Annotated in this window: 47 protein-coding genes, 1 tRNA gene and 1 riboswitch; of the genes, 24 read left to right on the top strand and 24 right to left on the bottom strand. The window is 45.0% G+C overall.

Translation table 11 applies throughout. The features are described from left to right. The first annotated feature begins 310 nt into the window (after positions 1 to 310). The 8 genes from A3GG_RS13990 (at position 311) to A3GG_RS0101725 (ending at position 7,911) form a co-directional block, all read left to right on the top strand. A complete protein-coding gene (locus A3GG_RS13990; protein ID WP_428829139.1) occupies positions 311 to 718 on the top strand; it encodes a TlpA family protein disulfide reductase in 408 nt (135 codons plus the stop codon). Between the two features lie 118 nt (positions 719 to 836). Further along, a complete protein-coding gene (gene mtaB, locus A3GG_RS0101755; RefSeq protein ID WP_018357611.1) occupies positions 837 to 2,168 on the top strand; it encodes a tRNA (N(6)-L-threonylcarbamoyladenosine(37)-C(2))-methylthiotransferase MtaB in 1,332 nt (443 codons plus the stop codon). Continuing rightward, positions 2,165 to 3,070, top strand: coding sequence for a lysophospholipid acyltransferase family protein (locus A3GG_RS0101750; protein ID WP_018357610.1), 906 nt, complete (start codon positions 2,165 to 2,167; stop codon positions 3,068 to 3,070). The genes mtaB and A3GG_RS0101750 overlap by 4 nt, the downstream gene beginning before the upstream one ends. Continuing rightward, on the top strand, positions 3,067 to 4,065 hold the full coding sequence (locus A3GG_RS0101745) for a glycosyltransferase family 2 protein (protein WP_018357609.1): 999 nt from the start codon (positions 3,067 to 3,069) through the stop codon (positions 4,063 to 4,065). Before A3GG_RS0101750 ends, A3GG_RS0101745 begins: the two co-directional genes overlap by 4 nt. Continuing rightward, positions 4,062 to 4,931, top strand: coding sequence for an outer membrane protein assembly factor BamD (locus A3GG_RS0101740; protein ID WP_018357608.1), 870 nt, complete (start codon positions 4,062 to 4,064; stop codon positions 4,929 to 4,931). The genes A3GG_RS0101745 and A3GG_RS0101740 overlap by 4 nt, the downstream gene beginning before the upstream one ends. A 179-nt stretch (positions 4,932 to 5,110) precedes the next feature. Continuing rightward, complete coding sequence (locus A3GG_RS0101735; RefSeq protein ID WP_018357607.1) at positions 5,111 to 6,397, top strand: adenylosuccinate synthase; 1,287 nt, start codon at positions 5,111 to 5,113, stop codon at positions 6,395 to 6,397. 3 nt (positions 6,398 to 6,400) lie between these two features. Beyond that, on the top strand, positions 6,401 to 7,084 hold the full coding sequence (locus tag A3GG_RS0101730) for a zinc metallopeptidase (protein ID WP_018357606.1): 684 nt from the start codon (positions 6,401 to 6,403) through the stop codon (positions 7,082 to 7,084). A 131-nt stretch (positions 7,085 to 7,215) separates the two neighbouring features. Continuing rightward, positions 7,216 to 7,911 carry an energy transducer TonB gene (locus A3GG_RS0101725; protein ID WP_018357605.1) on the top strand — a complete coding sequence of 232 codons (696 nt, stop codon included), beginning with the start codon at positions 7,216 to 7,218 and terminating at the stop codon, positions 7,909 to 7,911. Positions 7,912 to 8,004: 93 nt separating this feature from the next. On the opposite strand, the gene A3GG_RS0101720 is transcribed toward A3GG_RS0101725, so the two are convergent. Then, entirely contained in the window at positions 8,005 to 8,742 is a 738-nt protein-coding gene (locus tag A3GG_RS0101720) for a glycosyltransferase family 2 protein (RefSeq protein ID WP_018357604.1), read from the bottom strand. 42 nt (positions 8,743 to 8,784) lie between these two features. Between A3GG_RS0101720 and A3GG_RS0101715 the strand changes: the two genes are divergently transcribed. Next, positions 8,785 to 8,856: transfer RNA gene (locus A3GG_RS0101715), tRNA-Arg, on the top strand. 50 nt (positions 8,857 to 8,906) lie between these two features. Here A3GG_RS0101715 and A3GG_RS0101710 read toward each other — a convergent pair. From A3GG_RS0101710 to thiD, 5 genes are read right to left on the bottom strand one after another with little or no spacing between them, the layout of a single operon-like run. Further along, complete coding sequence (locus A3GG_RS0101710; RefSeq protein WP_018357603.1) at positions 8,907 to 9,467, bottom strand: thiamine phosphate synthase; 561 nt, start codon at positions 9,465 to 9,467, stop codon at positions 8,907 to 8,909. A 51-nt stretch (positions 9,468 to 9,518) separates the two neighbouring features. Then, positions 9,519 to 10,292 (bottom strand): sulfide-dependent adenosine diphosphate thiazole synthase, encoded by a 774-nt coding sequence (locus tag A3GG_RS0101705; RefSeq protein WP_026215536.1) that lies wholly within the window; start codon positions 10,290 to 10,292, stop codon positions 9,519 to 9,521. A gap of 13 nt (positions 10,293 to 10,305) precedes the next feature. After that, entirely contained in the window at positions 10,306 to 11,874 is a 1,569-nt protein-coding gene (gene thiC / locus A3GG_RS0101700) for a phosphomethylpyrimidine synthase ThiC (RefSeq protein WP_018357601.1), read from the bottom strand. Next, positions 11,871 to 12,497: a thiamine phosphate synthase gene (locus A3GG_RS0101695; RefSeq protein WP_018357600.1), complete on the bottom strand. Its 627-nt coding sequence runs from the start codon at positions 12,495 to 12,497 to the stop codon at positions 11,871 to 11,873. The genes thiC and A3GG_RS0101695 overlap by 4 nt, the downstream gene beginning before the upstream one ends. After that, the gene (thiD, locus tag A3GG_RS0101690; protein ID WP_018357599.1) at positions 12,494 to 13,303 is read right to left on the bottom strand and encodes a bifunctional hydroxymethylpyrimidine kinase/phosphomethylpyrimidine kinase; all 810 of its coding nucleotides are present in this window, start codon (positions 13,301 to 13,303) and stop codon (positions 12,494 to 12,496) included. Before thiD ends, A3GG_RS0101695 begins: the two co-directional genes overlap by 4 nt. 96 nt (positions 13,304 to 13,399) lie before the next feature. After that, positions 13,400 to 13,503, bottom strand: a riboswitch (TPP riboswitch). Positions 13,504 to 13,822: 319 nt separating this feature from the next. Between thiD and A3GG_RS0101685 the strand changes: the two genes are divergently transcribed. The 4 genes from A3GG_RS0101685 to A3GG_RS0101670 all read left to right on the top strand — a co-directional run bounded on the left by A3GG_RS0101685 (position 13,823) and on the right by A3GG_RS0101670 (position 17,630). After that, positions 13,823 to 14,725, top strand: coding sequence for a site-specific tyrosine recombinase (locus A3GG_RS0101685; RefSeq protein ID WP_018357598.1), 903 nt, complete (start codon positions 13,823 to 13,825; stop codon positions 14,723 to 14,725). Between the two features lie 236 nt (positions 14,726 to 14,961). Beyond that, positions 14,962 to 15,231 carry an HU family DNA-binding protein gene (locus tag A3GG_RS0101680; protein ID WP_018357597.1) on the top strand — a complete coding sequence of 90 codons (270 nt, stop codon included), beginning with the start codon at positions 14,962 to 14,964 and terminating at the stop codon, positions 15,229 to 15,231. A gap of 231 nt (positions 15,232 to 15,462) precedes the next feature. Continuing rightward, a complete protein-coding gene (locus tag A3GG_RS0101675) occupies positions 15,463 to 16,098 on the top strand; it encodes a superoxide dismutase (protein ID WP_033408155.1) in 636 nt (211 codons plus the stop codon). Positions 16,099 to 16,247: 149 nt separating this feature from the next. Further along, positions 16,248 to 17,630: a trigger factor gene (locus tag A3GG_RS0101670; protein WP_018357595.1), complete on the top strand. Its 1,383-nt coding sequence runs from the start codon at positions 16,248 to 16,250 to the stop codon at positions 17,628 to 17,630. An 87-nt stretch (positions 17,631 to 17,717) separates the two neighbouring features. Here A3GG_RS0101670 and A3GG_RS11610 read toward each other — a convergent pair whose 3' ends face one another. Genes A3GG_RS11610 through A3GG_RS0101640 form a run of 6 tightly spaced genes read right to left on the bottom strand, consistent with a single transcriptional unit; the run spans position 17,718 to position 24,112 of the window. After that, positions 17,718 to 19,496, bottom strand: a complete 1,779-nt coding sequence (locus A3GG_RS11610; protein ID WP_018357594.1) for a right-handed parallel beta-helix repeat-containing protein — start codon at positions 19,494 to 19,496, stop codon at positions 17,718 to 17,720. Beyond that, positions 19,493 to 20,410, bottom strand: coding sequence for a tRNA epoxyqueuosine(34) reductase QueG (gene queG / locus A3GG_RS0101660; protein ID WP_018357593.1), 918 nt, complete (start codon positions 20,408 to 20,410; stop codon positions 19,493 to 19,495). Before queG ends, A3GG_RS11610 begins: the two co-directional genes overlap by 4 nt. Before the next feature lie 3 nt (positions 20,411 to 20,413). After that, a complete protein-coding gene (locus A3GG_RS0101655) occupies positions 20,414 to 21,181 on the bottom strand; it encodes an MBL fold metallo-hydrolase (RefSeq protein ID WP_018357592.1) in 768 nt (255 codons plus the stop codon). Between the two features lie 10 nt (positions 21,182 to 21,191). Further along, a complete protein-coding gene (gene murB, locus A3GG_RS0101650) occupies positions 21,192 to 22,226 on the bottom strand; it encodes a UDP-N-acetylmuramate dehydrogenase (protein WP_018357591.1) in 1,035 nt (344 codons plus the stop codon). 3 nt (positions 22,227 to 22,229) lie between these two features. After that, complete coding sequence (locus tag A3GG_RS0101645; RefSeq protein WP_018357590.1) at positions 22,230 to 23,513, bottom strand: replication-associated recombination protein A; 1,284 nt, start codon at positions 23,511 to 23,513, stop codon at positions 22,230 to 22,232. Continuing rightward, positions 23,510 to 24,112: a TetR/AcrR family transcriptional regulator gene (locus A3GG_RS0101640; RefSeq protein ID WP_018357589.1), complete on the bottom strand. Its 603-nt coding sequence runs from the start codon at positions 24,110 to 24,112 to the stop codon at positions 23,510 to 23,512. Before A3GG_RS0101640 ends, A3GG_RS0101645 begins: the two co-directional genes overlap by 4 nt. Before the next feature lie 589 nt (positions 24,113 to 24,701). Here A3GG_RS0101640 and A3GG_RS0101635 point away from each other — a divergent pair. The 8 genes from A3GG_RS0101635 (at position 24,702) to rplT (ending at position 32,351) form a co-directional block, all read left to right on the top strand. Further along, positions 24,702 to 26,183, top strand: coding sequence for a tetratricopeptide repeat protein (locus A3GG_RS0101635; RefSeq protein WP_018357588.1), 1,482 nt, complete (start codon positions 24,702 to 24,704; stop codon positions 26,181 to 26,183). 10 nt (positions 26,184 to 26,193) lie between these two features. Then, on the top strand, positions 26,194 to 27,231 hold the full coding sequence (mltG, locus tag A3GG_RS0101630; RefSeq protein ID WP_026215533.1) for an endolytic transglycosylase MltG: 1,038 nt from the start codon (positions 26,194 to 26,196) through the stop codon (positions 27,229 to 27,231). After that, a complete protein-coding gene (locus A3GG_RS0101625) occupies positions 27,231 to 28,013 on the top strand; it encodes a Nif3-like dinuclear metal center hexameric protein (protein WP_018357586.1) in 783 nt (260 codons plus the stop codon). The genes mltG and A3GG_RS0101625 overlap by 1 nt, the downstream gene beginning before the upstream one ends. A gap of 18 nt (positions 28,014 to 28,031) precedes the next feature. Further along, complete coding sequence (locus A3GG_RS0101620; RefSeq protein ID WP_018357585.1) at positions 28,032 to 28,811, top strand: zinc ribbon domain-containing protein; 780 nt, start codon at positions 28,032 to 28,034, stop codon at positions 28,809 to 28,811. A 186-nt stretch (positions 28,812 to 28,997) separates the two neighbouring features. After that, positions 28,998 to 30,974: a threonine--tRNA ligase gene (gene thrS, locus A3GG_RS0101615; protein ID WP_026215532.1), complete on the top strand. Its 1,977-nt coding sequence runs from the start codon at positions 28,998 to 29,000 to the stop codon at positions 30,972 to 30,974. Positions 30,975 to 31,029: 55 nt separating this feature from the next. Then, positions 31,030 to 31,656, top strand: a complete 627-nt coding sequence (gene infC / locus A3GG_RS0101610; protein WP_018357583.1) for a translation initiation factor IF-3 — start codon at positions 31,030 to 31,032, stop codon at positions 31,654 to 31,656. 37 nt (positions 31,657 to 31,693) lie between these two features. Beyond that, the gene (rpmI, locus tag A3GG_RS0101605; protein WP_018357582.1) at positions 31,694 to 31,891 is read left to right on the top strand and encodes a 50S ribosomal protein L35; all 198 of its coding nucleotides are present in this window, start codon (positions 31,694 to 31,696) and stop codon (positions 31,889 to 31,891) included. 112 nt (positions 31,892 to 32,003) lie between these two features. After that, on the top strand, positions 32,004 to 32,351 hold the full coding sequence (gene rplT, locus A3GG_RS0101600) for a 50S ribosomal protein L20 (RefSeq protein WP_018357581.1): 348 nt from the start codon (positions 32,004 to 32,006) through the stop codon (positions 32,349 to 32,351). A gap of 412 nt (positions 32,352 to 32,763) precedes the next feature. Here the strand turns inward: rplT and tpiA are convergent, their stop codons facing one another. From tpiA to dxs, 8 genes are all read right to left on the bottom strand, one after another. Continuing rightward, a complete protein-coding gene (gene tpiA / locus A3GG_RS0101595) occupies positions 32,764 to 33,519 on the bottom strand; it encodes a triose-phosphate isomerase (RefSeq protein WP_018357580.1) in 756 nt (251 codons plus the stop codon). A 36-nt stretch (positions 33,520 to 33,555) separates the two neighbouring features. Further along, positions 33,556 to 34,782 carry a BT_3928 family protein gene (locus A3GG_RS12730; RefSeq protein WP_018357579.1) on the bottom strand — a complete coding sequence of 409 codons (1,227 nt, stop codon included), beginning with the start codon at positions 34,780 to 34,782 and terminating at the stop codon, positions 33,556 to 33,558. Then, positions 34,769 to 35,332 carry a DUF1599 domain-containing protein gene (locus A3GG_RS0101585; protein WP_018357578.1) on the bottom strand — a complete coding sequence of 188 codons (564 nt, stop codon included), beginning with the start codon at positions 35,330 to 35,332 and terminating at the stop codon, positions 34,769 to 34,771. The genes A3GG_RS12730 and A3GG_RS0101585 overlap by 14 nt, the downstream gene beginning before the upstream one ends. 6 nt (positions 35,333 to 35,338) lie before the next feature. Beyond that, positions 35,339 to 36,046 carry a dipeptidase PepE gene (pepE, locus tag A3GG_RS0101580; RefSeq protein ID WP_018357577.1) on the bottom strand — a complete coding sequence of 236 codons (708 nt, stop codon included), beginning with the start codon at positions 36,044 to 36,046 and terminating at the stop codon, positions 35,339 to 35,341. Positions 36,047 to 36,186: 140 nt separating this feature from the next. Next, entirely contained in the window at positions 36,187 to 36,837 is a 651-nt protein-coding gene (gene pdxH, locus A3GG_RS0101575; RefSeq protein ID WP_018357576.1) for a pyridoxamine 5'-phosphate oxidase, read from the bottom strand. Positions 36,838 to 36,862: 25 nt separating this feature from the next. Further along, the gene (locus A3GG_RS0101570) at positions 36,863 to 38,359 is read right to left on the bottom strand and encodes a TrkH family potassium uptake protein (protein WP_018357575.1); all 1,497 of its coding nucleotides are present in this window, start codon (positions 38,357 to 38,359) and stop codon (positions 36,863 to 36,865) included. A gap of 27 nt (positions 38,360 to 38,386) precedes the next feature. Then, entirely contained in the window at positions 38,387 to 39,730 is a 1,344-nt protein-coding gene (trkA, locus tag A3GG_RS0101565) for a Trk system potassium transporter TrkA (RefSeq protein ID WP_018357574.1), read from the bottom strand. Further along, a complete protein-coding gene (dxs, locus tag A3GG_RS0101560; RefSeq protein WP_026215530.1) occupies positions 39,727 to 41,637 on the bottom strand; it encodes a 1-deoxy-D-xylulose-5-phosphate synthase in 1,911 nt (636 codons plus the stop codon). Before dxs ends, trkA begins: the two co-directional genes overlap by 4 nt. Before the next feature lie 1,235 nt (positions 41,638 to 42,872). Here dxs and A3GG_RS12725 point away from each other — a divergent pair. Then, positions 42,873 to 43,301, top strand: a complete 429-nt coding sequence (locus A3GG_RS12725; RefSeq protein WP_169333139.1) for a helix-turn-helix domain-containing protein — start codon at positions 42,873 to 42,875, stop codon at positions 43,299 to 43,301. A 497-nt stretch (positions 43,302 to 43,798) separates the two neighbouring features. Here the strand turns inward: A3GG_RS12725 and A3GG_RS0101550 are convergent, their stop codons facing one another. From A3GG_RS0101550 to A3GG_RS0101540, 3 genes are all read right to left on the bottom strand, one after another. Beyond that, entirely contained in the window at positions 43,799 to 44,467 is a 669-nt protein-coding gene (locus A3GG_RS0101550; RefSeq protein WP_018357570.1) for a hypothetical protein, read from the bottom strand. Further along, on the bottom strand, positions 44,467 to 44,802 hold the full coding sequence (locus A3GG_RS0101545; protein WP_018357569.1) for a LysM peptidoglycan-binding domain-containing protein: 336 nt from the start codon (positions 44,800 to 44,802) through the stop codon (positions 44,467 to 44,469). The genes A3GG_RS0101550 and A3GG_RS0101545 overlap by 1 nt, the downstream gene beginning before the upstream one ends. 444 nt (positions 44,803 to 45,246) lie before the next feature. Next, on the bottom strand, positions 45,247 to 46,392 hold the full coding sequence (locus A3GG_RS0101540; RefSeq protein WP_018357568.1) for a TlpA disulfide reductase family protein: 1,146 nt from the start codon (positions 46,390 to 46,392) through the stop codon (positions 45,247 to 45,249). 167 nt (positions 46,393 to 46,559) lie between these two features. On the opposite strand from A3GG_RS0101540, the gene A3GG_RS0101535 reads away from it, so the two are divergent. Beyond that, a complete protein-coding gene (locus tag A3GG_RS0101535) occupies positions 46,560 to 48,761 on the top strand; it encodes a RelA/SpoT family protein (protein WP_018357567.1) in 2,202 nt (733 codons plus the stop codon). Between the two features lie 127 nt (positions 48,762 to 48,888). On the opposite strand, the gene A3GG_RS0101530 is transcribed toward A3GG_RS0101535, so the two are convergent. Beyond that, positions 48,889 to 50,883 carry an Ig-like domain-containing domain gene (locus A3GG_RS0101530; RefSeq protein ID WP_156808637.1) on the bottom strand — a complete coding sequence of 665 codons (1,995 nt, stop codon included), beginning with the start codon at positions 50,881 to 50,883 and terminating at the stop codon, positions 48,889 to 48,891. A gap of 123 nt (positions 50,884 to 51,006) precedes the next feature. Between A3GG_RS0101530 and A3GG_RS11590 the strand changes: the two genes are divergently transcribed. Then, positions 51,007 to 51,239, top strand: a 233-nt coding sequence (locus A3GG_RS11590; RefSeq protein ID WP_033408142.1) for an ACT domain-containing protein, incomplete at its 3' end; no start/stop codon positions are given.

The following is a 51,239-nucleotide window of genomic DNA, read 5'->3' as shown; positions in this document are numbered from 1 at the left end:
ATACAGAGCCGATTGGGATTTTAATTATTCAGAAGTAGAAACAGATTCTAGTTTTTACTACAACTCAAATTATTATAAACTCTTGTCAAATCACTACAACATAACTCGCCACCTATATGATGGGAATATCTATTCTGTTGCGGTGTTGGATTCTATTTTAAGAGCAATTCCAATNCCTTCTACTCTTATTAAAATCAGTATCTCTCAGTATTTAGACCGAATATATTCTGAGGCTCCATGGGATATCATTCAGAAAAATAGTCAAGAGTATCTTAACCTATACCCGTCCTCTGAACTTCCAGTTTTTTTAATGAAAAAATACAGCATTGATCCAAATGCAACTAATGATGTCGTTATAGTGAATGCTCAAGGTGAAACCACTACACTAGAAGAGGTTTTGGAGAAATTAAGAGGGAAAGAGGTAGTATTGGATATTTGGGCATCATGGTGTTCTCCATGTATTACAAAAATTAAAGCAGAACAAGAGACAAGAGAGAAAAATAAGAGAAAAGGAGTTGAATATGTATTTATTACTTTTATGGATAATAGTGCTGATTGGAAAAAGAGAGTTAAGGAGCTAAGACTTGACAAAGAAAAACACTGCTACTTTACGACAAACAGTCAGACTTCCCGATGGTTTATAGACATGAAGGTAACCTCAATCCCCCATGTAATTAAATATAATAAATCTGGTGTAATTATTGGGCAAGAAAAATAGGAAGATTAATTGAAATGAAACGTTTCCCAATTTATTTACAAGCTGATAGTATGGACTGTGGTCTATTATACTTTCCATTTTGAGACTATTTCGCTCTAAAATATCTATCTTTGCAACCATGAATATTGAGAAAGAATTTAAAGGTAAGAAAGTAACTTACTGTACACTTGGTTGCAAGCTTAACTTCACCGAGACGAGCCATATTGGTCGTGCACTTACTGAACGGGGCATGACGACTGCAGTAGAGGGAGAGCGGGCAGACTATTGTATCGTGAATACGTGCTCGGTGACTGAGCTGGCAGATAAGAAAAGCCGTCAGCTGATTCGCCGTCTTCATAGAGAGCATCCGAGCGCTAAGATCATTGTCACGGGTTGTTATGCTCAGCTTCAACCTGAAGAGATAGCGAAGATAGAAGGAGTGGACCTCGTGATTGGTGCCAAGGACAAAGGGCGACTAATAGAGTACCTTTTGTCTGATCTTGGTACGAATCATCCAGAGCACGGACATATCATACATAGCAAGATAGAAGATGTAGAGAGCTTCTCCCACTCGGTATCTAGCGAAGGGCGTACACGCCATTTCCTGAAGGTGCAAGATGGTTGTGACTACCACTGTAGCTATTGCACGATACCAAAAGCAAGAGGGAAGAGCCGAAATGGTAGGATTGAGGATCTCGTATCTGAAGCCAATGAGGTAGTCCGTCTGGGAGGCAAGGAGATTGTCCTCACGGGCGTAAATGTAGGTGACTTCGGGCGAAGTACTGGAGATAAGTTTGTAGATCTTGTGCAGGCTCTTGACAAGGTAGAGGGCATAGACCGCTTTAGGATTTCGAGCATTGAGCCCAATCTGATTACCGATGAGATCATCAAGATTGTGGCCAACTCACGAAGGCTCGCTCCCCATTTCCATATACCATTGCAGAGCGGTAGTGATGATGTCTTGAGGCTGATGCGTAGGCGATACAATCGCGATGTATTTAGGCACAAGGTGGAACTAATTAAGTCTATCCTCCCCGATGCTTTTATCGGAGTGGATGTGATTGTAGGGATGAGGGGCGAGACCCCAGAGTATTTCGAGGATGCCTACCGATTCATTCAGAACTTACCCATTAGTAAGCTCCACGTCTTTAGCTATAGCGAACGCCCAGGCACAGATGCCCTAGCTATAGATTATGTGGTTGACCCACAGGAGAAGCAAGCGCGGAGCCAACGATTGATAGCACTTAGTGAGGCAAAGCATCTTGCATTTAATAGAAGCCAAGTAGGCACTATTCGTCATGCGCTCTTAGAGCATGCCCATGGTGGTGAATGGTTGTATGGGTTTACAGAGAATTATATACGAGTCCGTGTGCCCTATAGTGAAGCACTACAAGGAGAGGTAGTGGCTGTGAGAGTAGGTGAATGTCTTGAGGAAGACCCTGAAGTTTGTCGTGCAGAATTAATCAAATGAAAGCACAACTACTTTATACTCTCCTACAGTTGTTCGGCTGGCTGCCCTCTTGGTGGCACTATGCTTGGAGCTGGGGGATATCCTACATACTACAATATATAGTAGGGTATCGGAGAGAGGTGATACAGAGTAATCTTCGCAGCTCGTTTTCTGACAAGAGTCCGAAGGAACTGAGAGCGCTTGAGCGGGCGTACTACAGGCACCTAAGTGACTTGGGCGTGGAGATAGTTATGCTCACCTCCTTCTCCAAACGTAGACTGAAAAGGCATGTACGCATCAGCAATAGTGCACTCATCGCTGATATCCACGCCGATAATCCTACTCTATTTTTCCTCCTTGGGCACTATGGAAATTGGGAGTGGTTCACAGGCTGTCAGGCGCTATTGCCTATGACTCAGTTCAATGTCGTCTACAAACATCAGAATGGGATATGGAATGAAGTAATGAGTAAGGCTCGTAGTCGTTTCGGTGCTCGCCTTATTGAAATGAATTCAGCACCAGTAGAGGTGCTCCAGAGACGCAAGGAGCAAGGGAATAATACCTATATATTTGTTTCGGATCAAAACCCATCGCTTGAGCATACCGTACTCTTTACGAACTTTCTGCACAGACCTACTGCGACCATCACGGGCATGGAACGCCTTGCAAACCTCCGACGAGCTGCTGTGGTTTATATCGATGTAGAGCGAGTGAGCAGAGGGCAATACCTCCTAACCATTAAGGAAATGACCCGTGATGCAAGCCAACTCCCGAAGTTCGACTTATCGGCTCACTTCATGCAGCTATTGGAACAAAGCATCGAGCGACAGCCAGAGATTTGGCTATGGTCGCACCGCAGATGGAAAATAGATCCTCAATGGGTGGCTAAAGAATATCCCGATAAGGAAATTGTAATGAGATGAAGAAGATAGCTGTAGTGATACTCTCGTGGAATGCTCGTTCGCTGCTTGAGCAATACCTCCCTAGTGTGGTGGCGCATACTCCTAGCGAGCTGGCGGATATTGTGCTGGCAGATAATGGTAGCACAGACTCCTCGGTCGCTTATGCTCTTAGCCTCGGGGTAAAAGTGCTGGAACTCCCCCAAAACTATGGCTTCGCTCGAGGATATAATGAGGCTATCAAGCAACTAAAGCACGAGTATATCCTACTCCTCAATAACGACGTGCGGGTAACACCGGGTTGGCTCGAACCTCTATTTGCTTTTATGGAGCAGCATCCCGAGGTAGTCTCTGTCCAGCCCAAGATAAGATGGGATAGAGAGCCAGAGCGCTATGAGTATGCCGGAGCCGAGGGTGGGTATATGGATTGGCTAGGATATCCCTTTTGCCGAGGGAGAATCTTTGATACTCTAGAGCAAGATCAGGGACAATATGGCAGCGAACCTAAGCGAGTGTTTTGGACTACTGGTGCAGCTATGTTGGTGCGTCGAGAGAACTATGTTGTTGAAGGCGGATTGGATGAACGATTCTTTGCACATCAGGAGGAAATAGACCTGTGTTGGCGCTGGAATAGTGCTGGACACCAGTTGTTCGTGGTGCCACAGAGTGAGGTCTTTCATTATGGTGGAGCTTCCCTAAGTGCCGAGAATCCGCATAAAACCTTCCTCAACTTCCGTAATAATCTATTGATGCTTAGAAAGAATCTCCCAGATAGCAGACGTTGGTGGGTGCTTACTTTACGCCTATTTCTAGACCTTCTTGCCGCACTCGTCTTTGTCCTTCGGAGAAAACCTAAGGACGCAATGGCAGTTTTTAAGGCTTGGAACGCTTTTAGACAGACCTCGGCAGCGCAAAGAACAGAGGGCAGAGTGCAATCTTACCAAAGACTGTACCGCCACTCTATCTTGCTAAGGTATCATTTATTCGGAGAGAAAACATTTGACAAGTTAAAGCCATGATGAAAAAGTATATATACGTAGTATCTGTTGGGGTACTATCTTTGTTCTCTTCTTGTGTCAGCCAAGAAGAAAAAGCAGCTAATGCCATGCTGGATGCTGCATCCCAATACTATCAGCAAGAGGCTTACGATGAAGCGCTGCAACTATTGGATAGCCTCAATAAAGTGTATCCCAAGGAGGTAAGAGCTAGGGAGCAAGCCCTTGAGCTGAGTAGAGAAGTGCGCCTCGCCAGAAGCCGTCGAGATTCGCTAGAAATAATCCCTCGCATGGAGGCGCTAATACATTATACCGATAGCCTATACCGAGATTTTACATTGGTGAAAGCTCCTGGTATGCCCGATGAAAATATCATCCGCTACAAGGGATACGACCCCTCCGCTGTTAATGCTCGGGGCTCATTCCTTGATACCTATATTGCGAATGATGGGACACTCCAACTGATAGCAGCTACTTCGGGGACTAGCCCCATTGGCGTAACTCATATCTTGGTCACAGAGAGTACTGGAAATACATTTATCTCGAGTGATACTTTGGCGTATGATGGAGGGCCCAACTATCGATATGAAGACCTAGGACGCCACTACGAGAGGCTTACTTTTGCAGCAGATAAAGCCCTAAGAGTAGCTGGGTTTATAGCCAACGCACCTGAGAGAGCCACCCTAAAGGTTGCCTTTGGACTACAAAATGGCAAGAAATCGAGGAGCTTTGCCTTGGATAATAAGGCAAGGGAAGCAATCACCAAGAGTTACTTCTATGCTCAAGGGTTACTAGATATAGCCGAACTACAAAGAGGTTTGGATAGACATAATCGACGTCTACAACTAGAGAACGATCGTAAAGCAAAAGAAGCGATTAAGACAAAGTGACTCTTGCAAGGCTCCTGTTACTAATGCCCCATTCCCCGTTTTCGCTGCGATTTAGCATCTTTGCTCGTGCGTTTACTCTACGTAATACGAATAATGTGTATATTTGTGATGTTTGAAGGGGAGCGTATGACTAATAACGAAAGTTTTATCGACTACGATATAAAATATATAATTAGGATATGAAGAAAGTAGATGTACTCTTGGGTCTCCAATGGGGCGACGAGGGAAAAGGTAAGGTAGTGGATGTGCTCACACCTAAGTACGACTTAGTAGCAAGATTTCAAGGTGGTCCGAACGCAGGGCATACCTTAGAGTTTGAGGGCAAAAAGGTCGTACTTCGTTCAATCCCATCGGGTGTATTCCAGGGTATGACCAATATGATTGGCAATGGCGTGGTACTTGATCCCGTACTCTTTGTAGAGGAGGCGAATGCACTGAAGGAAGGTGGATTGGATATCCAAGCTCGTTTGGTCATCTCCAAGAAGACCCATTTGATATTGCCTACTCACCGCCTTTTAGATGCCGCAAGTGAACGAGCAAAGGGCGATAAGAAGGTGGGGACAACGGGTAAGGGTATTGGTCCTACATATACCGATAAGATTAGTCGTAATGGCGTAAGGGTAGGGGATATCCTTTCTAATGACTTCAAGTCTCGCTACGAACCAGCCAAGGAGCGACACGTAGGACAGCTTAAGGCACTTGGCACCTCACTAGAAGAGTTGGCTCCTAATTTCTCAGAGCTTGAAAACCGATGGATGGAAGCTGTAGAGGCGCTTAAGGAGTACCAAATCGTAGATGGTGAGTTCTTGGTAAATAACACCCTAGCAGCGGATAAGGCGGTATTGGCAGAGGGGGCTCAAGGTTCACTTTTGGATATTGATTATGGTTCTTACCCATTTGTGACTTCATCGAATACTATTAGTGCTGGTGCTTGCACAGGTCTGGGCGTAGCACCTAGTCGTATCGGTCGCGTATTTGGTATTTTCAAGGCCTATTGCACAAGAGTAGGTGCTGGTCCATTTCCTACCGAGCTATTCGACCAGACAGGTGACCTTATGTGTGAACTAGGTCATGAGTTTGGCTCCGTTACTGGTCGTAAGCGTAGATGTGGCTGGATAGACCTCGTGGCACTAAAATATACTGTGATGCTCAATGGCGTTACCGACTTGATCATGATGAAGAGCGATGTGCTAGATACTTTTGATGAGGTAAAGGCTTGTGTCGCTTATGAGATTGACGGGGTGGAGACCACTCAGATGCCATTTGAACTAAATGAGCAAGTAAAGCCCGTGTACAAGAGTTTCAAAGGCTGGCATACTGATATGACTAAGTCAACTTCGGAGGCAGACTTTGGGGCAGACTTCAAGGCGTACATTCAGTTCATCGAAGAGTACTTAGGCGTACCTATCCGTATCGTTTCTGTCGGTCCAGATAGGGCGCAGACCATTATAAGAGAAGGTTTTTAAGACATGTGGATACCAACAGCATATATATTGATGTTTGGGGTGATGATACTGGGCATGCTTGTTCAGTGGAACCTCAAGAGAAAATTTAAGAAGTATTCCAAGATTCGTCTCGATAGTGGGCTTACTGGAAGAGAAGTCGCTGAACGAATGCTCCAGGAGAATGGCATCACGGATGTGCAGGTGATTTCAACCTCAGGACTACTCACAGATCACTACAATCCTGCCAATCGCACCATCAACTTAAGCGAGGCGGTTTACAGCTCCAATAGTGTAATGGCAGCAGCAGTTGCAGCTCATGAGACGGGTCATGCTGTGCAGCATGCTGTAGGGTATGCCCCACTCAAGATGAGATCAGCGCTAGTCCCTGCGGTGCAGTTCTCCTCCAATATAGTACAGTGGGTCCTGCTCGCAGGCATATTCCTCGTGAATTCATTCCCTCAACTGTTGCTCGCTGGAATCATACTGTTTGCACTCACAACGCTCTTTAGTATCATCACTCTACCTGTAGAGGTAGATGCGAGTAGAAGGGCTCTAGTATGGCTAGAGCGTTCTAGGGTCACCAGCTACGAACAACAGCCAATGGCTGCTACAGCATTACGTAGTGCCGCATACACTTATTTTGCTGCTGCTATCGGTTCGATTGCTACCTTACTTTACTATATCACGATATATAGCAGTAGGAGATGATAATAGCCCCAGAAAATGTTGGAGATATCAATAAAATGTGTACATTTGTGGGGTGAGAGGCAGTTTGTATAGCTAGCCCTCTAAGTACTATCGACAGAAATTGATTACAATATACTAAGACAAAACAAATTATGAGACAAAAGAAGACGGACAGAGCAAATCTGGAGAATAACAAGGGTTTATTCTTCCTGATGGGTTTGGTCGTTGCCTTGGCTACTGTCTTTGTTGCCTTTGAGTGGGGTAATAAGGAAATAACTGTAGAGGAGATTTCCCAGAATGTAGTCCTCGAGGAGATTGAGGATATTCAGATTACTCCTGAGGAGGAGCAAGCTCCACCTCCAGAGCCTGAGATTCAGCAAGAGGTTGTTGTAGAGGAGCTAACCATCGTTGAGGACGATGTAAAGGTAGCTGATGTTCAGATTGCTTCTGTAGACGACGCAGCTAACAAGCTACAGCAGACTTTTACTCCTCCAGCTCCTGCACAGCGTAGCCGTGAGGAAGTAGCAGATGACCACATCTTCGAGTACCTAGAGGAGATGCCAGAGTTCCCTGGTGGTCAGGCAGCGATGATGAAGTGGCTGAGCAAGAATATTCAGTATCCGCCAATCGCAGCAGAGAATAACATTCAGGGTCGTGTAATGGTGTCATTCGTTGTTGAGCCTGATGGTTCTATCTCTAACGTTCAGATTGCACGTGGTGTTGACTCCAACCTTGACAAGGAGGCAATCCGCGTGGTAAAGCAGATGCCTAAGTGGAAGCCTGGTATGCAGACTGGTAAGCCAGTACGTGCACGCTTCACACTCCCAGTACAATTCCGCCTCCAGTAATACTGAGAGTTTAGGATAATATAATAGCCGTGATACCTTGGGTGTCACGGCTATTTCATTTGTTCAGAGAAAACGTAGATCGGGCAACATTGATTATCTCTTTAGGATACTACGCAGCAAAATATAGGCATGGGCGAGTAGGGTACGCGCTAGTCCGTAGTGGTACCTCATAATCTGGAACCGCTCACGGAGTGATGCCTTATGGTTTTGTGTCGTGACCCCCTCTGAGAGATAGTCAGTAAGAACCAAGTGGGTATTGTGATTACGCTGGCTTTGCTTTAGGATGCGAATACACCAGTCGAAGTCGCTAGAAAAACGATAGGAGAGATTATACAGCGGAGCTAGCTCTCTTCGTGGATAAAAAGACTGGTGACAGACGAGCATCCCTCTGAGAAAGCTATCTTTTGTCAGCACCAGGGGGGCAGAGAGACGTCTATGCCTCAAGAAGCGGCGATCTGTATCCACCAAGTCTGTTTCGCCATATATGACATCAGGATGATTTGTTCCCACTTGGGCAAAAACCTCTTCAAGTGTGGTAGTGGAGTGGAAAGTATCCCCCGCATTCATAAAACAAAGATAATCTCCTGTCGCTGCCTTAATTCCCTTATTCATTGCGTCGTAGATGCCTTTGTCGGGCTCAGAAATCAGGACGTCTATATCTGCTCGATAAGACTCAAAGAGTTCGTTCGAGCCATCTGTAGAAGCACCATCAACAACAATATATTCAATGAATGGGTAGCTTTGCTCCGCCACAGACCTGAGGGTGTATTGTAACTCCTCATAGGCATTGTAGCAGATAGTCACCACACTTATTCTCTTTCTTCCTTGCATATAAGCTAAAAATGTAGTAAGTTTGCACCACGTTTGGGTACTGGCTCTGTAGTTCAACGGATAGAACAAAAGTTTCCTAAACTTTAGATATGGGTTCGATTCCCGTCGGAGCTACTTTAGAGACATCGCTAGTCATAGTGGTGTCTCTTTTTTGTGGCACAAAGTTACAGATAATTCCTTATGTAATGAGACGTAGCAGCGTGTTGCCAAAAGTCACCAAGTAGAGCCACTCCTCCGAAAGATAGCTCTCGGAGAAGCGGTAACTTATCCAAGGACACCCCTCCTAGTGCAAATACGTGTTGGTCGATAAGATCACCAGCTTCCCGAAGCTCATCTAGCGAAAACGCCGAGCCGTACCCTTCCTTTGATATACTATCGAATATGGGGCTTAGAAATAAGTAATTGACCTGTGGTTTATAAATCTGTACCTCCTCTAGAGTATGACAAGAAATAGAGCAGGGGAGGTGGTAATGGCGGACAAAGGGATGGCGTCTATTGAAATGGACTCCCCCAATAGGGTACTCCTCCGATAGCTGATGGTGGTCGTGCAGCACGATTCGAGAGAGTTGGTCTGCCGAGAAACTCTCAAGGAAAGCCCTCGTCTCACCTTCGCTCCAGTCGGGTCTACGGAGGTGTAGCCTATAGATTCCCTCTTCGATAATCTCCTTGATCATCTCCCGCTCCGAGGGAAAAGGAGTAGGGGGAGTCAGTACTATTACCTTCATAAGATATTATAAATGGGGAGTAGTGCCCATGAGCTCTACTCCCCATTTGTCTTATTTCTTTAGTTTCTCGATGATCATATCAGCGACCTTCTTGCCACTCATCATCATGCCGCCAAAGATAGGTCCCATGCGAGGTGTTCCGTAAACTGCAGACGAAGCCATACCACACACGTAAAGTCCAGGATAAATCTCCTTTGTCCCTTCTACAACCATTTTCTCACCCGTCACGACATCAAGGGAGCGTTCGCCCACAACACCTCCGGTAGAAGTATTGAGCGTAGCGCCATTCTTCTTAGCTACCACTTGGCAAATCTCGCTATCGTGACCTGTGCCATCAATTACACACTTTGCCATGATATTTAGAGGGTCTACGTGCATCCCTTCGCGGAGTACAGGCGTCCAGTTCACCACTACGCCACTTACCTTATCCTCCTTATATACTACATCCTCTACAGAATAGCAGTTGAATATCTTAGCCCCAGCATGAACAGCCCTATATAGTAGAGCAGCCGTACTCTCAACAGAGTCCATAGTATAGAGGTTATCAGTGTAAGGGGTGTAATTGATGTCCATCTCCTTCACAATTTCCAGCGCTTCCTCTTGGAACACGATCTCGTTGAACATCATTGCACCACCCCACATACCTCCACCTGGAGAGAGCTTGCGGTCGAACTGTGCTACCTTCAGTCCAGCTTTCGCGAGGTAGTATGCGGCAATAATGCCCGAAGGACCTCCGCCTACGATAGCAACGTCTAGGTCGAGACAATCATTTAGCTTCTCAAAATAGCGGGTAATAATCCCAGCAGATATTGTCTTCTCAATCATAAATACTATATTATTACTTATTGTTACATTCATTATCTATTGTCTGGCTAATCCTCATAGCACAGAAGTTAGGTCCACACATCGAGCAGAAGCGAGCATCCGTTGGATTACTCTTACGGTAATACTCCTCGGCTTTCTCAGGGTCTAAAGAGAGGTTAAACTGATCTTTCCACCTAAATTCGTACCTTGCCTTGCTTAAGGCATTGTCCCGAATTGCAGCCGCAGGATGTTGCTTGCCAAGATCAGCAGCATGTGCCGCAATCTTATAGGTAACTACGCCAGTGCGCACATCTTCCTTGTCTGGTAGACCAAGATGCTCCATAGGTGTAACGTAGCAAAGCATGGCTGTACCATACCAGCCAATCATCGAAGCCCCGATAGCGCTTGTGATGTGATCATAAGCCGGAGCAATATCAGTGACAATAGGACCAAGGGTGTAGAATGGTGCTCCATGGCACTTCTCTATTTGGCGCTCCATATTCTCCTTGATCTTGTGCATCGGCACGTGTCCAGGACCTTCAATAAATACCTGTACATCCTTAGCCCAAGCGCGCTCCACGAGTTCGCCCATTGTGTCGAGTTCGGCAAACTGAGCCTTATCGTTGGCATCAAAAGTAGAACCAGGTCTGAGTCCGTCTCCTAGTGAAAGCGCCACATCATACTTACGACAGATATCACAGATATCGTCGAAGTGGCTGTAGAGGAAGCTCTCCTCGTTATTGATTTCACACCATTTGGAGATGATACTACCTCCTCTACTTACTATGCCCGTGAGTCGGGTATCGGCCAAGTGAATATTTTGTAGACGTATACCGCAGTGTATCGTGAAGTAGTCCACTCCTTGCTCACACTGCTCTAGTAGAGTATCTCTAAATACCTCCCATGAGAGGTCTTCTATCTTTCCATTTACTTTCTCAAAAGCTTGGTACATAGGTACTGTGCCTACAGGTACAGGGCTATTCCTAAGAATCCACTCACGGGTCTCTGTGATATTTTTCCCCGTAGAGAGATCCATTACGGTATCTCCACCCCACTTGCAGCTCCAGATTGCCTTCTCTACCTCCTCCTCTATGCTAGAGCCCATAGCTGAGTTGCCAATATTGGTATTGATCTTCACGAGGAAGTTGGTGCCGATAATCATGGGCTCAGTCTCGGGGTGCTTATGATTAGCTGGGATTACAGCTCTACCTGCTGCCACTTCTGAGCACACATATTCAGGCGTGATGTAGGTCTCTATGCCGAGTTCCTCACAGTTCATGTTCTCCCTGATAGCCACATACTCCATTTCAGGAGTGATTACCCCCTGCTTAGCATAGTAAAGCTGAGTGTGCTCACGTCCGTCTATCCAAGGCTGGCGTAGTTTAGGTAATCCTTTCTCAAGATTGATAGTTGCCTCTGGGTCGCTATAGACGCCACTGGTATCGTATACAATCACCGAAGGATTTTCACGCCTCGTACCATCTTTAGCTACGGTTGGTAGTTGGTTGATTTTCCTCATGCCTACCCTAATCTCGGGGAATAGCTTACCAGCAAGGTAAATCTTCTCCGAATTGGGGTATTTAATCTTAAAGTCCTGCTTCATAATTGCTTTATTTCATTTAGAATCTTCTTCACTTCTTCAGTTGGGTCTGCTGCACATAGCACAGTACTACTCAGTGCAATCCCAGAAACCCCTAGCTCAATAAGGGGACGAATATCTTCCCTTGTGATGCCTCCAATAGCTACTAGAGGAAGCTCCATACCCTCCTCCTTCATCTCTTTGAGTAACATGCGGTAGCCCTCCAAGCCAAGGGTAGGGGCAAGCTGCTCCTTCGTAGTGGTAAACCTGAAGGGTCCACAACCTACGTAGTTTGCTCCATGCTCATAATGCCTCCGAATCTCTGCTAGGGTATTTGCCGTACCGCCAATGATATACTTCTCTCCTAGTAAGGCACGAGCATCAGCTATGGGCATATCCTTTTGACCCAAGTGCACTCCATCAGCACCCAGCTCATTGACTAGCTCTACATGATCATCGAGAATCATGGTTGCTTGGTACTCGTCACAAAGCTCACGCAACGGCCTCCCCTCCTTTAGGATTTGCTCTCTTGTTGCCCCCTTCATGCGCAGTTGTATCCACCTGCATCCACCTTTGAGGGCGAGTAAAGCGCCATCCAGATAACTGTGTCTCTCTGTCTGATGAGTGATAAACTGTAGTGTCTTCATCGTTTGATGCTCTTTTGAGGGTTATAAAAATGATCTACAGGACCATGTCCATGCCCTATACTTAGGTCTTTGCCCGACAATAACGCTTCAGTGAGGTATAACTTCCCAAGGGCAACAGCCTGTGAAAGGGTCTGCCCTTGTGCAAGGTATGCGGTAATAGCAGAGGATAGGGTGCAGCCGGTGCCATGCGTGTTGGGACTCTCAATCCTACTATGGGTAAAGGTTTGGCAACCGTCATTATGGAAAAGATAGTCGGTAGCCTCTTTCTCCCAAGTATGACCTCCTTTGATGAGCACCGCTCTCGCACCGTGAGAGAGGAACCATTGTCCAGCCTCCTCAAGAGCATGCTGAGAAGTCATCTTGGTTTTCGAGAGTACCTCGGCCTCCTGAAGATTAGGAGTGATGAGTGTGGAGAGTGGAAGTAATTGCCTCGTAAATAGCTCTACGGCCGTGTTGTCGATAAGTCTGTCACCACTGGTGGCAACCATTACAGGGTCTATCACAAGAGGGATATCACACTCCTGAAGTAAGCTTGCTACACAATGGATAATATCAGAATTATAGAGCATACCTATCTTGATGGCTAATGGAGGAATATCCTCCAAGATAGCTTCTAGCTGAGACCTCACTAGCTCTACAGGAAGCGGTAGTACAGCCCTTACCCCACATGTATTTTGGGCAGTAATCGAGGTAATCACCGACATAGCGTAGCATCCTAGTGCTGACATCGTCTTGATATCCGCCTGTATGCCTGCTCCTCCTGAGCAATCTGAACCCGCAATGGTCAGTGTAGGTAGGTATTTCATGTGTTTGCCTATAATAACAGTTACGAGTTACGGCTACGCAGAATCCCTTCAAAAGATGCTGCGTAGCCGTAACTCGTAACTCCTGGGAGACCCAGAATAACGCGTAACTCTTATTCCTACGGCAGCATTACCTGCATCAGGTTCTAAGGGTATCTTCTCAGCACACTACAATTATAATAGTGGCACCCCTTCACTGGATCCAGCTCCAGTCGTTACTCAAATAAATCTATTGGCAAACTTAACCCTTTTTTCTCGCCCCACCAAATAGGTATCATTCCCACCATGTTCTATACTCCCAAAATCTTCTCCGTAGAGCACTCATTGTGGCTCGCGCAAGTAAGAAAATTTATTCCTAGGAATAAATTTATTTTTCTGTACAAATAAAAATATTTATCTCTAGGGAAAGTTTTATTTATTCCTAGGAATAAATTTGTGTACTCAGTAGACTATCACAAAGCGCTATGGCTCTACTACTTAGACAAGCTATGGAATAGCTCTAGAAAGTGGTAACTTTGGGGTATGAAAGATAGAAAAATAGATGAGCTACTGCAGGATTATCGTGATTACCTGCTGCTAGAACGAAATTTAGCAGAGAATAGCATCGTGAGCTATGGTAGGGATGTGCAGCACTTGGTTGAGTATGCCGAGATGCGAGAGAAGTCATATCTCGAGCTTACGTATGAGGAATTAGAAGGTTTTTTGGCATATCTCTCCGATCTTGGACTGAGGCAAAAGAGCCTTCGCCGAACGGTGAGTGGGGTGAAAAGCTTTTACCGTTTTCTAGAATTGGAGGAGATTCTAGAAGATAATCCTACGGAGACCCTCGAAGGCCCTAAAGTATCGGAGCATCTGCCTGAAGTACTGACGGTGGAGGAGGTGGATGAACTTATCGGTGCGATAGACCTTGATACGTCCAATGGAGTGAGAAATGCGGCGCTTATAGAGCTTCTGTATAGTTGTGGGCTTAGGGTATCAGAGGCTTGCGACCTCACATTTCCATCCCTCTTTTTGGAGGAGAAGTACATCCGAGTGGTAGGTAAAGGTAGTAAAGAGCGATTGGTGCCTATGTCTGAAAGTGCAGTAGAGCGGATTATGGATTATTTGCCCATTCGTCACGCTGTAGAGGCAAAGCCAGGATACACCCATCATGTGTTTCTTAACCGTATTCGCACTGGCATTTCTCGGCAAATGGTATTTATGGTGATCAAGGAGCTGGCCGAACGCATAGGCCTAGAGAAAGAAATCTCGCCGCATACCTTTAGGCACTCTTTCGCTACACATCTTTTGGAGGGTGGAGCCAACCTACAAGCCATTCGTGATATGCTAGGGCATGCCGATATTTCTACAACTGAAATTTACACACATATTGATAGAAGTAAGCTCAGAGATGACATCCTGAACTACCATCCACGTAATCATTGACCTCTCATAACTTGAGGAGATATCAATAATAGTGCTGTATACCCTTTTATATAGGTGTAAAGTCAATATTTAATATGTAAAAAATCTAAAAATAGTCATATCTACTTGGTTTTACGAATAATTACACTATATTTGGACATGAATTAGTGAGGGCTTTGTCCATAGAGATAGATGACTTTACTAAGAATTACAAAAATGATAATTTTATATACTTCCATTTTTAAATTTGTTTTAATATGAATAAGACTGAATTTATTGCTGCTATTGCAGAAAAAGGTGAACTAACTAAAGTTGACGCTAAGAAAGCCGTTGATGCTGGTATCGAGGTTATTCGTGAGGAGATGTTGAAGGGCGAAAAGATTGCTATCCTAGGCTTTGGTACCTTCTCTGTTTCAGAGCGTGCTGCTCGCGAGGGTGTAAATCCTCAGACTGGCAAGAAGATGAAGATTGCTGCTCGAAAGGTAGTTCGTTTCAAGGCAGGTGCCGCTCTCAACCTTAACAAGTAAGCTGAGAGCAATCTAGATTTTAGGCTCCGCACTCACCATTAATTGAGAGAGTGTGGAGCCTTTTTTATTCTCTCAATAAACCTTTTCGAGTCATGTGTTGTTATATAACCGAAGCGCAATAATGCGTGAATGTTTTGAATGAAGACAAGATACATTACTGTAGCACTAGCATCGCTACTTATCGGGCTTTCCTCTTTTGATGTTAAGAGGGTAGAGACCAACACGGCAGAGATGCAAAAAGAAGACGTAGAAGTAACAACAACTAATAAGAAAGAAGCGAATATGAAGTTTGAACTAGTAAAACTACCTTATGCTCCTGATGCTTTGGAGCCAGTAATCAGCGCAACTACTATTGGTCTGCACCATGGTAAGCACCTCCAGACCTATGTAAATAACCTCAATAAGCTCATCGAGGGTACCGAGTTTGCAAATATGGAGCTCGTAGATATCGTGAAGAAGTCTGAGGGCGGCATCTTTAATAATGCTGGTCAGACCCTTAATCATAACCTCTACTTCACACAGTTCGCACCTAATAAGGGTGGTGAGCCAACGGGTGACCTCCTAAAGGCTATCGAGGCTAAGTGGGGTAGCTTCGCAGAGTTTAAGAAGCAGTTCGAGGCAGATGCTACTGCCCTATTCGGTGCTGGCTGGGCATGGTTAGCAACCGATAAGGATGGTAACCTTTCTATCAATAAGTACAGCAACGCAGGTAACCCTGTCGTTGATGGTCTTACACCTCTATTCGGTGCAGATGTATGGGAGCATGCTTATTATGTAGATTTTGAGAATCGTCGTGCTGAGCACCTCGGTAAGATTTGGGATATCACCAATTGGGATGAGGTGGCTAAGCGCTACGCAAATCGCTAATCTGGCATTATCTTGATAAAGGCACTTAGAAGGCGTACCCAAGGCTATTTGGGTGCGCCTCTATTGTCTTATGTGGTGGAAAAGAGGTATATTTGCCGATAATTCTTTGGAAATAAGTAATAACTACTATAGTATTAAGATTTAGAGAAATGAATATCTCAATAGTTGAGCAGAAGGAGGGTTTTGTACGTCTCCAAGTAGATGTAGCAAAGATCGATTACCAGGATGAGCACAAGAAGGAGCTGAAGCATGTAGCTCGTAGTGCTAAGGTGAAAGGCTTTAGGGAGGGCAAGGCTCCTGTAGGTATGATTGAGAAGATGTATGGTGAGGGTGTTCGCTATGAGGTAATCAATCGTATGGTAGGCAAGCTCGTAGATGAGTTTATCAAGGAGAAGGAATATAAGGTTATCGGCTGGGCTATTCCAGAGGAGAACAATGGTGTAGAGATGACAAAGGAGGATATGACCCTCTTCTTCAAGCTCGCCCTTCATCCAGCAGAGTATGATACAGACTTTAGCGGAAAGACCTTCACAAAATATGAGGTGACTGTAACCGAGGAGGAGGTGGCAAAGCAGCTCGAAGATATGCAGCAGGGTAGCTCACGCATGCAGGAGACCGACCAAGTTGTAGAGAATGCAGTCGTTGGTGGTGATATTGCAGAGCTCGATGGTGATACCCGTAAGGAGGATGGCATCGTACGTGAGAATGTTACCATCTATCCTGACTTTATGAAGGATGAGGAAGAGAAGGCTAAGTTTAAGGATGCAGGTAAGGGCTCTGTAGTGGTATTCAACCCATACAAGGCGTTCAATGGCAATGAGGCAGAGCTTAGTTCTCTTATTGGTATTGAGAAAGAGGAAGTTGAGAGCCTTAAGGATAAGGAGTTTAGCTTCCAGATTGAGACTATTCGTCACATGGTGCCAGCAGAACTGGATCAGGAGTTCTTCGACAGCGTATTTGGTGAGGGTAAGGTAACGAACGAGGATGAGGCTAAGGCAAAGATTCGTGAGTATATGGAGGCTGCAGAGCAGGGCAATGCGGACTATAAGTTTACCTCAGACTTCCTAGACTTCGCTAAGGATGAGAAGGCTTCAAAGCTAGAGCTTGCTGACGACTTAATCATCGAGTGGTACAGCGACAATCTAAAACGCAACGATGACGAAGAGGGTCTGAAGAACCTTAATAAGGAAGCACTTATCAAGAGCCTAAAGCGTGAACTATACGTTCGTCATCTAGCCAATGAGGAGAAGCTCGAGGTATCTGAGGAGGATGTACGTGGCTTCGCATACGAGATGGTTCGTAACCAATTCGCTCAGATGGGCTGGACTAATCCTGACCATGAGATCGTAGCTAACTATGCCAATAAGCAACTAGAGGATAGCAACTTCGCTTACTCTGTAGAGATGAATATCTTAGAGCAGAAGGTGGGTAAGGCTATGCAGGATAAGGTAAAGCTAGAGACTAAGCAGGTAACTGTGAATGAGCTTCACGATATCCTCAATCCTAAGAAGGAGGAGACTACTGAGGAGTAATCACCTAGTTAGACTATAAATATTAAGGGTGTGCTGAACTTATGTTTAGCTCACCCTTAATACTTTTACACCTTAGCGTAGTTCCTCTTAAAATAGCGATACTGTAGTGTCTTTGCAGTCTGTAAGAGGTGTATTGGGGTCGTCACTGATGTAGGTGCCGACATTATAGAGTCGAGCATTGGGATCTTCAAAGAGGGATGTGTAATCTTTATTGATATTGATTGTGTTGTTCTTGAATACAAGTTCCCGTAGTGACTTGGCATAGAAGATAGGGGTAGGGAAGTTGTCAAAGACATTGTTCTCTACTACTACTCGACCATGGAAGTACTCGCCCTCTACCATCTGAGGCATCTGAGGAGAGATAGATATGATACCATCAGTAAACTGGTATAGGCTAGTGAGGGCATTGATAAAGTGATTACCCGTAATGACTACCTCTTCGCAAGGTCCGCTCTCGTACCAACCATTGGCATCTCCTGTAAGTAGGATTGCACTGCCGTGGGTATGGTCGAAGGTATTATCGGTGCACTCTACACGCTTTGGAGTTGAGAATAGGGCGCCTCGTGCACGGTTGTTTCGAACTGTACTCTTCGAAAATAGTACTTCAGGATGAGCCGTGAGGTTTTCTACCGCAAGCGCCTTGGAGGTCTGTGGAAGTGGTTCGGAAAAAGTCATCTTTATCTGAGTAGTAGAGAGCACTTCTACCTTTGTAGGTAAGTAAGTAGCTATAGGCAACAGGGTCTCTCGAGAGATAAGCCTAAGGCTATCTCCCACTTCATACCATCTGAAACCGAAACTTTGACCATGGGCAAAGGTACCAATGAGTTCATTGCCATTAATACTATCTACCCTAAGATAGGTACCATGTACATTGATAGCATCATCTGCCATGTTTTCATAGAGCCCATCGGTAGAAATGATTTTGCCACGGCACCCTGAGAAATGTGTCGCATCGGCTACAGTAGTAAAGACTCTTTCACTACCATCCGATAGGGCTACGTGGAAACCATCTAAAGTTAGGTCAGTGCTATTCTGCGCTACAAGCCCCATCCCCTCAGCAAAGTGTACAGAGACATTCTTGACTTCAATAGTCTTAGAATCCATAATCACGATACTTGGAGTAGGGCGATAGTAGGAGCGTAGAGCATACCTATCGCCAACTTCTAGGTACTGTGCTTCGTCCCAGTTGCGCAGCTGAAGTTGGTGGTCTCCTGTCTCCTCTATCGCTTCAGGGTTGAAGGCAGGGTCGGATCTATTCCATTTCATGTGACCGTCTTTATCAAACGCCAGCATAGTGAATAGAGGTTGTTCGTAGGTCTCACCTATGAGTACAAACTGATTACCCTCGATGCGATACTCGGTCTCGCCAAGCACTTTTACTTTGGCATCGTTGTGCTCTTTATCTACCTCTAAAACCTCTATTTGGCTCATTGCTGGACGTGGGAAGTCGATAGAGAAGCCCTCTAAATGGATATTGTTGCTTTCCTTCAGGACAATAGGGATAAGACGACCGTGGAACTCCAAGTGGGTCTCCTCACCCTGTATGCTAACGTTATTCAACCCCTCTAGCATCATCGCTACTGGGCGCTGAACCACGTGGTCGTGATTGGAGATATACAGCTGATGAAGAGGAAGATGCTCCTGATAGATGTGGAGATTGCCCTTGGGGAGATAGATGACTACCTCTTTGCCCTCTGCCGACGCTTTATGGGCGTCCTCCAGAAGATCTAGCAGTGCTGTGGCATTGTCGTGCGTAGCATCATCGACTACAGCGCCATAATCAGTAAGTCGTAGCTCTACCTTTTTGCTCCCTTCAGAGCACGAAAATAGGAGTAAGGCTACGAGTAGTGTAAGTACCTTTTTCATGATTGCTTATTATTAATTGTGTAGATCATTGCGTTTCGTTGCATCCCCTCTAGCTTCGCCCGCGTAGTAGCCGAGCCATAGAATATTTGGGCATACCGTATTTCATCTAGCTCTCTTACATCCTCCCATTTGAGCTTAAGTAGTTGTGGAGAAGATGGAAAGTGTCTTGTGGGGCGTGGCGCTCTATTGTGCGGACATACATCTTGGCAAGTGTCGCAGCCATAGAGCCGTTTGCCGAATCTCCTTGATAGATCTTGAGGAATGTCGCCCCTGTGCTCAATAGTAAGGTAATTGATACAGCGCCGAGCATCCAGCCCATCTTCTGAGAGTGCTCCTGTAGGGCAAGACTCGATACACCTGCGACAGCTACCGCAGCTTTTGGCACAAACGAGTTCGCTAGATAGCTCGAGCGAAGTCAGAAGTTCGCCAAGAAAGACAAAACTCCCCACACGAGGCACAATGAGGTTACTATTCTTCCCCACAAAACCTATACCAGATCTCTTAGCCCAGTAGCGCTCCATAAAAGGAGCTGTATCCACTAAAGGACGATACCTGTGTGCGGCTACCTCTGTTTCTATACACCTTGCAAGAGTAAGGAGCAATTGCTTAATCACCTTGTGGTAGTCACGCCCGAGAGCGTACTTAGCAATCTGAGGAGCATCGCTAGGTTGTAGCTCAGCGGGATAATAGCTCACAGCGATTACAATCACGCTCTTCGCCTCGGGGAGTAGGAGCTGCGGGTCTTCACGCTGCTCCTTGTACTTCTCAAGGTATTCCATACCGGCTTGCTTCCCGCTTGCCAACCAAGAGTCGTACTGTGCCAAGGCATCAGAGTCGACTTTTTGTATAGGCACAAAGCCAATAGCATCTATTCCAAGCCCTTCAGCTATCTCTGTGATTTGCTCCGTAAGCATATACTAGAAATCAACCACTAGTCCGTCGTAGGCAGGAAATACCCCTGCCGGACAGTAGCCTTGTAGCGTAGTATGTTTCCCGAAGGTATGAGCAAAATGCGTAAGATATGCTCTTTCGGGCTGGATTACCTTTATCAAATCGAGTGCCTCGGAAAGAGAAAGATGAGCCATGTGCTCATACAAGCGGAGGGCATTAATCACGAGGACTTTCACTTCTGTAATCTTTTCTATCGTCTCCTCTGGGAGCGTCTTACAGTCTGTGATATAGGCAAGGTCACCAAACTTGTAACCCACAATGGGCAACCTGCCGTGCATCACTCGGAAGGGTTCTACACATCGACTATCTTTGAGCGGAATCTCCTTATTTACATCTATCTCATGGTTAACGATATGTGGCACACCAGGGTAGGGCTTTTCTACAAAAGCATACGGAAGCCGTAGCTGTATTGCCTTAATCACATTCGGCTCAGCATATACAGGCACCTCGGGTTTGTCTCGGAATAAAGGGCGCATATCATCGATTCCGCCCGTATGATCATAGTGCTCATGTGTGAGTAGTATGCGATCAAGATTTTGGCAATCCGCAGCGAGTAATTGGCTACGCACATCAGGACCACAGTCGATAAGAATATCCTCTCCGCCAAATTGTACGAGCGCCGAAGCTCTAAATCTTTTATCGCGAGGGTCAGTAGACCTACAGGTATCGCAGGAGCATCCTATCTCAGGTATGCCAGTACTCGTGCCAGTACCAAGAAACATCAGTTTGCTCATACCGCTATATCTATCTAAGACTCCCCTGAGTGCCACTCTTTACAAATCGTACCTCAGGGTGCAGTTCAATACCGAACTTCTCCCTTACAGTGCGGATAATCATCTCCGCAAAGTCGACTACCTCATGGCTATAGGCACCTCCATAATTGACAATTACTAGAGGTTGCTTTGGGTAAGTCCCTACATTCCCTTCCCGGTATCCCTTCAGTCCACACTGCTCTATGAGCCAGGCCGCTGGAATTTTATATTCCTGCTCTGATATGATATAGTGCGGCATGCTTGGGTTGTCTAGCAGTAGATGAGTGAAAGTCTGTCGATTCACTATCGGATTCATAAAGAAGCTACCCCCATTGGGCAGCTCTTGTGGGTCGGGGAGCTTACTCTCCCTTACCTCAATAACCTTATTGGCGACCATTAGGGGCGTCAAATTAGTCTCACTCGATAGGCTTTGGAGACCTGAGTAGTCGAGATTAGGCTTAGCCACCTTGGAGAGTCGAATATCGACTGCATAGATAAGATGAAACTGCTGTGCCTTCTCCTTAAATATAGAGTACCTATATGCGTAGTGGCAATCAGCATTGCTCCAAGTGTGCTCTTCGCCTGTCTCCAGATTAATAGAGTGTACCTGCTCAATCACCTGACTAGCCTCCGCTCCGTATGCTCCAATATTTTGCACCGCCGAAGCTCCTACTTCTCCAGGGATAAGCGCTAGGTTTTCTATTCCCCAAAGCCCATTCTCTGCACACTCCATGACGAGTTCGTGCCAGTTCTTTCCAGCTTCTATTCTGTAGAGTACTGAGGTGCTATCCTCCTCCACTACTATCATGCTCTGACCCGAATAGTGGAGTACGGCTCCGCGAAAGTCTCCCACAAATAGGAGATTGCTACCACCACCCTTAATCATCATAGGTAGCGTTCGGAAGTACTCATCACGAGAGAGCTTGAGTGCGTCTTCTTTGGTCTCTACCTCTATATAATAACTCGCTTTGCAAGCCATTGCAAATGTATTGAGCGCCTTTAGCTCAAATCCTTGCTCAATCTTCATATCTTATCTATACGTGTTTTTGTTCTGTGCCAACTTCGTCTCATGGGCATTGTCAGCGGGGTTCCAAAAATGCTCGCCTCTAAGTTCCTCCGGCATATACTGTTGTGGCGCGTAATGCCCTGGATAATCATGAGGATAGATATATCCTTTGCCGTATCCAAGTTCGTCCATCAACTCTGTAGGCGCATTCCTCAAGTGCATCGGCACAGGGTGTGGGGGATTATTCCGCACATAGGCAAGTGCACTATTGATTGCGAGGTAAGCCGAATTACTCTTCGGGCTACAGGCAAGGTATATCGTCGCCTCTGCCAGAGGAATCCTCCCCTCAGGCCATCCCACCTTATCCACTGCGTCAAATGCGCTTTGTGCTATAAGGAGGGCATTGGGGTTGGCAAGCCCTATGTCCTCCGCTGCGAGTATCAATAGCCTTCGAGCTATGAAGCGAGGTTCCTCTCCGCCCTCAATCATCCGAGCCAACCAGTATATAGCGGCATCGGGATCACTTCCCCTTACGCTTTTGATGTATGCCGAAATAATGTCGTAGTGCATCTCACCCCCTTTGTCGTACACAGCGGGATTGTGTTGCAAGTGATGAGCTACCATTTCATTTGTCACAATCACTTGCTTGCTCTTCTGCACCTCAGGTGTAGTGATGAGCAGCTCTATAATATTGAGAAGTTTGCGAGCATCTCCTCCTGAAGCTGCGAAAAGCGCATCAGTCTCTCGGAGTTCAAAGTGGTACTCCTGAAGTACTTCATCCTCTCTAATGACCCTTTCGGTAAGTGCTAGTAGTGCCTTGGCATCGAGAGACTTCAGTACAAATACTCTACAGCGAGATAGGAGCGGTCGGATAACCTCAAAAGATGGGTTTTCAGTGGTGGCGCCAATCAGCGTAATGCTCCCTTGCTCCACTGCTTGGAGAAGGGAGTCTTGCTGCGCCTTATTGAATCGGTGGATCTCATCGATAAAAAGTATCGGAGTACCACCGCCACTAAAGAGTCCTTTTCGCCTCTCCTCGGCTTTCTGAATTACCTCTCTTACCTCCTTCACACCCGCTGATACAGCGCTCAGAGTGAAAAAGGGTAGCCCCATCTGCTGGCTAATGATATGGGCAAGAGTTGTCTTGCCCACTCCAGGAGGTCCCCAAAGAATGAAACTCCTCAGTAATCCGCTCTCTATCATTTCATAGAGTGGGGCACCTGGAGCCACCAAGTGCTCCTGCCCCGAGTACTCAGAGAGCGACTTAGGACGCATCCTTTCGGCAAGGGGAGCCAGATTAATACTCATGATATACCGTCGAAGTATGCCTCTAGAAGTCTGGTAAGGATAAGGTCAATTTCCTCAAGCGACTCTTTACTCCTATGATCGATACCCATAAAATTCTGCCCCTCTCGGTACATAGAGAGATAAGTGATACCCGCTAGATATAGGATAATCTTATATCTAAGGTGCTCTCTACGAGCCCCCTTGGCCTGAGGAGCAAAGTCCTCCTCCAATAGGCTCACTATATGACTATCACGTTTTTGACTACTTTGAAATCCCTTATCCGTAGTATCGGCAATCTCCCATATAAGCAAGTTTTGGAGATCTTCATTGGTCGTAATCCAATGAATATAGTCTTGAAAAATAGTCCTATACCGCTCCACCTTGCTCATCAGCGAGGTTTCTCTAAAGAAGTCTGATACTGTGCTATCGATTTGTGCAGCATAGGCTTCGAGTAGGTCGCTTTCAGTAGGATACCTTCTTTTGATAACCTTCAGATCCATACGAGCCTCTGTCGCAACTTGGGCTAGAGTAACGGCCGATAGACCCGTCCGTTTGGATACTCTGCGAAGTGCTGCGAAAATCTCTTCTTGCAACTGTTTATTTGTCCTTCTCTGTCTCATCGATATTCGTTTTGTTGTTCAGATTGTAAATATAGCCATTTTTCCTTTATATCTGGAATGTCGGATAAAGTATACTACGTTCTAAGATAAGAATTGGCCTCATCTTGGAGAGCTCCTAGTATATTTACTCGCACTACTCAAGAACTACCTTGTTACCACTCCATAGTAGCCCTTCTCAAGTCAAGTGGTGTATGTGCTCCTATTCATTAGGAGCGTTATTCGCCTCAGTCCCTCGCGGGAGAGACTCCAGTCCCTCAGGGGAGAGACTCTAGTCTCTCTCGGGAAAAACTCTAGTCCCTCGCCAGAGAGACTCTCTTTGAATACCAGAGGGAAAATGAGGGAGAGCGGGACTGTTCTTTTCTCAAGTGGCTACTATTTAACTTATTTCTGCTGAAGCAACTTCCCCAATTCATAGGTGCTGAAAACTTTTAAGCCATAGAATTAACTAGGTTTAACTCCCTGCGAGAGGTTATTTTAGTGCAAATGATTATATTTGTAACCTAAAGTATTGTGTGCGGGGCTATTCCCCTATAATGCTTAGAGGTACTTATATAAGTAGTGGAAAATCTCTTTGAAGAGCAATGTAATTATGATTGAGTTTATTAAAACAGTATTTGGTGAGGGAGACACCATTTATATCTCCCAAAAGGGGCAAGAAGTGGGCGGACGTATCCTCAGTATCAACGATGCGTTTATTGTTATCGAAACGGAGGATGGTAATATTATTGGCGTTAAGGAGGATGCTATTGATAGTTTCTCTAAAGAGTCTGTACGCAAACCCGGTAAAAACCTTAATTATAACGATCGTAATCCTGAGTTTCGTGCAGGTAGTAAGAGCAGTGACGCTTGGACTAATAGAAGTTTCAATCCACAGTCACGATACCAAGATTACTCGGTTAAAAATGCCAAGCAAGAGCGCCCAGAAAAGCCAAAGTTTAAGCAATACAAGCCAGGTGATAGGATTCCACTGGAGTTTCTGACTCAGCGTGATCCCGCTCTTGCTAATTCATGGAAAAGGATGGAGGAGGAGCGTAAGAAGTCGCATCAGATTAAGGACGCCATGAAGCAAGCCTTCGAGGAGATTAAGCTCTCGGAAGATGATCTTCAGTCTGTAGTGCCAGCAATTGGTGCTATCGTGGAGCTTAAGCCGACCTATCAATTTGGATTTATAGACGATATGCAGACAGGGGAGCGCTATTTCTACAATAGAGGTGATATTGTCGATCCTGAGCTCAAAAATGAGTCGGGTGAGGGTATTCAGGTCGTTTATCAGCGTGGACGCAATCACAAGGGGGCTACAGCAAAGTGCATCCTTCTCTCTCAAACGATTGAGCGAGTAATAGAGATTGCTATGGAATTGGTATCGGAGGATGACTTCTTGCGTGCCAAGCTAGTACTTCAAAATATTACGGATGCTTTCCCAAATGGGGGAAGTGGTCAAAAGATGCTCGATACGCTCAATGACCTCTTGGAGGAGAATGGTATCATAGAATCGTCTCAGTACGATGCGCTCTATTCGCAGGCTCGAAGAGCTCTAGAGCAGAGAGATTATGCAAAGGCGCTCAAGCTCTACAATGAATGCCTAGAGAAGGGAGTGCGCAAGGTAAATTGCATCAAGGAAATAGCCCAAGTATTCATTTCTCTGCATGCCCAGGAGCGGGATGAAGAACAAAAGGAGCTAATCAAGAAGAGAGGACTAGAATTTATCGAGAAGCATAAGAATGAATTGCCGGATAAGTCTAGTACGAAGTTTAGCCTTGAGAATATTTACTTTGCTCTTGGTGATTATGACAAGCATATCGATGTTGTAGAGGATATCATCACTGAGAGTGGAAGCAATGGAGACCTAGCTCAGTATGTCTTCTACCTCAACAAGGCTGCACAGAGCTATCTGAGGATTAAGGACTATGAGCGCGCCCTTGATGCTGCGAACCAAGGCTTAGAAGTGGAGCCTCAGAATACCCATTTACTGAAGACCAAGGCAAGCATTGAGGAGGCCGCAGCAGGGAAAAAGGAGGAAGAGGACACCAAGAAAAGTGGTGGGGGAATGTTCGGTTTCTTGAAATTGTAAAAGTATTCGGATGAAAAAGGGAATAAAGATAACCCTTTGGACTATGGTGGCACTACTTCTCGTAAGTGGTGCTGCCATCTTTTATTTGGGTTATAGGTTTGCTTACAAATCGGGCTTTAATATTGGAGGAGAGCTACCTGCAAGGTTATACGTGTACCCTGGTATGGACTGGGGAATGGTTTGCGACTCCATATCGGAACGCACTGAAGCTCCCCTCCTCTGGGATCTTAAGTGGCAACTGAAGCATAGGGCTAAGGGTCAGCCAATAGTAGGTGCATACACTATTGAACCTAATATGACTGTCCGCGCTCTATATAATAGACTCGTGTATGGAATGCAGACACCTATCAATTTCTACTTCAATTCTTCCCGTCTTCCGGAGCAAATATATGCACGGATGGATAAGCTCCTTTTGGCAGATAGTCTATCTATCGCTCGAGCTATGAATGATAGCGCATTGGTGCATTCACTAGGGATACCAGACACTACGCTTGTCTACTACTTGCACCCCAATACTTATGAGATCTATTGGGACATCACTCCGGAGAAACTAGTGAAGCGAATGGCAGAGGAGAGTAAGGCGTTTTGGAGCTCAGACCGAAGATCTAAGGCGGAAGCGATAGGGCTCACTCCCTATGAGGTTATTAATCTTGCTGCTATAGTGCAGGAAGAGAGTTCTAAGGTGGATGAATATCCGATGATTGCTGGTCTGTACCTTAATAGGCTACGAATGGGGATGAGGTTGCAAGCCGATCCGACAGTCAAGTTCGCGCTCAAAGACTTCGGTCTGCGTCGTATTCGCCAAGAACACCTAAGAGTAGATAGTCCGTACAATACGTATCAGGTGGTAGGGCTACCCAAAGGACCTATCCGTATACCATCGGCGGAAGCCATTGATGGTGTACTCAATGCAGAGGAGCACCATTATATATATATGTGTGCTAAGGCAGACTTTAGTGGCTACCATGCATTTGCTGAGACTTATAGCGAGCACATGAAGAATGCTAGAGCGTATGCTGAAGAACTTAATAATAGGAAGATAAACTGATGAAAATACGAGAACTACTTGACTACTTAGAAGAGCGTGTGCCTCTGGACCAACAAGAGGACTTTGACAATAGTGGGATACAATGCGGTGATACTTCGCAAGAGATATCTGGTGTACTTGTGGCTATAGATACCACAGAGGCGGTTATAGATGAAGCAATTAAGATGGGGTGTAATCTTATTGTAACCCACCACCCAGCACTATTCAGGGCTACGAAGTCTATCACACCAGACTATTACATCAATAAGTGTCTGATGATGGCTATCAAACACGATATTGTAGTTTATGCCTCCCATACTAGCTTGGACAATGACGATGAGGGCGTCAATGTATATTGGGCACATCAAATGGGTCTTACTGATATTCAGATACTCGAACCACAGCAAAATAACCCTGAGATAGGAAGCGGGGTGATAGGGAATTTGCCCTATCCAGTGACAATAGGAGAGTTAATCTTCCTTATGAAGCGCTTTCAGCCGATTACCCATGTAGCCCATAGCCAGGTGCTCAAAGAGCGAGTGCGAAGGATTGCTTATTGTGGTGGAAGTGGGAACTTTTTAATGAAGAAAGCTGCACAATCTGGTGCTGACGTGTTTATCACAGGAGAAGCAAAATACAACGACTACTATGATGCTGAAGGACTGGTTACCCTGATGACTATTGGGCACTTCGAGTCAGAATTATTGACTAAGGATATACTCATTAGTATTATGTCTGAAAAAAGAGGTAACTTTGCAATCTATAATGCGAAGACGTGTGCCAACCCAGTGCATTACGTCTGAATAACGTGGATAAAAGCTATGGCGAAGAAGAAAGAAGAGAATCCAAAGGAAATATCCGTAGAGGAGCGCCTCACAGCCCTCTACCAGTTGCAGGTGGTCTCCTCAGAGATTGACCGAATCCGTACGATGAGAGGCGAATTGCCGCTCGAGGTGCAGGAATTGGCAGATGAGATTGAGGGTAAGAAGACTCGTATGGAGCGCTTCGAGGAGCAGATTGCTCGCAATAAGCGTAATGAGGATCAGGCGAATGAGAATATTCGTACTGCAAATGGGATGATTGAGAAGTACAAGAAGCACCTCGAAAACATACGAAATGATAAGGAGTTTGAGGCCATCTCTAAGGAGTTGGAAAACCTAGACCTCGATGTGCTAAAGTATGAAAAGGCTATTCGCGAGTATAAGGAGGATTCGAAATACGTAGCAGAGGATATCGAAGCTCTCAAGGCGGAGACTGCAGAGGTGCAGAGTATCCATGATAGCAAGAAAAAGGAGCTAGACGATATCATTGCTGATACCAAGTCGGAAGAGGAGAAGCTCCGTATGAAAGCTAAAGAGCTAGAGGAGGTAATTGACCCTCGTTTGCTTACTGCTTTTAAGCGTACTAGAAAGTCCACCCACAATGGTCTTGCGGTTGCTCCTATAGAACGTAACGCATGCTCAGGCTGTTTCAATCTTATCCCACCACAGAGGGTTATCGATGTGCGTAGCCACAAGAAGATTATCGCTTGTGAGTATTGCGGTCGTGTACTTATTGATGAGGAGTTGGCAGCAGAGGTAGAGAACAACTTGAACTTCTAAGCTGATACAACCATACTTGTATTATCATAAAGTCCTCTTTGGAAAGTCATTCTCTCCGAAGGGGACTTTCTTAATAGTTTGGCTTCTGTAGCCCCATTATTACGCGGCTATAGCTCTGAGAATTGGGATATTTGTATTATCTTTGTAGAGTTATAGAAAAGACATATATTATATATGAGTATAGATATGATTACGATTACGCTTCCTGATGGCTCAGAGAAGCAGTATGAGCGTGGCGTAACTGCTATGCAGGTGGCAGAGAGCATTAGTCCTCGCTTGGCGAAGGAGGTGCTTGCAGCTACTGTGAATGGTAGTGTGGTAGACTTAATGCGTCCTATAGATGGTGATGCGACTCTGAAACTCCATAAGTGGGAGGATGAAGAGGCAAAGCATGCCTTTTGGCATACAAGTGCCCACCTAATGGCGGAAGCACTACAAGAGCTTTATCCAGGTATCAGGTTCGGTATTGGTCCTGCCATCGAGAATGGTTTTTACTATGACGTAGATCCAGGCGAAGGGGTACAGATTAAGGAGTCTGACCTTCCAGCGATTGAGAAGAAGATGCAGGAGCTAGTGGCTCGTAAGGAGCACTTAGTCCGCAAGAGCATTAGTAAGGAGGAGGCTCTGAACTATTGGGAGCAGAAGGGTGATAACTATAAGGTTGAATTGATTAAGGACCTTGAGGATGGTACGATTACCACTTATACTCAGGGTAACTTTACAGACCTTTGCCGTGGTCCTCACTTGCCAAGTACGGAGAATATCAAAGCTATTAAGCTACTTAGCGTGGCTGGCGCATATTGGAGGGGCGATGTTACTCGTCCGCAGCTAACGCGTATATATGGTATCACTTTCCCAAAGAAAAAGATGCTCGATGAGTATCTTGATCTATTGGAGCAAGCTAAACAGCGTGACCACCGTAAGATAGGTAAAGAGCTAGAGCTATTTGCATTTTCACAGAATGTAGGTCTTGGTTTGCCATTGTGGCTACCTCGTGGTACTCAGCTACGTAGCCAACTGGAGGACTATCTCAAGAAGATACAGAAGCAATATGGCTATGAGCAGGTGATTACCCCACATATCGGTAATGTCAATCTATACAAGACGTCAGGACACTACGCTAAGTACAAGGATGATGCATTCCGTACAATTCTCACTCCACAAGAGGGAGAGGAGTTTATGCTGAAGCCTATGAACTGCCCTCATCACTGTGAGATTTACAAGACTAAGCCTAGAAGCTACCGTGATTTGCCTGTTCGTCTAGCAGAATTCGGGACGGTCTATCGCTATGAGCAGAGTGGAGAGCTTCATGGGCTCACACGTGTGCGTGGCTTTACTCAGGATGATGCGCACTTATTCTGTCGCCCCGACCAGATAAAGGAGGAATTTATCAAGGTGATGGATATTATCTTCATTATCTTTAAGGCGCTCAACTTTACAGATTACGAGGCACAGATATCACTCCGTGACCCTGAGAATAAGTCGAAGTATATCGGTTCGGATGAGAACTGGGAGCGGGCTGAGCGGGCTATTATTGAGGCATGCGAAGAGACAGGACTCAAGACCCGTGTAGAGCTAGGCGAAGCTGCTTTCTATGGTCCTAAACTTGACTTTATGGTTAAGGATGCTCTCGGTCGTCGCTGGCAGCTGGGTACTATCCAAGTGGATTACAATCTACCAGAGCGATTTGAGCTGGAGTATACTGGTGAGGACAATCAGAAGCACCGCCCAGTGATGATTCACCGTGCTCCATTTGGTTCGATGGAGCGCTTCGTGGCAGTGCTAATAGAGCATACTGGAGGGAAGTTCCCATTGTGGCTCACCCCCGACCAGGTGGCAATATTGCCAATCTCTGATCGTTTCAATGACTATGCTTATAGCGTACTCAAGGAATTGGCTCGCCGTGATATCCGCGCATTTGTAGATGACAGAGCTGAAAAGATAGGGCGTAAGATTCGTGATAACGAGTTGAAGCGTGTTCCTTACCTCCTTATCGTAGGTGAGAAAGAGGCCGAGGAAGGTACAGTATCTGTTAGAATTCAGGGACAAGGCGACCAAGGTTCAGAAAAAATTGGTACCTTTGCAGACCGTTTGCTGAAAGAGGTAGATGAGCAGGTAAATGCTTGGCGCTACGAACAGGAGACGAGCGAGGAGACGAAGTAAGAATAACGATACAACTACTGGCATATAACGACTGATAGAATTAGATACAGACTGAATGGGGAATATAAACAGACGTAATTCGAAAGGAAATAACACAGCCACTGAACCACAAGATAGAATCAATGAGCGTATTCGCGCTCGTGAAGTGAGACTTGTTGGCGATAATGTGGAGCAGGGAATCTATTCGATCCAAGAGGCTCGCCGTTTAGCAGATGAGCTAGAGCTGGACTTGGTGGAGATTTCGCCAAATGCTGAGCCTCCAGTCTGCAAGATCTTAGACTATCAGAAGTATCTGTACCAGCAGAAGAAGAAAGCTAAGGAGCAAAAGGCAAAGCAGGCAAAGGTAACTGTAAAAGAGGTACGTTTTGGACCTCAGACAGATGACCACGACTACGAGTTTAAGCTCCGTCATGCTAAGGGATTCCTCGAGGAGGGGAATAAGGTGAAGGCTTTCGTATTCTTCCGCGGTCGTTCGATTGTCTTTAAAGATCAAGGGGAGTTGTTGCTTCTGCGTTTTGCACAAGATCTTGAGGACTATGCTAAAGTAGATCAAATGCCAAAGCTAGAGGGAAAGAGGATGATTATGATGTTCTCTCCTAAGAAGCAGAGTAGCAAGAAGAAGGAGAATAAGGCTGAGACGAAGCCACAATCAAAGCCGGAAGGCAATGACGAGGATAAGTAAGGCCAAGTATTTGATAACTAATTAATAATTGACTGGAATGCCTAAGATGAAGACTAATCCCGGTGCTAAGAAGAGATTTACTCTCACCGGATCAGGTAAAATCAAGCGCAAGCATGCTTTCAAGAGTCATATCTTGACTAAGAAGACCAAGAAGCAGAAGAGAAACCTAACCAACTCAGGACTTGTACACAAGACTGATATGCGTGAGGTAAAGAAGCTGCTCGGAATTGGTTGAGAATGTATTCTAAAGAGCAAGGTAAGAGATTTATTTAACAGGGTGTGTATGCCTAAAGCAAAGAGCCGAGCCTAACAGCAAAGCCGCTCACGCCCAAAAGAGTTTTAGAACAATGCCAAGATCAGTAAATCACGTCGCTTCAAGAGCGAAGAGAAAGAAGATTCTAAAGAAGACCCGTGGCTATTACGGTGCACGTAAGAACGTTTGGACGGTAGCCAAGAACACTTGGGAGAAGGGTCTGCAGTATGCTTATCGTGACCGTAAGGCCAAGAAGCGTAGTTTCCGCTCTCTATGGATTCAGCGTATCAATGCTGCAGTTCGTGAGGAAGGTCTATCCTACTCCAAGTTCATGGGAATGCTCAAAGACAAGGGAATTGATATCAATCGCAAGGTACTTGCTGACCTAGCAATGAATCATCCTGAGGCCTTCAAGGCTATCGTAGAGCAAGCTCGCTCATAATAGCTTGAGCTATAAAATAATAGAGGTGACTTAGTAACAACTAGGTCACCTCTATTTTCATATCAAGCTAGTGGGTATTAGCATTCTCAGCAGTTTAGAAATACGAACCAAGATCACCATATCCCAAACATGGACTAAAAGCTATCGTCCGAAGATGCTATAGAAACCCACGTGCATTTTGAAGGAAACTGTCGACCTTTTCTCTGAAAACCCACGTCCTTTTTTTTCAGAACATAGGAGTGGGGGATAAACCTTATCTATTGGAGCAATATCTATTTTACAGACTTAAAGAGCCGTGAAGTAGTGAATCGAATATTGGTGGGAGTCGTTTGGTAAAAGGGTATACAGAGAAGTCTCAACCGCAATAATTTGCGATTGAGACTTCTCTGTAACTCTTTCCTAACTATTGGGATTAGAAGCCCTCGATAACTGGGAGGAACTTATCAGCAGCAAGAGAAGCACCACCAATAAGACCACCATCGACGTCGGTTTTTCCAAATAGCTCCTTAGCATTTCCGCCATTGGCACTACCGCCATAAAGTATAGTAGTATCGTCGGCTACATCCTTGCCATACTTGCTCTCAATCACGCTGCGAATATGAGCGTGGATTTCCTGAGCTTGATCGCTGGTAGCTGTCTTACCAGTACCGATTGCCCATACAGGCTCATAGGCTAGTACAATCTTACGGAAGTCTGCCTCAGAGAGGTCAAATAACGCTTCCTTTACCTGGGTCTCTACAACCTCGAAGTGCTTACCTGCCTCACGCTCCTCTAGCACCTCACCGATACAGAATATAGGCTGAAGATTGTTGGCTAGTGCTAGTGCAACCTTTTTCTTTAGTATCTCAGAAGTCTCGTGGTAGTAACTACGGCGCTCGCTATGGCCAAGAATTACATATGTAGCGCCAGTGGATGCCACCATCTCTGCAGATACCTCGCCTGTGTACGCTCCTTTTGCTTCGGCAGCACAGTTCTCTGCAGCTACTTTGATAGCACTTCCCTCTACAGCCCTAACAACCTCTGTTAAGTGCGTAAATGGTACTCCGAGGATAACGTCGCACTTCAGTTCTTTCCCCTCAATAGAAGCACGCACATCCTTTGCGAGCTCTACTCCTTCGGCAACAGTGGTATTCATCTTCCAGTTGCCAGCAACAATGTTCTTTCGCATAATCTTTCTTCTTGTCAAACTTATTTATTAAACATCCTATTTCTCTTTGAAAAACCTAGAGCATATGATTGCTATGGTTAGTATGATAAGTCCACCCCAAGCATATAGCAGCTCCAAAAGCCGACTCTTCTTGGTCGGCATCTGGTATGGATCCTTCTTAAACTCGGGGTTGGTTATCCTATCCGCAAAAGCCTTACCAGTCATCTTATTGACTATTCTACCTCCCTTTATTATCAGTACTCCTGGATTATTCCGCACAACAGTCTTGGCTGTTGTCTTGTCTAGGAAAAGTACTTCGGAAAACTCCTGCTCTAGTGGAGCATATTCAGGTTTGTTCCATACCTCGCCTGTATTCCCCATTGCGAGGAGTAGGGGCTCGGGGCAGTTCTGTGTTATTTTCTGTAGTAGTTGAGGCTCTACCGTATTCAGGTCGTGGCTAATCACGATTATCGCTTGCCCCTCCTTATACGTTAGGCTTTCTACAGCATTACTGCCGTCCTCACGGACTAGTACAAAGTCGGCTCCTGCTGGTCGTACCGCCTCCTCTATTACCTCCACTTCATCCCGAACATAAGTCCAAGTAGAGTCTACCTCCGAAAGCTCCTCCATACTAAAGGTTCGCTCCTTACCATCCTTGGCGTACACGAAGCTATAGATGTACACTCCTTCGGTACCACCTGTTGTGGTTAGCTCCATGAGGTCGCTCCCAATCGTATAGGGTCGGAAGTCTATAATTGGCTCATGTACAATGTTTGTGAGGTTGAAAAGCAATAGAATGACCGACGACACCCCTATAAGTATATCTGCATATCTGGTGCTAGTCCACTCATGCCATGCGCTTAGGTTACGGAACAGATAGGCAACCAGTAGCAGCAGCACTACATTCTTCCAAAACGTTGCTGCATTGCTAATTACTAGGGCATCGCCAAAGCATCCGCAGTCAGCTACTGGTTTGAAAAGATAAATGTAAAGCGTGAGCAATGTCATGCAGCACATCAATACCAGTGCAGCCCAACTCGTTATCAGCCTTCTCCAACCAATAAGAAACGCGACTCCTAAGAGTGCTTCGAATAAATTGAGCGCAACAGATGCTCCCAGGTAACACCACGATGGGAAGTGTAGACCACCGATGGCTACATACTCCTCTATCTTGATAGCAGTACCCATAGGATCTATACTCTTTACCAAACCAGAGAAGATAAAGGTAGCTCCGAGGATAAGCTGTGCTACTGTGGCAAATACTTGTCTTTTATTCCATTGCATCAGTCCCTTCGCTTATCTTAATCAGTGCGAATATGGCATAGTTAAGCATGTCTAGGTAGTTCGCATCTATTCCCTCACTTACCTTTGTAGCACCTTGGTGATCCTCTATTTGCTTAGTCCTAAATATCTTCTGCAAGATAATATCGGTAATGCTAGAGATCCGCATGCTACGCCAAGCCTCACCATAGTCATGGTTTTTGGAGAACATAAGCTGCTTTGAGCGATCGGCATACTCATCATACCAGCCTAGGAGTATCTCTTTATTCTCCTCTGGGGCATTGGTATACCCTTTCTCGAGCTGAACCATCCCCATGATAGCATAGTTCACAATCCCAATAAACTCATTCTTGAGAGCTTCACCTACCTTATTTTCACGCTTCTCCTGAACAGAACGAATGCGTTGTGCTTTGATATAAATCTGATCGGTAATGGCGGTAGGGCGCATCACGCGCCACGAAGCTCCGTAGTCCTTAAATTTATTGGCGAAAAGCTGCCGACAATCAGCTACAACCTTGGCAAACTGCTCTTCTGTCCTCTTGTACTCAGTCATAAGTGCTTATTTGATTAAGAACTGAAGATTGGCACCTGGTTCGTACTCTTTGATATCTTCACCTTTCTTAAATACGCGAAGGCTCTTATCTCCAATAAGCTCTAGCTTGCCGTCCTCAACAAGGAACCGACAACCCTCTCTTAGTCCAGCCACATACATATCTGGATTTGCCTCAATAAACTCGAGAATACGTACCTCGCGTGTCTCGCCTCCATGGTTCTCTGGATGACTATCAAGATAGTGAGGGTTTATTTGGAATGGTACAAGGTTGAGTACATTGAAGCTCTGAGGCTCTACGATAGGCATATCATTGGTTGTCCGAATCGTTGGGCAAGCCACATTGCTCCCTGCGCTCCATCCCACATAAGGTGCTCCATCCAATACTCTTTCACGGATCGCTTCTATCAGTCCTTGTTCCTGCATCATCTTAGTAAGCTGGAATGTATTACCTCCACCCACCATGATTGCGCCAGCCTCTTTTACTGCCTTTACTGGATCAGGGAAAGTATGTACCCCTTTTACCTTAACCCCCACTGGAGCCAAAGCCTTATTAACCTTCTCCACATAAGCGTCGAAAGTGAAAGTAACACCCGCAAAGGGGATAAATACAACATTCTCCCTGACCTCTCCTAGAAATTTTGCAATATCTTCGGCTGGTTTCTCAAGGTAAGTCTCACCGGGTGAGGCTGAATTGCTTATCAGTAGTAGTCTCATGATGTGCTGTCTCAATCAGTTTTATAAATCTATTTCTCCCACAAAATTACCAAAATCTACCTGCTTAACCTAACACCCCCTCACCAGAGTATTATTCCAACTCTGAAGAGGGGGTATTATAATGATAAAGATATGGAAAGTTATGGTGCTAGGCGATCGAGCGACCAGCTGCCATCCTCCTGAAGTTCGTACAAGAAACGATCATGCAATCGGCTCTCCCTGCCTTGCCAAAACTCTATTCTAGAAGGGGTTACCTCAAAACCACCCCAATTGTCAGGCCGAGGTACCTTTCTAAAAGTACCAGTGTACTTGAGGCTCTCCTTTGCAAACTCTGTAACGATGAAAGCCCTGCTTGGGATAGGCTGACTCTGAGGGGAGATTCTAGCTCCTACACGGCTCTTATAGGGGCGCTTATCAAAGTAGGCATCGCTTACCTCAGGTGCCACGTGCTTACAAATACCCTCTACATGTATCTGTCGTTCCAGCTGATGCCATAAGAATGTAACCGATACATGGGGATTAGCTTTGATTTGCCTGCCTTTACGGCTATCATAATTACTATAGAAGATGATTTTACCTTCGTTAATCTCCTTTATCAGCACCGTACGGGATGAAGGGTGACCATCTGGGGTTGAAGTGGTGACTACAATAGCAGTTGGCTCTATGACCTTGTGGTCGATAGCCTCTTGTAGCCACTCTTCCATCTTTTGTATAGGATTGGCAGGCATGTCCTTGCGAGAAAGGCTTCCCACCTTGTAATCCCTTCGGATGTCTTCGATATGCATGTCCATAGTGATATATGTATTTTAAGTGTGATTAATTTCGCCAAAAACTCCGATGGAGTAGGGTTAGTACGGTAAAGATCTCCAAACGCCCCGTCAACATCAGAAAACTCATAAGGAATGTATTGAAGTCGCTAAGAGTAGAGAAGTTCGCCATAGGACCAAAAGCGCTAAGCCCTGGTCCTGAATTGGAGATACAAGCTATAGATGCCGATACTGCGTCGGTGAAGGAATATCCCTCAAGTGTAACAGAAAAGGTCGCAATCAATATTATAGTGAGATAGGCGTATAGAAAATTATATACCTGATTGACCACCTTCTCTTTGATGAATGTACCATTATACCTAAGAGGAACAATAGCTTGCGGATGAGTACGCCTTTTGAACTCATTGAGTAGGTTACGTGATAGGATATTGAAGCGAATCATCTTGAGCCCTCCGCTCGTGGAGCCAGAGCACCCTGCAACAAACATAAGGAATAGGGCAACAACCCAAAAGGAACCACCCCAGAAGTTGTAGTCTTGGATAACATAGCCCGTAGTAGTTATCAAACTTACGACTTGGAATAATGAATGTAGGAGTGCTTTCCAAAACGAAATGTAAATGCCATTAGCATATAGCCAAATAGCAGTAAAGAGCGTAACAACAACTATAGTGGAAGCAAACCACCTGTACTCAGCATCGTGAAATAGTCTTTTGGGTTCTTTGCGTACAATAGCAAAGTAAATGAGTGTAAAGCTCGTAGCCCCAATAAACATAAAGACGGTGAGTATAAAATTGGTGTAAACAGAGTCTATATCAGCTATAGAAGCATTGTAAGTAGAAAAACCTCCTGTGCTGATACATGTAGCAGCATGGCACACCGCATCGTATAGGGAAAGAGGTCCTGCCCACAACAATAGGGCACATATAATAGATAGTACCACATAGATAAGGGTAATCCACTTGGCCATTACACCTATCCTAGGTACAAAGCGATCGTGGGTGATTCCCGTAGTCTCGTGGTCGAATACTACAGAGGCATTTTCCCCAGTAAAGGGCACTAGAGCTACAAGGAAGACAATAATACCAATACCCCCAATCCACTGGGTAACACTTCTCCAAAATAGGATACTGCGGGGTAGGGACTCAATGTCGTTAAGAATGGTACTTCCTGTAGTAGAAAAGCCCGACATAGCCTCGAAATACGCTTCCGAGAAATTGGGGATAAAGCCTCCTAACCAATAGGGCATCATCCCCAATAAAGACATGACAAGCCAGCTAAGCGAGACGGTAACCATACCTTCACGCCGCCCTGTATCGTATTCTGTATGTCCCTTGCCTAAGAGGAATAACGTGGCTCCAATAACCACATCAAGCCCCATGGTATAGAGAAGGGAGTGTAATCCGCTATCTCCGTAGTAAAGAGACACCCCTGCCGAAATCCCTAGGAATATTACTTGAAATAGACAAAGCAATCCAAGAACCATAAGGACAAACTTATAATTGAAGCCTCTCTTGGTCTCGTATTCTGAATGTACTAAGAATAGCATAGCAATAGATGATTATACTACTTGTCTTTATCCAAAGAGTTTATTGAGGTCATTCACAGAGGCATTGTGAGAGAATACCATTACCATATCTCCCGCATTAATCTGTGTCTTACCCTCTACTAGCAGTACCTCATTATTACGTAAGATACCTCCAAAGGTAATCCCTGATGGTATCTCGAGTTCCACCACAGGACGTTTGGTGACCAATGAATTTTCCCTCACCTTAATCTCTAATACTTCTCCTTGACCTATCGCCAGTGTCTTAGCACTGGAGATGTCGATATTGAGGAGGTAACGGAAAATTGCTGAGGCCGCCAATAGCTTCTTATTGATAAGGTTGCCTATCTTCATTTCATTCGCGATGTCAATATAGTCAAGATTCTCTATCTGACAAACGGAAATAGGCACTCCTAGACGCTTGGCATTGAGAGTAGCAAGCATATTGCTCTCAGACGAACTCGTAAGAGCTAGAAAAGCCTCTGTCTTTTTTATTCCCTCATTGATAAGCAGGTCGGGATCCCTACTATCGCCATGTATCACAAGGGTATTTTCAGGTACCATCTCGGAGAGACGCATACACTTTTCATAGTCACTCTCGATGATCTTAATATTTAGGTCATCGGGTAGGGCTTGTGCCGTCTTGATAGCTATACGACTACCTCCCATGATAATCACACGGTGTACTTCCAACTTCTGTTGCCCACAGAATTGACGCACACTCTCAAGGTCTTGTGGTTTAGCGGCTACATAGAGGATATCATTCTCCTCTATAGTATCGTGGCCACGAGGGATAATAGTATGATTGTCCCGCACGATAGCAAGGATATGCAGGACTTTTTCAGAGAGATCTGATAGCTCCATCAATTCCTTACCTAGTAGAGGAGAGCCCTTAATAACCCGTGTTGCCACGAGAGCGAGCTTATTATTGAATATTTTCCAATACTGCTTAGCCCAAGGGAGACTCAGACTACTGACTATCTCCGCAGCTGCAAGCTCTTCAGGATAGAGCATATCATCAATCCCCAGTGCGGTAAAGTGTCCTCGATATTGAGGCATCAAATACTCACTGCTATTGATGCGTGCAAGTGCCTTCTTCGCACCCATTTGGGTCGCAATATTACAAGCGACAATATTACCACTCTCTTCAGGCGTAACTGCGATAAAGAGATCGGCTCTATCCGCTCCTGCATCTTTCAGATCTTTGAATGACGTAGGAGAGCCTACATAGGGCATGATCTCTAGCCTATTATCGTAAGCAAACTCGAGGTTGTCTGGATTGGAATCCAGTAGTATGATATCGTGCTGCTCATGCGATAGCATCTCAGCTAGGTGGGTTCCCACTTCCCCAGCACCTACTATAAATATTCTCATAGGGTTCGATACACCTCCTTCGCCTTATTTATGATCGACTCAGCATCCATCCCCTCATAAGCATGCTGAAGGGATACTGCCCCTTGCTTGACAAAATGGTCTGAAACACCTATCCTCGTCAGAGGAATAGATAGGTGATGATCTGAGTAATACTCTAGAAGTGCACTTCCCACACCTCCAGCTATAGAGCCATCTTCAATGGTGATAATATGCTGATACTCGCATGCAATTCGCTGGAGAATTTCACCGTCTAGTGGCTTCACAAATCGTAGGTTGATGTGTCCAGGATTATAACCCTCACTCTTAAGCCCATCTATAGCAGTAGCAACAGTGCTACCAATAGGACCATAGGAGACAAATACTACCTTTTCTCCTTCTCTCAAGACTTGCGACTTCCCTAATGGTAGTTCTTCAAATGGGACATGCCAATCACCACAAGTGCCCTTACCTCTAGGGAATCTGATAACAAATGGTCCTTCACTATGATGCTTATAAGCGGTATACATCATCAGGCGAAGCTCACTTTCGTCGATTGGCGACATGATGGTCAACCCTGGTACCGTGCGTAGATAGGCAATATCGTATACCCCATGATGAGTCATACCGTCTTCTCCAACTAGTCCTGCACGATCTAAGCACAAAATCACCGGTGCTGCCTGCATCGCCACATCGTGGATGACTTGATCGTAGCCCCGCTGCAAAAAGCTAGAGTAGATATTACAGAAAGGAATCATTCCTTTTCTTGCCAATCCTGCAGAGAAGGTTACTGCATGACCTTCGGCAATACCTACATCAAATACCCTATTGGGATAGCGCTCCTGCATGAAGTTGAACGAGCTACCAGATATCATTGCTGGAGTAACTCCTACTACTTTAGGATCCAACTCAGCTAATTCTAAGAGAGTCTTGCCAAATATCTCTTGATATTTGAGGGGACTATCAGGGAGCTCTGGAGTTACCTTCAATTTTCCCGTTACGGGATCGAACAACCCTGGGGCATGCCATACCACTGCGCTCTCTTCGGCAGGTGCGTAGCCCTTTCCCTTGACCGTTTTGATATGAAGAAGCTTTGGTCCCTCGAAGTCCTTAATACTCCGCAGAGTACTAACAAGCTCTACTACATCGTGCCCATCTGTGGGACCGAAGTAGCGGATACTGAACCCTTCAAAGAGATTCTTATCATCATTGATCAACGCTTTGAGGCTATTATTAAACCTTGTAAGGTTACGTTTCCTCCTCTCATCGATAAGTTTCAATCTCTTGAGACCCTGATAGCCTTTGTGCCTAATGTAGTTGTAGACCTTACTAGTACTTACTTTTACTAAGTACTTACTTAGCCCTCCAGTAATAGGGTCAATCCCTATGTGGTTGTCGTTGAGTACTATCAAGAGATCATTGGGCTGAGAAGAAGCATTATTAAGCCCCTCAAATGCCAATCCACCAGTCATTGCTCCATCGCCAATAACTGCGATTACACTCTTATTGAGGTTCTGAAGTTTACTTCCCACAGCAATACCCAATGCCGCAGAAATAGCATTGGAGGCATGACCTGAGACAAAAGAATCATATTCGCTCTCATTGGGATGGGTAAAACCACTAATACCGCCCCATTGACGCAGATTTCCAAAGTCCTTGCGACGCCCTGTGAGAATCTTGTGGACATAGGACTGGTGCCCAACATCCCAAACTATCTCATCATTTGGCAGATCAAAGACATAATGCAACGCTACTGTAAACTCCACAACACCAAAGTTGGCACCTAGGTGCCCTGGTACTTTGCTCAAGCTCTCCAAAAGAAATCCTCGTATCTCCTCGCACAACGTAGGCAACTCCTGGATTGAGAGCTGTTTTACGTCCTTGGGCGAATTGATTTTATCCAATAAAGAGTAACTTTTATAACTACTCATCTTACTAAATTCTAATATTTCCCTACCATACCCAATATCTGCAAAGTTAGCCATTTCTCAGCAATCCTCATAAATATGGGTGGGTGTCGTCCTATTAGCGTCTGTCATTGTAATAGGTCAGTTAGCACCGTGTCTTTGTATGGAATGGATACCATTAAGTATATCAGCATACTCTTCATGTTGCATATTAGTAAAATAAGCGATAGCTACCTAATATCTGGAGAGATATAGTATAATATTGAGGGAATTCGTAATGTATAGTACATGACCATGCCTGAATACCGTAAGCAACGCCATAGTTTGCTTTTGTGCAAAAGTGTCATCAAGTTTATATAGTCTACTATTGTACCTTTATTAGTCCCTAGTCTCGTTACTTCCATTATCCATCGTGGTTTTAGTCTCTATGGAGACCGGCTTGATTCCCTCCCGGGAGGGACTGGAGTTTTTCTAAGGAGAAACTGGAGTCTCTCTGGGGAGGGACTTTCTTTGCTCAGGCAAGGACTTGGTGGCACTAATCATATTTCTGAAAATAAGGATACCTTCAGGTTGTTAATCCATATACTTCTGACACACCTCATTACTAAGATCAAAATTTACTAGAATGGCTTAGATGAATATTTCCCTATATTCTCGAAATCCAAAACTACCCGTTTCTAGTGACTTTAGAAGCCATTATAAATTCACATTGTGTATCTATTTACCATGTGAATTATCTATCCATATATAATTTATACACATAACTAATTTATGATATATATGATATACACACGATAAATTCACACCTCTAGCTTCGGTATATATATGGATTCTAGCAATTTCGAAACAATAATAAATGCAAATATCAAGCGTTATTCATTTTGTGAACTCGTATTCTTTGCATTGTAACTATCTGGTTTTCTTTTGATAATATATACTATCCTATACGTATTTTAAGGCAGAGTAGGGTAATCCTATATGATTTATGCAAAGTTTGCTATATATAGATATTGGTGACTAACTAATCTCTATATGAACAGTATATTACATCTTTTAATCTATAATATTTCTAACAGAAGTAATTAGTATACATAGTATTTAGGTGTTGTACAAAGCTAATCATCATATTAATTGGATATTTTGTGTATATTTGTGTGGATATAAGATGTATGTATAATGTACCTCCATGTGAATGTATGTATACAAACAAAATTTACATGCTAAGTAGCTAAGAAAAGATGGTAAAAGAGGAGAAATTAATGGAGCAAGGAAAGAGGCTTGAGCAGCTAATAATTAAGGAGGGGCTATCACAAGCTGACTTCTCTCTAAAAACTGGAATTAAGACGTCTACACTCAATCACGTAATCAAAGGCAGGAATGATATCAGTGCAATGGTAATGTCTCAAATTCTAAATGCCTTTCCTAGTTTTAATGAAGAGTGGATACGAACAGGAGTGGGAGAGATGACTATAGCCATTTCATTCGAACAGGCTAATTCACCTTCACCTAATTCGACACTCTATGGCTTAGGTTTGCCTTTGTTTGATATTCAAAAGCAACCCCAAGCTAATGAAATAAAGGTCGAGAATCCGCTCCCCAAAGAAACTAAGATTAAGGAGCGAAAGATTACAAAGATTATTGTCTATTATGATGACAACACCTTCGAGACGTTTCTACAAGATCATTAGGATAGGTTGAATGGTCAGCACTTCATAGAATACTATGTGCTTCTTAGCAGAATAATGATTACCTCTATACTGATATATGGTTTCATATCTACTAATCAATAATATGTGTTATGTTAAGTAGATAATATGCTAATAGATACAAGGTCGATAAAAACACTGTAATTGTACTCCCCCTTCTTGGGGAATCTTTGGGGAATCTTTGGGTATCCCTTGAGTTTTCTTTGAGGATTCTGTAAATCTATTAGCATGCGGACTCCTTTATGTCCGATCCTTGCTGGAGCTGTATTGTGATGCGGGTATTCATTATAAATGGGCACCATTTTACTGGGAAAGGATGCTATTAAACAGCGAACCCCCGGGCGGGGTCGTGTGGTTGGTTACTACAAACCGTAATTGCGCATATGTTTTCCCTATTGCAGGACACACTATGAGACTGTTGCACGGTGGCGAACTACTGCGTTACTTTCGACATTCGTGCAACAGTCTCACTATGTAGTTCAGCGCCTATAATTGAGGTGATTTCGTAGAGTAGTGTTGCTGCTTCTATAGAGGATGTAGTCCACAATGGTAGCCGAAGATGGTGCTTTAACGCTACGTATAGACTTCGGATTGCCCTTCGTAAATAGTCTGATATGACGATTCTTTGAGAGATATCCCAGCAAGCTCAGCAGCTTTGTCCTCACGTGTTCTATATCTTCGTACCGAATATAAGCCTTTTTATCAGCAATAACCCCACTTTTGAGCTCAATATAATCTTCTACCAATTGAATGGAACTTCTCTTCTGCTTGAGCATCCCCATCCAAACCAATACTCCAGTAACAACCAGACTGATAAGTGCCCCAGGTACAATATCCCAATAGATGACAGCTATCAGAAGTGGCATGCATACTAACCACCAAGGCAAAAATGAGTACCAAAAGACAATCTTCTGTGCATGTGCTCTGAATAGTATCTCCTGCTCCTTTGTGCCATATAGCCACTCTTCGAGCTTCTGAATACAGGAGACTCCAGGCACAGAAATGATGTTTTCGCCCTTATCTCCCTCTATATTCTTGGCTTGTTCGAGTGTAAACGAAGAGAGACCCAAGTACTTTTCTAGTGGATTTGCTTTGGTGTCAAGTGCAATGACTTTATCGCGATACAACTGTATCGTCACTTTATTCACTAGTCCTGCTTTGTATACCTATCTGCATTACTAATAGAACTATTCGCTGCCAGTAATGCATTGGGTGAAATCCCATATTTCCTTGAAATAGAGTAAAGCGTTTCGCCCGCTCCTACCTTGTGGTAGGTAGGTCCTGAGGTCGCTTCTTTAGCAGTTTTAGTGCCCGGAAGCTTGATTTCTTCCCCAATCTTTATCCCATTTTTAGCCTCTGGATTGAGCCTGATGAGTTCATCCACAGCTACGCCGTATTGGCGGCTAATCGCATAGAGTGTTTCTCCAGCCACTACAGTATGGCTTCTCGTAGACTGCTGAGCAAACACAAGCGTTGAGCTCATAAATAACCCTACTACGATTAGTAATCCCCAAAGTATACTTCTGCGCAATATCATAATTCCCAATTTAATTGCATTTTAATATAATCGCAAAGATAACAATTTAGTACCATCTGGCAAGGCTTTAGCACGTCTCAAGCATTTCTCTCTCTAGGTCGCGACAATATTTACTCTAGCTATTTGCATTAGTCTCTCCCGCGAGGGACTCGAGTCTCTCGCGGGAAAAACTCCAGTCCCTCTGGGGAGGGACTCTCTCTACTCTAGGGAGTAGCTCTTGAAAATAGTGATACCATAGGAGTATTGTATGCAGACCTATCTCCTCCCTAGCGTGAGAAGAAAGTAACGAAGCTGTACCCTAACCTAGAAAAGAATCGAGACGGCTATGCTCTGTTGAGCATAGCCGTCTCGATTATATGTAACACTATTCCCTATTCCTTGGGATGCATATTACTTATTGAGCTCGTCGAGCTTAGCCTTGATTTCGGTAACATCGTGCGTACGTACGATGATCTCGCCTTCTGGAGAGAAGAGGATGAAAGTAGGTACACCTATTACGCCATAGGTCTCAGCACCCATACTTTGGTTCTTGCCATCAATACGATTGCCGTCTTGGAAGGTAGGCCAAGTGATCTTGAGTTTCTTTACAGCATTGGCATAAGCCGTACCATCCTCATCGCGCTCCCAGATAGCGATGCTAGCCGAAGAGAGTATCTTAGCATATTGTTTCTCTATCTGAGCTAAGACAGGCATAGACTTTTGGCAAGGACCACACCATGATGCGAAGAAGTCGAGTAGGAAGTACTTACCTTCAGTACGGAATTCACTAAGCATCTTGGTCTCGCCTGCTGGGTTGGTCATCTGATAGTCGACAAACTGCTTCCCCACAGCGGTGTTTGCAGCTGCCACACTAGTCTTGTAGAATGTAGCTAGAGACTTCTCTGCCTTGAGGCTTTCTGGAGCCTGATCGTAGAGAGCAATGAACTCCTCTGGCTCTATTGAGCGACGCATATTTCTGAGTGCTGCAATCTGCACACTCGCATTGGTAGCCTCTGAGAAATACTTCTTATTGATTTTCGTTGCTTCCGTATCCATGATAGTATAGATAGAGTCAATCTGCGCTTCTTGCTCCTTCGTGAGGGTACTATCTGGTGTTAAGATGTTCTCGGCAATTGACTCTATATCATTAGTATACCTTGTTTCTACGTCATTCAACTCGTCATAGAGGTTTTGTAGCTTCATAAATGCGCTGTTCTCAGCACCGCTACGGATGATACTTGTTTCGTCACTAATGGAGTCGGTTGTGATAGTAAAAGTATACTCCCCAGCCTCACGAGCGAAAAGCAGAGGTGTGTCCATCAGCTTTACTACATTGACAATTGAGTCATTGGCTGGCGATACGAAGGTAAACGAACCATTTTCTATCAGTGCGGAGTCCACGACCTCATTGGTTACATCGTAAATATAGGCGTAGGTACCATTAGCTTCGGCGGGCAGGCCTGTGGCTGTCACCTTGAACTCTGGCGCCTTTTCTGTTGTAGAACAAGCGCCCAATAAGAGTGCCATAGAGGCAGTAGCTGTTATAAACTTCTTCATGTTTAATCTTCTATTAGTTAAAAGTGAAATACTCAATTGGATATTTTTCCATATTTGAAATGATGATGCAAAGGTATAGAAAACTATAGTGACTACTGGTATTTTGAAAGGAATATTTGTATCTTGCTCTACTTTTATATCGTACCAGTGGTATAAAATGAGTTTTTATGAAGAAGTATACTGATTTAGATCAATATTCGACAATAGAGCAGCTTATAGTTCGTCTCGATGCTTTACCCCATAATGTCTCTGAAAAAGAGTGGTATAGGGTAAAGGAAATACTACAGAAGTACCTGAAGGAGCGCCCTGATCTTAAGGATCAGTTTGGGATACATCCCCTAGCTCGGCGACTATTGACGGCGACCACCCTTGTAGATGAGATGGGAATAGGAGGTACGCCTATCATGGCCGTACTCCTACAATTACCCTTGCGGGATGGTGTTGTAAAGCAAGAGGAGTTGAAGGGTTTCCTGAGTGAGGATGTGCTCTACTTATTGCGCTTGATGCAAAAGGTGACCGATTTGTATGCCAAGAATGCTGTGGTTACTTCGGACAACTTTAGCCACTTCTTACTATCTTTCGCTGAGGATGTGCGTGTTATCCTTATCTTGATTTCCGAGCGACTGGTGCAGCTTCGCCTTGCTGGTGATTATCTTTCAGAGGATCTACAGTTGGATCTCAGTATGGAGGCTTCCTTCCTCTATGCCCCTCTGGCGCACCGTATGGGGCTGTACAATATCAAGGGTGAGATGGAGGACTTTTGCCTCAAGTATACGGATAGGGAGATATATAATTTTATTAAAGACAAGCTGGCTGCTACCAAGAAGACACGCGATACTTATATTGCTTCTTTTATCGATCCAGTTAAGAAGGCTTTGGAGGAGTCGGGACTAATGTTTACGATAAAGGGAAGAACGAAGTCTATCTCCTCTATCCGTAATAAGCTAGTGAAGCAAAAGATAGAGTTCGAGGCTATTTATGACCTATTCGCTATACGTGTCATTATCGATGCACCACTAGAGGAGGAAAGAAGCCAGTGCTGGAAGGCATACTCTATCATCACAGATATGTACCAACCCAATCCTAAGCGGATGAAGGATTGGTTATCTATCCCAAAGTCTAATGGTTACGAAAGTCTGCATATCACGGTATTGGGACCCCAACAGAAGTGGGTAGAGGTGCAGATTCGTACCGAACGTATGGACGAGATAGCGGAGAAGGGTCTCGCTGCACACTGGAGATACAAGGGGGTGAAGAGCGAGAGTGGACTGGATGAGTTTATGACCACGGTTCGCAGGACGCTAGAGAATAAGTCTGCTACCAGCGAAGAGGTGATGCAGGAGTTTAGGATGAATCTCTATGATGAGGAGATATATGTCTTTACACCCAAGGGGGACTTAGTAAAGTTGCCCAAAGGTGCTTCTATCCTCGACTTCGCCTATGCTATACACTCGGGGATTGGCGAGAAGACAGTCTCTGCTCAGGTCAATGGTCGCAATGTAAGCATCCGACAGCAATTACAGAATGGTGATACCGTTTCTATAAATACCTCTGCCAATCAGACACCTAAGCAGGATTGGTTGAGGTATGTGATAACGAGCAAGGCGAGAAATAAGATTAAGCAATGGCTGAGGATAGAGTCTGAAAAGTCTATTCAGCTAGTGCGTGAGGAGCTCAACCGCCGTCTGCGTAATCGGAAGCTGGAGTACGATGAGGCTGTATTCACCAAGCTCGTAAGGCGTAAGGGGTACAAGGCAACAAGTCACTTCTTCCTCGCAATTCAGAATAAGCAGACAGACCTAGATACGTTCCTCGATGAGTATAAACTGGCATTTCAGGAACCTGAGCAGGCTGAGGAGCGCCATATTTCGGCAGATAAGTTTGTCTCTAGTACTCTGCCTGAGAAGATTATTGCTGAGGAGACAGAGGATATCCTAACGATAGATAATAACCTATCGGGCATCGATTATCAGCTTGCTAAGTGTTGTAATCCTATATATGGCGATAAGATATTTGCCTTTACTTCCCGAAGCGGTATCCGAATTCATAGAATGAATTGCCCCAATGCTCCTGATTTATTCAATAGATTCGGTTATCGTATCCTCAAGGCTAGGTGGAAAGGTGATACCTCTCGAGGGAGTGAGGTTGTGCTGAGGGTAATTGGGCATGATGATCTTAGCGTGGTCAATGCTGTCGTTAGTCAGGTGGGGACTGAGAAGGAACTTACGCTCCGTAGCTATAATATACAGAGCGCAGATGGACTCTTCCAAGCTACGCTGCATATATATATAAAGGAAGCTTCTCGCCTCAATCCTTTACTAAAGTCCTTACGTACGCTCCCAGGGATTAAGAGTGTAGAGAGGGTGTAATACCTCTCGAGAATGAGGAGTGCACTTTTTCACTGCCCTGCATATAGCACAACCGCTACCAGAGCTTGATATGCTCAATGGTAGCGGTTGTGGTTATTATGCGGTGTCGGGACTACTGATGGCTAGACTACATTCGTCCTCCGCCCATCATGTCGTTCATGCCTCCTAGTCCACCCATGCCGCCCATATCACCTAAGCCACCCATGCCTTGGTTATTACCTTGGCGTTGTCTGCGGAGTTGTTCCTCACGCTCTTTATTGCGATCCTTTTTCTCCTTAGCCTTGGGCTTATTCTTAATCAACTCTTCGGGCTTCTGTTTATCTATCTTGGTAGCAAGAGGAGATAGCGTCTCCTTTACATCCCAGTTCGCCATTACTTCAATAATCTTCGGCATGTAGTAGACCATCTCTGGCTGGATAGAGTCGCGGTAGTTGCCTGCATCCCACTTGCCATTATTATTGCTGTCCACGATGAGTCGGAAACCATACTTCTCAGGCTTAATATCTTTGAAGTGTAAGGTCGGCTTATCGGAGTATACTACTCTTAGCACAGCATCTTGGGTAGAGAGGAGTTCGCCAATAAATGGTCCCTCAACGCCATCTACCGTGATGGAGAGCTGAGAAAAAGCGTCTTTCGCTTTCGTCTTGAACGCATCTACCACCGTCTCATCGAGCATGTGCCCATACACATCGGTAAACTTAGCACTGTCGGCATACAGCTCATAGCTCGTGTCGTACGATAGCTTCGCCTCTATCATTCCCACGGTAGTACGCCCAGGGAGTAGATAGATAGAGTCTATGGTTACCGGCTTGAGGATGGAGTCCTGCGCATTGAATAGCTCAAAGGCCTTAAATGCCTCAGGAGTGATAGGCAGAGAGCTATAGAAGAGCAGGCTATCACTGGTCCCACCTTCCCCTTTATGCTCGAAGCGAAGCGTAAGCGGGCTCTTCGGCTTCGCAATACTGTCATTAGTCTCCTTCAGTCTCCCCTTGTCTTCTATCGGCTTAGGGGCAGATGGGCGGAGCGTGAGAGAGTCATGCACCATGATAGGTAGCTCTAGGGAGTCTACCGAAGTATAAGAGACTTCAAACTCCTTATACCTCTTCCATGTAGGGTCCGTAAAGTAGACCATTACCTCCTTCTTCTCTCTATTGATATCGAGAACTGGTGTACTGCCGCCTTGCACAGCAAGGGAGTCGATAGGGCGTACCTTGATTTTGCCTTCGGGTATGGCACTGAACACAAGTCTTAGTTGCATAGAGTCGGGGCGCTCGCGCTTGCTAATAAATCTACGCTTTGCTTCTGGCACGTAATAGAGCAGCACGATATCATCCGGCAGGTAGCGTGTATATGCCACTGTCTTTATCGTGTCTATGGTAAGACTATCCACCCAAGTCGTATCTTGCCGAGTAGCTGCCATTGCGCTTGTAGTGATAAGCTCATTGAGGAATGCTACCCCATCTGTAGGCATATCGTGGCGATAGTTGCCATCGCTCTCTTTCAGAGCATACACTCTGTAGCTCCCTTGCTTCATGTTTCGCATTACAAACTGTGCACGGTCTCCAGTCCTACTCATGCGGCTGAAGGTCGTATCTGTAAAAGCGTTCCAGCCCGCAGACTCTGGGTGCACACCTACAAGTAAGCTCTGCATGGGTTCGTGGTTACGAATGTTAATCACTCGACCACTGATCTCCATGGTGTCTATTTCATTGCCCGTGGAGAAGGCATACGAGAAGTTCTCCAGTGGATTACCCTCGTTGTTATCCACAATAGCATCGGTAAAGTCTATGGAGTAAGTCGTATTTGGGATAAGATCGTCTTCCAGTTCCACCGTTACCTTCTTGCCCACAGCTACTATCTTAGGCTGAGTAATCTGGGGAGGAGAGATGATTACCTTATTGGCTATATCCTGGATTTGTATATACTCGTCGAAGGTGAGTACGAAGCGTTTCTTGCTTACATTTAGTGCCCTATCTTCGGGAGAACTACTGACGAGCTTTGGTGGTGTCACATCGTAAGGTCCGCCATCAGGCGCTACTCGATTGGCACATCCATATAGAATCCCTACAAGTAGGAATGGTATCATTATTGGGGCGAGTAATCGCCCATTGATTCTTTTCATACAGAACTATATATATTGAGTAGCAAAATTAGCCAAAATCGAAGCAATCAGCAACCTATTGCCTATATGTTCAGAAATAGGTACATTTGCTTCGCATTGTATAATAATAACAATGGAAAGACAATGGATAATAAAGAGCAAAACAACAAAGAACTAATCCTTGCCATCTTTAGTGGTAAGGATAGACCTGGTATTTCGGCAGCGATTACCGAAACGCTAGCAAAGCATGATGTGACCATCCTTGATATTGGTCAGAGTGATACGCACAACCACCTTACACTTGGTGTTCTTTTCGCTGCTGAGTCATCTATCAGCGGCACGATTCTAAAGGAATTGCTCTTCAAAGCCAATGAGCT

Source organism: Porphyromonas levii DSM 23370 (genome assembly GCF_000379925.1).
In the GTDB taxonomy this organism is placed as follows: domain Bacteria; phylum Bacteroidota; class Bacteroidia; order Bacteroidales; family Porphyromonadaceae; genus Porphyromonas_A; species Porphyromonas_A levii.
Note: the sequence above shows the minus strand (reverse complement) of the source record. Positions and strands in the feature narration are given on the sequence as shown.

Excerpts from the sequence above, each read along its gene's own strand:
- A3GG_RS13990 (WP_428829139.1), top strand. The coding sequence starts at position 311 with ATGAAAAAATACAGCATTGATCCAAATGCAACTAATGATGTCGTTATA.
- mtaB (WP_018357611.1), top strand. The coding sequence starts at position 837 with ATGAATATTGAGAAAGAATTTAAAGGTAAGAAAGTAACTTACTGTACA.
- A3GG_RS0101750 (WP_018357610.1), top strand. The coding sequence starts at position 2,165 with ATGAAAGCACAACTACTTTATACTCTCCTACAGTTGTTCGGCTGGCTG.
- A3GG_RS0101745 (WP_018357609.1), top strand. The coding sequence starts at position 3,067 with ATGAAGAAGATAGCTGTAGTGATACTCTCGTGGAATGCTCGTTCGCTG.
- A3GG_RS0101740 (WP_018357608.1), top strand. The coding sequence starts at position 4,062 with ATGATGAAAAAGTATATATACGTAGTATCTGTTGGGGTACTATCTTTG.
- A3GG_RS0101735 (WP_018357607.1), top strand. The coding sequence starts at position 5,111 with ATGAAGAAAGTAGATGTACTCTTGGGTCTCCAATGGGGCGACGAGGGA.
- A3GG_RS0101730 (WP_018357606.1), top strand. The coding sequence starts at position 6,401 with ATGTGGATACCAACAGCATATATATTGATGTTTGGGGTGATGATACTG.
- A3GG_RS0101725 (WP_018357605.1), top strand. The coding sequence starts at position 7,216 with ATGAGACAAAAGAAGACGGACAGAGCAAATCTGGAGAATAACAAGGGT.
- A3GG_RS0101720 (WP_018357604.1), bottom strand. The coding sequence starts at position 8,742 with ATGCAAGGAAGAAAGAGAATAAGTGTGGTGACTATCTGCTACAATGCC.
- A3GG_RS0101710 (WP_018357603.1), bottom strand. The coding sequence starts at position 9,467 with ATGAAGGTAATAGTACTGACTCCCCCTACTCCTTTTCCCTCGGAGCGG.
- A3GG_RS0101705 (WP_026215536.1), bottom strand. The coding sequence starts at position 10,292 with ATGATTGAGAAGACAATATCTGCTGGGATTATTACCCGCTATTTTGAG.
- thiC (WP_018357601.1), bottom strand. The coding sequence starts at position 11,874 with ATGAAGCAGGACTTTAAGATTAAATACCCCAATTCGGAGAAGATTTAC.
- A3GG_RS0101695 (WP_018357600.1), bottom strand. The coding sequence starts at position 12,497 with ATGAAGACACTACAGTTTATCACTCATCAGACAGAGAGACACAGTTAT.
- thiD (WP_018357599.1), bottom strand. The coding sequence starts at position 13,303 with ATGAAATACCTACCTACACTGACCATTGCGGGTTCAGATTGCTCAGGA.
- A3GG_RS0101685 (WP_018357598.1), top strand. The coding sequence starts at position 13,823 with ATGAAAGATAGAAAAATAGATGAGCTACTGCAGGATTATCGTGATTAC.
- A3GG_RS0101680 (WP_018357597.1), top strand. The coding sequence starts at position 14,962 with ATGAATAAGACTGAATTTATTGCTGCTATTGCAGAAAAAGGTGAACTA.
- A3GG_RS0101675 (WP_033408155.1), top strand. The coding sequence starts at position 15,463 with ATGCAAAAAGAAGACGTAGAAGTAACAACAACTAATAAGAAAGAAGCG.
- A3GG_RS0101670 (WP_018357595.1), top strand. The coding sequence starts at position 16,248 with ATGAATATCTCAATAGTTGAGCAGAAGGAGGGTTTTGTACGTCTCCAA.
- A3GG_RS11610 (WP_018357594.1), bottom strand. The coding sequence starts at position 19,496 with ATGAAAAAGGTACTTACACTACTCGTAGCCTTACTCCTATTTTCGTGC.
- queG (WP_018357593.1), bottom strand. The coding sequence starts at position 20,410 with ATGCTTACGGAGCAAATCACAGAGATAGCTGAAGGGCTTGGAATAGAT.
- A3GG_RS0101655 (WP_018357592.1), bottom strand. The coding sequence starts at position 21,181 with ATGAGCAAACTGATGTTTCTTGGTACTGGCACGAGTACTGGCATACCT.
- murB (WP_018357591.1), bottom strand. The coding sequence starts at position 22,226 with ATGAAGATTGAGCAAGGATTTGAGCTAAAGGCGCTCAATACATTTGCA.
- A3GG_RS0101645 (WP_018357590.1), bottom strand. The coding sequence starts at position 23,513 with ATGAGTATTAATCTGGCTCCCCTTGCCGAAAGGATGCGTCCTAAGTCG.
- A3GG_RS0101640 (WP_018357589.1), bottom strand. The coding sequence starts at position 24,112 with ATGAGACAGAGAAGGACAAATAAACAGTTGCAAGAAGAGATTTTCGCA.
- A3GG_RS0101635 (WP_018357588.1), top strand. The coding sequence starts at position 24,702 with ATGATTGAGTTTATTAAAACAGTATTTGGTGAGGGAGACACCATTTAT.
- mltG (WP_026215533.1), top strand. The coding sequence starts at position 26,194 with ATGAAAAAGGGAATAAAGATAACCCTTTGGACTATGGTGGCACTACTT.
- A3GG_RS0101625 (WP_018357586.1), top strand. The coding sequence starts at position 27,231 with ATGAAAATACGAGAACTACTTGACTACTTAGAAGAGCGTGTGCCTCTG.
- A3GG_RS0101620 (WP_018357585.1), top strand. The coding sequence starts at position 28,032 with ATGGCGAAGAAGAAAGAAGAGAATCCAAAGGAAATATCCGTAGAGGAG.
- thrS (WP_026215532.1), top strand. The coding sequence starts at position 28,998 with ATGATTACGATTACGCTTCCTGATGGCTCAGAGAAGCAGTATGAGCGT.
- infC (WP_018357583.1), top strand. The coding sequence starts at position 31,030 with ATGGGGAATATAAACAGACGTAATTCGAAAGGAAATAACACAGCCACT.
- rpmI (WP_018357582.1), top strand. The coding sequence starts at position 31,694 with ATGCCTAAGATGAAGACTAATCCCGGTGCTAAGAAGAGATTTACTCTC.
- rplT (WP_018357581.1), top strand. The coding sequence starts at position 32,004 with ATGCCAAGATCAGTAAATCACGTCGCTTCAAGAGCGAAGAGAAAGAAG.
- tpiA (WP_018357580.1), bottom strand. The coding sequence starts at position 33,519 with ATGCGAAAGAACATTGTTGCTGGCAACTGGAAGATGAATACCACTGTT.
- A3GG_RS12730 (WP_018357579.1), bottom strand. The coding sequence starts at position 34,782 with ATGCAATGGAATAAAAGACAAGTATTTGCCACAGTAGCACAGCTTATC.
- A3GG_RS0101585 (WP_018357578.1), bottom strand. The coding sequence starts at position 35,332 with ATGACTGAGTACAAGAGGACAGAAGAGCAGTTTGCCAAGGTTGTAGCT.
- pepE (WP_018357577.1), bottom strand. The coding sequence starts at position 36,046 with ATGAGACTACTACTGATAAGCAATTCAGCCTCACCCGGTGAGACTTAC.
- pdxH (WP_018357576.1), bottom strand. The coding sequence starts at position 36,837 with ATGGACATGCATATCGAAGACATCCGAAGGGATTACAAGGTGGGAAGC.
- A3GG_RS0101570 (WP_018357575.1), bottom strand. The coding sequence starts at position 38,359 with ATGCTATTCTTAGTACATTCAGAATACGAGACCAAGAGAGGCTTCAAT.
- trkA (WP_018357574.1), bottom strand. The coding sequence starts at position 39,730 with ATGAGAATATTTATAGTAGGTGCTGGGGAAGTGGGAACCCACCTAGCT.
- dxs (WP_026215530.1), bottom strand. The coding sequence starts at position 41,637 with ATGAGTAGTTATAAAAGTTACTCTTTATTGGATAAAATCAATTCGCCC.
- A3GG_RS12725 (WP_169333139.1), top strand. The coding sequence starts at position 42,873 with ATGGAGCAAGGAAAGAGGCTTGAGCAGCTAATAATTAAGGAGGGGCTA.
- A3GG_RS0101545 (WP_018357569.1), bottom strand. The coding sequence starts at position 44,802 with ATGAGCTCAACGCTTGTGTTTGCTCAGCAGTCTACGAGAAGCCATACT.
- A3GG_RS0101540 (WP_018357568.1), bottom strand. The coding sequence starts at position 46,392 with ATGAAGAAGTTTATAACAGCTACTGCCTCTATGGCACTCTTATTGGGC.
- A3GG_RS0101535 (WP_018357567.1), top strand. The coding sequence starts at position 46,560 with ATGAAGAAGTATACTGATTTAGATCAATATTCGACAATAGAGCAGCTT.
- A3GG_RS0101530 (WP_156808637.1), bottom strand. The coding sequence starts at position 50,883 with ATGAAAAGAATCAATGGGCGATTACTCGCCCCAATAATGATACCATTC.